The following is a 57,671-nucleotide window of genomic DNA, read 5'->3' as shown; positions in this document are numbered from 1 at the left end:
TAACATATGAGATAACTGAAACAGGTTAAAAAATGAGGAGCTCGCTTGTAAGCGGGCGTTTTTCCTCGTTTTAGCTTAATATAACGGGGAGAGGCGGTACGCAATATGCAATGGAATGTAGAAGAACTGCAAGGATTTGAGGCAGTTAGACCTTATTATGATTCAGCCATTTTACCGCATTACATATTTGACAAGAAGCTATCAATTGCAACAAATGCTACACGTATGGGTTACCTCTCTAGTCTGGCTATGGCTGTGGAACAACGATTGAAGGGAAGAATCGTGTTGTTTCCACTCATGTATCAGATAAAAGAGGATGCCGCAGGACCCAACGAGATTCAATTACCCGATGAATTTGATTATAATTTTCTTTTACGTTTTTCTGGAATAGATGTTCATATACCACAATATCAGGATTTAGACACTCATGTGGAGTTCTTAACGATCAGTGATGAAGATTTGGAGTCAGAGATTCGCTTTCAAATTACATGTGATGTTTTATATCAAGAGATTTTGCAAATTTGGCAAAAACATAAAAAATAGACTAATTTATAGAAATGTGAGAAAGGGAATTTACTTTTCGCCAGATAAGACTGATTCTGGATGAGTAATCCCTTTCTTTCCAATAACAGGGTGAAAAAGAGACGAAACGATAAGGATTTTTGGATAACTCTTCCTTTTTCAGCCTAATTTGCCTGAATTGTGTTGAATTTTTGACAAAATCTTAACATTATCAGTATTTTCGCAAAGCAATGGTTACTCTAAAGAGTCATATTATTGACATTACTTGAGGGGTTAGCTATTATTGGTCTTGACCTAGTGTTTCCTATATGCATGTAGTCGAAATCTGAAAGAAATCTAACAGGATAAGGAGGGAAATAGATGAGCAAAAAAGAAATTTCCAGACGTACGTTTCTAAACTATGCGCTCATGGGAACTGGTGGTTTCTTGGCTGCAGGTATGATCACACCAATGATTCGCTTTGCCATTGATCCTGTGCTGAAAGCTTCGGCTGCTGGAGATAAAGTTGCGGTTGGAAATGTAAGCGATTTTGGGCCGGAACCAAAGAACGTGAACTTTACTCTTCATACGAAAGACGGCTGGTATGAATCAGAAACAACAATGTCTGCCTGGATTCGTAAGCTAGAAGATGGCAAGCTGTTGGCATTGTCGCCTATCTGTAAGCACTTGGGCTGTACCGTGAGCTGGAATTCTAGTGAAGATTTTAAAAACGAGTACTTTTGCCCATGTCACTTTGGTAGGTATGCAATTAATGGAGAGCACATTCTGAATACTCCGCCAACTCAATCGCTTGATGAGTACGAAGTAGAAATTAAAGATGGTAAAGTTTACTTAGGTAAAATTGTACCAAATCCACGTCCAGGGGTGAGCGGATAAAATGATACAAAAAATGTATGATTGGGTGGACGAACGCCTAAATATCACTCCTATGTGGCGTGATCTGGCTGACCATGAAGTGCCTGAACACGTAAATCCCGCACATCACTTTTCAGCGTTCGTTTACTGTTTTGGGGGCCTTACTTTTTTTATTACTGTAATTCAGATTTTATCTGGAATGTTTTTGACCATGTATTATGTTCCAGACATCATTAATGCTTATGAGTCCGTAAAATACTTACAAACTGAAGTTGCTTTTGGTGTAATCGTTCGCGGTATGCATCATTGGGGCGCAAGTTTAGTAATCGTCATGATGTTCCTACATACCTTACGTGTCTTCTTCACAGGATCTTATAAAAAACCACGCGAATTAAACTGGATTGTAGGGATGTTAATTTTCTTCGTTATGCTTGGACTAGGCTTTACTGGTTATCTTTTACCTTGGGATAACACAGCGTACTTCGCTACAAAAGTAGGGCTTCAAATCGCAGACTCAATTCCGATAATTGGACCTTATGCGAAAACTTTGTTAACGGGTGGAGAAATTGTAGGAGCGCAAACGCTTACTCGTTTCTTCGCTATCCATGTATTCTTCTTGCCAGCTGGCTTGTTGGGATTATTGGGTGCTCACTTTATTATGATTCGTGTACAAGGTATTTCTGGACCTCTATAAAACTAGTCTTCAACAATAGGAGGAATTAGCATGGCAAAACAGGATAAAAATGCTACCTTCGTTGGAGACTCTCGGATCTCAGCGAAGCGCATGCCAAATGTGTCACCTTCGTATTCTGACTATCCAGGAACCACTGAACCGTTTTGGCCAAACTTTCTGTTAAAAGAGTGGATGGTTGCTGCGGTTTGTTTGCTTGGTTTCTTGGTGTTAACGGTTTCACATGAATCACCACTAACAGCAAAAGCTGACCCAAATGATACTTCTTTTATTCCAGTACCGGACTGGTATTTCTTGTTCCTGTACCAATTATTGAAGTATCCATGGGCAGCAGGTGATCACGTACTGCTTGGCGTAATCGGTATTCCGGGCATTGCATTTGGTGCTATGATTCTAGCGCCATTCCTAGATACAGGTAAAGATAGACGTCCAATTCGCCGTCCTATTGCAACTGGACTTATGCTACTGTCCTTGTTCTCCATCTTCTTCTTAACTTGGGCAGCTCATGACGAGCATGAAAAACAGTTAGCTAAGCTAGGTGGCGGTAGCAGCGGCGGTGGAGGAGGAGCTCCTGCTGCTGCGGCGAAGGCTGATCCAAACTTTAAAGCTGACCCATTGTGGGCAGCAAATCAGTCTTGTATTGGGTGTCATGGTGGAAATCTTGAAGGCGGTATGGGACCTAATCTACAAAAAATTGGTTCAACCCTAAGCGCTGAGGATATCCACAAAACCATTGCAGAAGGAAAAGGTACTATGCCAGGTGGTATGTTTAAAGGATCAGATGAGGATCTGAAAAAACTGGTAGATTACCTAGCGAGTTTGAAATAGCAAAGAACGAAAGCTGGCTGATGATCTCGGTCAGCTTTTTCTATTTTTGGAGACTATACCTAATAGACAGTTCGACACGCAACTGTAACACAATTCTTACAAACGTGTGTACATTGGTTGCAGATGTAAGTTGGTACATGTAAACTAGAGAGGTATCTTTTTACAGCTAATAGGGGTGACGTAAGGAAATGAAATGGATGTGGCTCTGGTTTCTAGGATCATTGAAAAAATCGTGGTTTCTCTGGACATTGTTCTTCATTAACTTTTTCGGGACAATCTACGGTTTTTACTGGTATAAGGACCAACTTGCAGATGTAGCTGCCTATAATGCGCCCTATTTGCTGTTATTTGTCCCAGATAGCCCTACTGGGAGCGGACTATTTACTCTAGTTATCTTCATGTATATATTGGGGCGAAATGTTCCAATATTGGAAGCGGTAGCATCAGTTACGAACTTTAAGTACGGAATGTGGGCAGTTGGAGTTATTATTGCAGGCTGGTCTCTTGGCAACGAAGTTCGTTGGCAGGATTTGATGCTTTTAGCGTCCCATTTGGGCATGGCAGTAGAGTCAATGCTATATGCTCGTTACTATCAAATAACGTGGTTGGGGCTTGGAATAGCAGCGCTTTGGGTGTTAAATAACGATTTTCTCGATTACGTAATGGAAATTCACCCGTATTTACCAACACCACTGGTTCCATATACCGGTATCGTGGGCTTGTGTACGGTTGTTTTAAGCTTGCTTTCCATTGCGACTATTTATTATTTACATACACGAGCGAATAAAAATCAGGTCTAATCTTGTCCTCCATTCCATAGTCTGTACTATGGGAAAGGAGGTTTTTTTGTGCCAAAAAACATCAAAATGCTACTGCTCTTATTGGTGGTGGGATTTCTATTATCCATGCCGATTAGTTACTTTGTGACAAAAATGAACCAACCGCCAGAAGAAAAACATTTGGCTGAATTAGATAAGGTGGCAGGGGAAATGCTACGAGCTACTGAAAAAGGAGATTATGACACAGCAAAACTTAAAATAGAGAGGTTAGCTTCTCAATTTCCCAACGAAACCCTTCCTATATCTTTACGGATTGAGAGTCTGAATGCTGTAACACAGTCCATTTTATCAGCCAAAAAAGCTTATACAAATCCAAAAACGACAGAGAATCGGTTGTTGTGGCATGCAACGCAGGTGAGAGTAGCTGTAGATGCTCTGAGCCATCAAAGGAGTCCTATGTGGCGCACTTATTATAACTCCTACTCAAAGCAGATGCAGAATCTACTGCAAGCTGCTGTGGAGCGAGATACCGAGACCCTTCGAGCGCAATATGAAGAAAATTACCAGTTGTATTTAGCACTACGGCCTGCAATGACGATCCAATTAAAAGAACAGGCAATGGATAAGGTAACACGAAAATATGAAGAAATAGCCAAACATCTATTAAATCAAAAGCTGGATTGGCAGATAATGCGTTCTTCTATCAGAGAACTGAGCAGTACGATGCAGGAAGCGTTTGTTGGGGAGGATCAGACTGCTGTGGGATCATTTATGGATAATCCAGAATCAACATATCGTCTGATGGTGTGGATATCGACATTGGTGACTGTTTCACTGGCATATGTAGCTTGGATAAAGTACTCTGCTATGAAGCAACGAAGGATCTAATGCGGAATGGAACGATTTATAACGAAAAAAGACCTACTCACATTCAGAGCAGGTCTTTTTTGAAGTAATCATGATGAGATAACTCATTGGATGCGTAGAGATTCGTAAGTATCCATGAGAACACCCAAAAGTCTTGTTAATTCAAGCTAAAGATATAACGCATAAAGCCACCTATGTTTGGCGCAAGGGCTTTTTATTTTCATCAAATGTAAAACCCTCACCTAAAACTTCATGAACCTCGCTAACGATCACAAAAGCATGAGGGTCAATTTCATTCATAAGGTTTTTAAGACGAGGGACTTCATTTCTGCTAACAACACAGTAGACAATCTCCTTCTCCATGCCTGAGAAGGCCCCTTTTCCATTTAGAATCGTGACACCTCGCCCTGTGGTCAGAATCTCCTGAGCTATTTTTTGAGGGTACTCCGATACGATCATTAAAGCTTTGCCAGCATATGCCCCGTCCTGGAAAAAGTCTATGACACGTGCAGCAATATAGACACAGACCAAGGTATACATAGCGTTTTGAACAGACAAGTAGACCAGAGATGCACCGACTACTAGAATGTCGCCCATTAGTAAGGTGCGACCCATACTGATCCCAAACATTTTGTTTAATAGGCGGGCGATAATATCGACACCGCCTGTCGTCCCACCATAACGGAAAATAATACCAAGTCCGCTACCGATTGCTACTCCCGCAAATAATGTGGCAAGTAAAGTGTCGCCCAATTTTTCATAATCTAAAATCATGCCAAATACTGAAAGCGAAACAGATAAAGAAACCGTTCCCACAACGGTGTAAAAAAAGCTGATTTTCCCTAACAAACGATATCCAATAAAGAATAAAGGAAGATTGAGTAATAGATACACAATCCCCTGATCAATAGCTGGAAAGGCTAGCTTGATCAGGATGCTGATCCCTGTGATACCGCCTTCTGCCAGTCCGTTTGGAATGTTAAAAGCGTTAATGCCAAAACCCATGATGATAGAACCGAGGATAATTGCCAATATGTTCTTCAAATGCAATTTCATGAAGGGAAATCTCTCCTTTTCCGGTAAATCAAAAGGTAGCAAACATGCTGACTGTACACAGGTAGGAAAAACTTGCTTGTAACCCTAATCAGAGTCATTATAAAGGAGGTTTTTTGCCTTGTCTATTTATGATACACTTTACCCATTGGGATTTTTGATTAATTTGCTTGCTTACATAGTTTGCTCGGTTTTGGGTCTAGTATGAGGGAGGAAAAAATGGATAATAAAAAAACATTACAAGAAATTCAAGAAGAAGTGGATCAGTATATATCTCAGTTTAAAGAAGGGTATTTTTCTCCATTAGCCATGTTGGCTCGTATGACTGAGGAAGTAGGAGAGCTAGCTCGTGAAATTAATCATTATTATGGAGAAAAGCCTAAGAAATCAACTGAAGCAGAAAAAACCGTCGAAGATGAACTTGGAGATGTTTTCTTCATTGTCTTATGTTTTGCCAATTCTCTTGGTATAGATTTGCAGGAAGCGTTCGATCGTATTATGCACAAGTTTAATACTCGTGACAAGGATAGATGGACCAGAATTGAAGAGTAGGAGAGGGTAGGATGGAAAAGAAAATTCGCGTTGCCGTAGCTGGCGCCAAAGGAAGAATGGGGCGCGAAGTGGTTACAATGCTTGAACAAGATCCCTCTCTGGAGTTTGTTGCAGGGATTGATTCAAAGCTGACAGGTGTAGATGTGGGTGAAGTGTTAGGCGGTAAGCCACTAGGCGTACCAATGGTTAATTCCTTAGAGGAGGCCCTACTAGCTTTTAAACCAGATGTCGTCGTAGATTTTACTACACCTTCACAGGTTTACCAAAACATGCTTTTGTGTCTGAAACATGGTGTGAGACCAGTTGTAGGTACGACTGGTCTTAGTCCTGAAGAGATAGAAGAATTAAAGCAAATATGTGTAGACAATGAGCTTGGAGCTATCATCGCGCCTAATTTTGCTATCGGAGCAATCCTATTGATGAAATTCGCTAGCATGGCAGCTAAATATATGCCGCATGTCGAGATTATCGAACTGCATCACGATAAAAAGCTTGATGCCCCAAGCGGAACTGCGATTAAAACGGCAGAAATGATTGCTACAGCTCGTAATGACATCCAGCAAGGTCATCCAGATGAGAAAGAGATCTTTGATGGAGCACGTGGAGCGGATTATAACGGCTTCCGTATCCATAGTGTCCGTCTGCCTGGTATGGTAGCACATCAGGAGGTATTATTTGGAGCAATTGGACAAACCTTATCCATTCGTCATGACTCCATAAATCGTGAATCATTTATGCCAGGTGTTCAAATGGCAATTAAGGCAGTTGTCTCGTTACAGACGTTAGTATATGGACTAGAGCACCTTATAGATTAATACCAAAAGAGTAGTGGTAAATAAGGACAGAAAGAGTGACTGAGAGGGGATTTTACATGAACATCGCATTGATTGCACATGACCAGAAAAAAGAAGAGATGGTTCAGTTGGCTGTTGCCTATGAGGGGATTTTACAAAAGCATCATTTGTTTACGACAGGGACTACAGGACTGCGCATTATGGAAAATACGAGATTGCAGGTAACCCGTTTTTTATCAGGACCATTAGGTGGCGATCAGCAAATTGGCGCTATGATTGCCAAGAACGAAATGGACGTCATCGTGTTTTTGCGCGACCCACTCACTTCTCAACCACATGAACCAGATATTCTGGCTTTATTACGATTGTGCGATGTTCATCGAATACCAGTTGCGACTAATCTAGCTACAGCAGAAATCTTGCTAAAAGCTGTGGAGCAGGGTAACATGGCTTGGCGGGAAATCTAACAGGGGGAATATTATGGAAGAGAATCACTTAGACATATTAGCCATTGGCGCTCATCCTGATGACGTGGAGATTGGGGCAGCGGGTGTCTTGCTACGAGCCAATCAACAAGGGAAAAAAACGGGTATCCTTGATTTGACGTATGCAGAGCTTTCTTCAAATGGGACAGTGGTACGTCGTCAAGAGGAGGCAGCCATTGCTTCTGAACATATGAAATTAACTGCACGTTATAATTTTGGATTACCTGATCGCGGACTCGAAGCTAACCGCGAATTGGCTATAAAAAAGGTTGTCGATCTTATTCGAAAAACGCGACCTAAAGTAGTTTTAGCTCCGTATTTTCATGATCGACATCCTGATCATGAAAGTGTAAGCCGGATCGTAAAAGAAGCGGTTTTTTCGGCGGGAATCAAAAAATTCGTAGGCGAACGCGAGTTACCCGCCTATCGTCCTGAGCAATTTTTTTATTACTTCATTAATAGTACTGCTACTCCTAGTTTCTTTGTAGATATCACAGATCTGTATCCGCAAAAAATACAGGTGCTGGAGTCGTATCGAAGTCAATTCGAACAAGAAGAAGGAAGTGTAAGCACTCCGTTAAATAATGGCTATATTGAATTAGTAGAGTATCGGGAGCGTTTATTTGGGCAACAAGCAGGAGTGAAATATGCAGAAGGGTTTGTGAGTGCCACACCTTTGGTGCTTTCATCCTTGTAACAGTGGGAGACGCCCGAGTGCCTGTCAGCCGATGACAGGCCATTTCCTGTGTAAAAAAAGGGAGGAATGAAAATGAATATAGGTATTACGTGTTATCCTTCCTTGGGCGGTTCCGGTGTGGTAGCCACAGAGTTAGGCAAATTGTTGGCTGAGCGTGGACATAATGTACATTTTATTACAGCAGGCATGCCGTTTCGTTTAGGGAAGTTTCACCCCAATATATTTTTTCATGAAGTAGAAGTAAATCAATATGATGTATTTAAATATCCGCCATATGATTTAACATTAGCAAATCGGATGGCGCAGGTTGCACAAAATGAGAATCTCGATATTTTGCATGTTCATTATGCCGTGCCTCACGCATTGTGTGCTTATTTAGCCAAGCAAATGGTAGGCGATCATTTGAAAATCATCACTACCTTACATGGCACAGATATCACAGTTCTTGGCTATGATCCAAGCTTACGCGATATGATTCGCTTTGGAATTGAAAAGAGCGATATGGTAACGGCTGTTTCTGCTGATTTAATCCGTGAAACACATGATTCTCTTCAGGTAGATAAGAAGATTGAGCTTGTTTACAATTTTGTTGATAAGAGAAGATATTCACGTAAGGATGTAGCTGAATGGCGGGCAAAATTCGCACCTAACGGGGAAAAAATCATCATGCACATTTCCAATTTCCGTCCGGTCAAGCGTGTTCAGGATGTAGTAGCAGCTTTCCGTTATGTTCGTGATGAAATGCCTGCTAAATTAATTCTGATTGGTGAAGGTCCTGAGCAGTGCAATATCAGGAAACTAATTCAGGAGGAAGACCTCTGTGACGATGTTTTCTTTTTAGGCAAACAAGATGACGTAGCAGAAGTTATTTCATTAGCTGACCTTATGCTACTACCATCCGAAAAAGAGAGCTTTGGATTAGTGGCATTAGAAGCAATGGCATGCGGCGTGCCTGTTGTTGCTTCCTGCGCTGGAGGCTTGCCAGAAGTGGTTTCACATGGTGAATCAGGATATCTATGTGAGATTGGCGATACCAAGCAGATGGCGATGTATGCTCTTAAATTGTTACAGGACGAAAAGCTGTACGAAAGCTTTCGTGTAGAAGGACTGCGTCGCTCTGAGGATAAATTTAGCTATGATAATATTGCTTCCCAATATGAATCGTTATATGAGCAGCTACTCTCTACATAATAGAGCAGCCTTTATTTGCATCAAAGGCAAATAATTGACGTAGACAAGGCCTAACGTGTGGTTAGGCTTTGCTACGAAATGAAGTGAAAAATTGAGAGATGAGCACAGCAACTCCTAGTAAAATACGCATATCTTAGCACCCCGATTTGAAAAGTAGGATATGAAAAATGGATATAGCAAGAAAGGACAGGAGGCGAGTAAATGAAAGAAGAGGCGAAAAAGGTACTTAAAAAATTGGAAGAACACGGATACGAGGCTTATTTTGTCGGTGGTTGCGTCCGTGATTGGCTTCTTCACCGTCCTGTTCATGATATAGATATATGTACAAATGCCCATCCAGGAGACATTATGAAGCTGTTCCCCGACCATATTCCTACAGGATTGCAGCATGGAACAGTTACTGTTAAGCAGGATGGCTATTTATTTGAAGTGACTACCTTTCGAACTGAGGGAGTATATGAAGATTTTCGTCGACCAAGCGAAGTCACATATGTAAACGAAGTAGTAGAGGATTTGGCTCGTCGTGATTTTACAATTAATGCAATGGCGATGAAATATAATAAAGAATTAATTGATCCTTTTTTTGGACTAGAGGATGTAAATGATCATGTAATCCGAGCAGTGGGTGATGCTAGCCGCAGATTTCAGGAGGATGCATTACGACTGGTTCGGGGAGTTCGTTTCGCTTCTCAGCTAGGCTTCCAGATTGAGGATGAAACAAGAAAAGCGATGAGGGATAACGCTCCATTGCTGATCCATATTGCCGTTGAGAGGGTCCGCGAAGAATGCAATAAACTCATTGATAGCAGGCATCCTGATAAAGGCTTCCAATTTGCGAAACAAACAAAGATATTTCAGTCCATCCCTTTGCTGCAACAATTATTTGATCAATCGACAATTCATTTATGGAGATTACAAACGGTAGAGAACGTTATCCATAAATGGGTAGTGTTACTTTTTGCGGCAGACTTCAGTTGGGAGCAGTCGCGCGAATTATGCCGATATTTAAAGATGTCTCGGAAAGAAGAAGAAACCATTACGTTTCTTATGCAACAGCTAATAATCCTTCAGCCACTATGGGATCAATGTCAATCTATAGACTGGACTCAATTGATTATGAAGCATGGTCTAGAGCGTTGCTATGACTTGGAAAAAGTGTTGGATGTCCTATGGTGGAACGATCTCTCAAATAAGAAAATCACACTCCAAGCTGCTTTAGATAAGATGGCAGTAAAAACCTTGAAGGAATTAGCGGTAGATGGATCACAAATCAGAAAGCTGAGTGATCAAAAACAAGGCCCTTGGATACAACAAACCCTAGAGTATCTCTGGGAGCGTACAGTAACTGGAGAACTTGCTAACGAATCAGAGGCCTTGCTGATAGCAGCTAAAGATTTTATACATGGTGAGAAGGAACATCATGCAAATGAAATGAAAAAATGACGTTTGGTTTTACTTAAGCGTTTCATGGATGTACGAAAAAGGAATAGAATCGTTATTTTTTGCGGCTATGACGGAGGAGACCTATGAATATTAAGCAGGAAATATTACGCGCTTTTCGTAATCATCCACATGAATTTATTTCGGGTGAATATTTAAGTCAAATTTGTAATTGTACGCGAGCAGCAGTATGGAAACATATTGAAGAGCTACGTCAAGAGGGATATGAGTTTGAAGCAGTACGCAAATCAGGGTATCGACTCGTTTCCTCACCAGATTCATTATCGGCAGAAGAGATTTTGTCTGCCATGCAAACAGAACGTATTGGAAAAAATATAATCGCCTACGAAACGGTTGCAACAACACAGGCATTAGCTCATGAATTAGCTTCTAAGGGAGCACCTGAAGGAACCCTAGTGGTAGCAGATCAGCAAACTGGCGGTAAAGGTCGGTTGGGTCGGGTGTGGCATTCGCCAAAAGGGACAGGAATATGGATGAGCTTAGTGTTGCGTCCGGTTATCCCGATTGGGCGTGCTCCCCAAATGACGTTGCTAACAGCGGTTGCTATGGCGAGAGCGATCCAAGAGTTCCAAATCTCGGTTAAGATTAAATGGCCTAATGATATTTTTGTAAATGCCAAAAAAGTATGTGGAATTTTAACAGAGCTTCATGCAGAGGCTGATCGTGTCAATTACTTAATTATTGGGATTGGCATTAATGTGAATAATCAAGAGTCAGATTTTGATCCGGCTCTGCAAGAGGTTGCAACCTCATTACGTATAGCATTAGGTGAACCAATAAAGAGATCTCAATTCATTCAAGTATTTTGCCGTATATTTGAACAACTCTATCTGGCATATCTAAGCGAGGGATTTGGTCAAATCAAGGTCGAATGGGAAGCTTTGTCAATGTCCTTACATCGTCGTGTTACAGTCCGTACTCTGCAAGCAGTATTGGAAGGGGAAGCTACAGGGTTAAATGAAGAGGGAGTGCTCTTATTACGCGATGATGAGGGAGTCATGCACAAGGTATATTCTGCTGATATTGAGTATAGCGATACCTAGGAAATTTTGTTATACTGCTTCTGAAGGCTATATCCTATTGGAATAGCACTTCCATTTAAGAAGTATGCTAGTAAAACAACTGAAACAAAAATCTGCTCTAAGCCTAAATGGACCGAGACAGAAGGAAGAAATTCTAATGGATTACGTGCTTTATTGCGTAAATACAACCTTCGCCTGCGGTGCGGAGGTTTTTTGGTATGTAGAAAGCACAACAAATGTATGCCATTGGAAGACATTCAAGACGGTATTGGGTGTAGGAGACAACGGGAGTGTCTGATGTGCAGGAAAAAAAACCGATAACGACGTCCAAGCTACGTCAAATGAAGCAAAACAAAGAGCCAATTACTATGCTTACGGCCTACGATTATCCCTCTGCAAGATTGGCAGAAGAAGCGGGAATAGACATCCTGCTAGTAGGGGATTCGCTAGGAATGGTGGTGCTAGGCTATGAATCTACGGTGTCTGTTACCATGGATGACATGATTCATCACACAAAAGCTGTTACACGTGCAGCAAAAACAGCCTTTGTTGTAGCGGACATGCCCTTTTTGACATGCCATGGCTCTGTAGAAGAAGCCATTCATCATGCAGGCCGGTTAATTCAGGAAGGAAATGCAAAAGCCGTGAAGATTGAAGGGGGAGAAGAAATTCTTCCTATTGTCAAAAGATGCACAAAGGCTGGAATTCCAGTTATGGGTCATTTAGGGCTAACACCACAGTCTGTCCATCAATTAGGTGGATATAAAGTACAAGGCAAGGATCTAGAATCTGCCAAGCAATTAATCACGGATGCGAAGGCATTAGAAGAGGCTGGAGCGTTTGGGATTGTTTTGGAATGCGTACCAGCAGAAGTAACAGCGAAAGTTGCGGAAGCTGTGGAAATCCCTGTTATTGGTATTGGAGCTGGGGTACAATGCGATGGACAGGTTCTAGTGTTCCATGATGTACTTTCTTATGCTTCCAATTTAACGCCTAAATTTGTCAAATCATACGCCCAGATCGGTGACATGATTCAGTCAGCGATTTCTCAATACGTACTAGAAGTAAGAAACAGACAATTTCCTGAACAACGCCATTCTTTTGCTGCTTCTGAAGAAACGATTCAGCAATTATATGGAGAAGAGGTACGAGTATGATCACGATTAGCACCATCAAAGAACTACGTGAAGCGCTTTCTGTGCATAAAAGAGCAGGGAAAACAATCGGGTTTGTACCAACGATGGGTTACTTGCATGATGGGCACCTCAGCTTGGTTGAGCGAGCAAAAAGCGAAACAGATGTGGTGGTCATGAGCATTTTTGTTAACCCATTACAATTTGGTCCAAATGAAGACTATTCCGTTTACCCGCGAGATTTGGCACGCGATCAGAAATTGGCAGAGAGTGCGGGGGTACACTATTTATTTACTCCTTCAGTAGAGGAAATGTACCCCCGCCCTATGCTGACGAATATATCTGTCCATAACATTACGGAAGCCTTGTGTGGTTTGTCGCGACCGGGACATTTTGATGGAGTGGCGACAGTGGTCAATAAGCTTTTTAATATTGTAGGCCCCCATAAAGCATTCTTTGGTCAAAAAGATGCACAGCAGGTAGCTGTTATTGAACAAATGGTTTATGATTTACAAATACCTGTTCAGATCGTCCCATGCCCTATTCATCGTGAAAAAGATGGGCTGGCAATGAGCTCACGAAATGTATTTCTTTCAGAGGAAGAGCGATCTCAGGCATTAATTCTCTCCAGAAGCTTGACTCGTGCCGAACAGATGATTGCGAATCATCAAAGAGACGTAGACGTTATTTGTAACGAAGTACGTAATCTCATCCAAAGTCAGCCTTTAGCAGAGATAGATTATGTAGAATTGAAACGTTATCCTGAAATGAGCGATATTGAAATTCTAAAAACAGGAGATAGAATTTTATTTGCACTTGCAGTAAAATTTGGTCGAGTCCGTTTAATCGATAACGTAATTCTTACGGTCGCGGATTAAAAGTGTGAACAAAAGATACTAGACATTAGAAGATTCACATAAAAGGGAGCGAATTTAGATGTTTCGTACAATGATGACTGCTAAAATTCACCGTGCTACTGTTACGGAAGCAAATTTAAATTATGTAGGTAGCATAACCATTGATAAAGAAATTTTAGACGCACTTGATTTACTACCAAATGAGAAAGTGCAGATCGTAAATAACAACAATGGTGCGCGTTTAGAGACCTATATTATCGAAGGTGAACCAGGCAGTGGCGTTATTTGTTTAAATGGAGCAGCAGCAAGGCTTGTCCAACCAGGGGATGTGGTTATTATTATTGCTTATGCGATGATGACAGATGAACAGGCACGTAAGCATAAGCCTAAGGTTGCCATTATGGACGAGCATAATAAAATCGCTCAATTATTAACGGAAGAAGTTCACGCTACTATTTTATAGAACAAGAGCTGGAAGGACTACCAGCTCCATCTTTGCATAGAGCCATCCCACTTGTGAGACAATGAGACTACTCACTCTGACAAAGGGGGTGGCTCTTGTGTTTATTGAGGATTGGTTTGAAGACCTACGTCAAAAAGTAGATCGTATTGAAAAAGAATGGGCAACGGCTTCTACAGAAAAGCAGGAACACCTGATACGACAACTAAAACAACTCCGAACATGCAGTGATCAGGTGATTGATCTATGGTTAAAATATGAAGAAAAGCTAAACGAAGCAATTCGGATGATAAAGCAAACGAGTGATATACCCGCATCCGCTGCAGAAAGCTTGGTAAAAGAATATGATAAGCTGTTGGAAGCAAAGCAACCACTTGAATTCTCTACACTTCTTGAGGATGAGCAGCCACAAATGGAACTACACAAGGAGCTATATGAGAAGGCAGAAGGATTTTATCATCTACGGCTATATGAGCAAGCTAAACAACACTTTGCTTCTTTCTTAGAACAGGCGCCTGACTGGGAAAGTGGACGCCTTTATTATGCCTATAGCCTATATTATTGCTGTGATTATGAACTCGCTCTAAAAGAATTTCGATTGTTGACACGAACGGCTGTTTCCCCTAAAGTTGTTTCCATCAGTTACAATGCCTTAGGGTGTATGTATGTACAGGAGCAAAAGTGGCTAGAAGCCATACAGGTGTTTGAAATGGCAATATCTGTCCGTCCTCAGTACACGGAGAGTAGATACAACCTGGCCATCTGTTATTTGGAGCAGGGAGAAACGGAAAAAACAATGAAAATATGCGAACAGCTATTAGCCGAGCATGATCAGGATTGGGAAGTGGAAGTGCTCTATTTACGTGCTGTTCGTCAGCTATTTGCTCGATATCCACAAAAAGATATAGAGCGAATGCTGAAAATGTACGATCCGAATCGAAATCTTGATTCGCCAACCTTATGGGAATTGGCTATGCTAGCAGAACAAGCTGGGTTTTATAGGCATGCGCTCAGTTGCTACCAATTCCTTTTGGAACGTCAACCATTAGATGCTGGACTTTGGCATGCGATTGCCTGGAATAAGTGGCTGTTAGACGGTCCTAAGCAAGCGATGCCTGCTTTAAAAAAAGCACTTACACTGGCACCTGAGCATCCAGATTACTTATTTTCATACGGTTGGATGCAGCTCGCAACAGGTGAGATTACTTCAGCTCGGATCGCCTTTTCAAAAATATTAAACGCCACAGAAAATCATCATCTTGGCTTACTGGGATTAATTTATGCCCATGAGGGAGAAGGAGCTTATGATGAAGCCAAGGATATAGCCACTACTCTCATTCAAAAACAGGATCAGTACTCACAGATGCTAGGGCATTATCAACTGGGAAAATTATCTCTTCAACAGGGAAACCAAATCGAGGCAAGTCAATATTTGGAGAAAGCACGCTCTTACAGCGATGTTGTCCCAGAGGTTAATCAATGGTGGGAGAGATGTAAGAACACAAAGGACCATGTGCAGGTTACTAGTCAAACAGCAGGAATTTCGACATCAACTGCCGAATGGTAAAAAGAAAACAGTAGCAGCATGAGTTGTGAGTGTCAATAGAGGTGACGATAATGAAGCAGTTCATCGTCGTAGATTTTGAAACTACGGGTAATCAGCCGCGGCAGGGAGATTCCATCATACAAATCGGAGCTGTCGTGGTCGAGAATGGACAAATAATAGAAAGTTACTCCACATTTGTAAAACCAGAGAAACCAATCCCGCCATTTATTACTCAATTGACGGGAATAACCGATGAGATGGTCAGTGACGCTCCTTCTATTGAAGATGTGCTTCCTGATTTATTGCGCCTTATAGATGGGCGTACGTTTGTGGCACATAATGCAGCGTTTGACTTGAATTTTTTACAAGAAGCCCTGCTAAGTCAGGGCTATTATCCATTTGATGGGCCTATTTTGGATACAGTAGAATTAGCACGGGTATTATTGCCCATGCAAAGTGGCTATCGGCTAGTAGAGCTAGCGTCTGATTTTGATATTCAGCATGAAAATCCACATCAGGCAGACAGTGACGCTATTGCTACTGCACACTTATTGTTACGATTGTTAGATATCCTGTATAAGCTTCCTCTTATCACGATTCAAGGATTACAGATGATGATCTCTTCTTTCCGTTTTGATGTAGCGACCTTACTACGAGAAATTGAGATGGAGAAGCTCATGCACAGTTTTCCTGTTGACGAAGCAGGCTCCTTTATAACTGCATCTTCTGCACCTGAGGAAACAAGCAATTATGATATCTATCGAAATCTTGGATTAAAACGACGAAAGAAATGGATGGAGAAGCAATCCGAACAGCCGCCGATCCATTTTTCTTTTGAACCATTTTTCGAACGTATGGTTGCATTAGATGGTGACGGGCTAGCACTTCATCATGAACACTATGAAAAGCGTGAGTCACAGGAAGCGATGATGCATGCTGTATACCAAGCTTTTACTGATCAGAAGCATTTGTTAGTAGAAGCGGGTACAGGAACAGGAAAATCGTTGGGCTATTTGTTACCAGGTATTCTATGGGCACGTATGCACAAACAGCAAGTAATCGTGAGTACGCATACCATTCATTTACAGGACCAGCTTTTTGGCAAAGATATTCCTCTATTACAAAAAGCATTGCCATTTTCCTTTCGAGCTGCCCAGTTGAAGGGCCGAGGAAATTACCTGTGCTTGCGAAAATTTGAACAAAGCATAGAAAGTCAGGAGGGGGCCACACAGGATATACAGCTAGCCAAAGCACAGATTTTAACATGGCTTACCGAAACGACTACAGGTGATGTAGAGGAGCTTAGTTTAAGTCCGAGTGGGCAGTCATTTTGGCAATCAGTCAAAAGTGACACCGCCTCCTGTCTAAATCGAGAGTGTCCGTGGTTTAGCCGCTGTTTTTACTTCCAAGCGAAGCAGCAAGCAAAAGAGGCTGATGTGATTATTGTTAACCATGCCTTATTAATTGGTGATATTGAAAAGGAGAATGGTGTATTGCCACCATTTGAGGTTGCCATTATTGATGAAGCGCATCAGCTTGATGAAGTAGCAAGTCAACATTTTGGGACACAGCTCTCCAGCGTAGAATTGTTTCAATTGGTAGAGCAGCTTGGAACAGAAGGAGAAAAACAAATGCTACTCCTGCTAGCCAATGAGTTAAAAGTGTGGCAGCCCGCTGAAAAGGCAAGAATAGAACAGCACCTACAACAAATTAGGATTGAGCAGCAAATGCTAAAAGAGGCTGTTACCAACTGGCTACAACTCTTTTATCATTGGGGTTCTGAACGGGGTATGGATACAGGGGAATCTCAAAGAGCTACACTTCGATATAAAACAGAAGACTTTAAGAAAAAATATAAGAAGCTTGGAAAATCCAGCAATCTCATTTTACAAAAGATAGGGAATGTAGCCAAGGAAATTGAACAACTGTTACGTATACTGCCATCCTCTAAAGGAGAAGCTCCGTACTCCTTACAGCGTTTGCAAACGGATGCAGCTGGTTTAGTAGAAGAAATCAGTCAAGTGGCTGTAAAGCTTCATTTTTTGTTAGTAGAAGAGCAGGATGAGTATGTAAGCTGGATGGAAATAGAAACAAGAACGTCCCGCAAACAACTCTTTTTCTTTAAAACGCCACTGGATATAGCTGATACCTTGCGTACTACTTTACTGGAGCCAAAACGCAGTATTATTATGACCTCAGCGACACTAACAGTGAAGAATCGGTTTACTTACTTTATGGAGCGAATGGGTTTTGCTAATCTGCCTGAAGAACGAGTCGAAACACTCTCACTCCCATCGCCCTTTGACTATGCGAAGCAAGGACTCATCCTGATTCCCTCTGATTTCCCTTCTGTAAACAAGGAAGGTGAACAGCGGTTTGTTGAAGCCGTTATTGCTGGCTGCGTTGATGCTGTTCGAGCAAGTGAGGGGCGGACAATGATTTTATTTACCTCATATAGCATGCTTAGAACCGTTTATGAAGGAATGAAGAACTTACTAGAAGGTGAAGAGTTTGAACTATTAGGCCATGGAGTAGATTCAAGTAATAGAAGCAAGTTGGTACGTCGCTTTCAAACCGGGACAAAAACAGTGCTTCTGGGAACGAATAGCTTCTGGGAGGGTGTAGATATACCTGGAAATGTACTAAGCTGTCTGATCATTGTTCGTCTCCCGTTTCAACCGCCCAACCACCCACTATTGGAAGGACGTTCGGAGCGGTTGAAGGCCGAGAAAAAGAATCCTTTTATGACGCTTTCCTTGCCCCATGCAGTTATTCGTTTTAAGCAGGGAGTGGGCCGATTAATACGTCAACAGACAGACAGCGGTGTTGTAATTGTATTTGATACACGCATAATTGAATCTAAATATGGTCGTATGTTTTTGCAATCTTTGCCGCCTTATCAGGTAGAGACTGGTCCATGGACTACATTACGTGAGCGAATAGCTCCTTTTTTACGATAAAATCATTTCCTAGGAAAAATAAATCTAAAATGATTGTATGAATTTTACCCAAGCCATAAGGTAGGAGGGAAGCAGATCCATGACTACAAAGCGACATAACCTATTTCTAGTTATTTGTATAGGCATGATGATCTTTGCATTATCCCAAACCGTTGAAGCAAGCCGGTCCATTGCGATAGCACATCAGCTACAGCATATTGAGGACCCCGATGCTGTTGAACAGGAGGAAGATTTTGTTGGGCTTACCACTACTTTTTTCTCTTTACCAGAAGGAGAAAGTACGCTCATTCGCTTCCCTTCTGGTAAAACGATGCTAATTGATACAGGGAGCGAAAAAGATACGGAAAAATTGGTTTCCTTGCTACTTGAGCGCCATGTTACAAAAGTAGATTACCTGTTATTGACAAACGATTTACCTACTCATATCGGTGGCTATGATAAGCTTGCGGAGAAAATTCAATTTGATAAGATTTACATGCCGAAATTGACAGCCTTCGCAATTCACAGTAATATCCATATATCTAGGGAAAAGCAAGTTGTGTATGTAAAGGAAAAGGATCAATTACTGGATGGGAAAGATGTGGTGATCACATTTTTACATCCTAGCGAGAACCTGTTTTTATCACCGCAGGATAATTCGCTTGTGTTTTGTCTGACCCAAGGAGAGCTCCAATTTTTGTTCACCAGTGCCATCAATGAAAAAGCAGAGGAGCGTTTGCTTGCGAAATACCCTTCTTTACTGCCGGCTGAAATCTTAAAGGTTGGGGCACAAGGTAGCAATCAGGCTTCTATTCAATCCTTCTTAACTAAGGTTGATCCCCAGATTGCTGTTGTGCAGACCGGTATTGTGCGTGAGCAATGGAAAGACTCCATGCGTGAGGTGGTGGAGCGTTTGGAGGAATCATGGGCAGATACGTATGTGACTAGCCGGGATGGGTCAATTACCATTCTCTCTAACGGACAAGATTACAAGGTTTTAAAGGCAGTCAAGACCTCTACACGTGATAGACAACGAAGTTAGGAGTGCAATTTATGGGGAAAGTACCAAAAATTTCTGAAGCGGTCGTTCGCCGTCTGCCGATCTATTTGCGATATTTAACAAATCTACAGGAACTACAGGTAAAAACGGTGTCTTCCCAACAGATGGGCAAAACAATGGATATTAATCCAGCCCAAATTCGAAAGGACCTGTCTGCATTTGGTGACTTTGGTAAAAAAGGCATTGGCTATGACGTAGATTACTTGATTGAAAAGATTCGTCATATCTTGAAATTGGACCAAGTGATCCATGTAGCGTTGGTGGGGGCCGGTAATCTAGGTCAAGCGATTTCCAATTACAATGTGTATTTAAAAGATAACATGAAAATTGTTTCCATTTTTGATGCCGACCCGCAAAAAATAGGTAAGGATTTAGGTGGATTGGTCATTGAATCGATTGATAAAATGGAAGATATCATCAAGGAAAAGCAAATTCGGATGGCGATAATTACAACGCCAGCCTCCGCCGCACAGGAAGTGGCAAATAAACTGATCGAAGCTGGAATAGAAGCGATCCTCAATTTTGCCCCAACAACCATTCGCACCGAAAAAGAAGTAAAAATTGATCATAACGATTTGACTTCCAGCTTGCAAAGCTTAGCGTATTATTTAAACTAAGTAATAACTAACAGATAAAGGGAGAGTGTCTACGTTGATGAAAATCATTACCAACGCAACCGTAATCACTGTTAACGAACAAAATGAGGTTATTCATAATGGAGCGGTTGGCTTTGATGGGGGAAAAATTACATATGTAGGTAAAACGCCTGAGGATTTATCAGCATATGACGAAATCATTGATGGAACTAATAAATATCTTATGCCAGGATTAATTAATACACATGGTCACGTAGGCATGTCTCTACTGCGCGGCTTTGCGGATGACCTACCTTTAAAACAATGGCTGGAAGAAAAAATGTGGCCAATGGAAGGTCAATTTACAGCGGAGCATGTGAAATGGGGTACAGCTATTTCCATTATCGAGATGATTCGTACCGGTACAACTACCTTTGTAGATATGTATGATCATATGGATACAGTAGCACAGGAAGTGGAAGCATCCGGGATGCGCGGTGTACTATGCCGTGGGGTAATTGGTTTCTGCTCCGAAGAAGAACGCCAGCAGAAATTGCAAGAAGCGGCATCTTTCGCATCACGTTGGAACGGTGCAGCCAACGGTCGTATCCATACAATGATGTCGCCGCATGCACCTTATACGTGCTCTCCTGAGTACATCCAGCAAATCCTTGAGAAGGCAATCGAGTTAAACATACCATTACATATCCATATGTCTGAATCAAAAGCAGAAGTGGAACAAAACGTTCAGGATTACGGTGTACGCCCTGTTGCTCACTTAGAAAATCTAGGTGTATTTAATCACCCTACACTAGTTGCCCATGCTGTGCATTTAACGGATGAAGAAATTGATACATTAGCTAAATATGATGTTAAAGTAGCTCATAATCCAATTAGTAACTTAAAATTGGCAAGTGGTGTAGCAAGAGTACCTGAGATGCTTGCGAAAGGTGTTTGTGTAAGTTTGGCAACTGACAGCTCAGCAAGTAACAACAACTTGAATCTATTTGAAGAGCTAAAATTAGCAGCTATCCTGCATAAGGGTGTTTCCTATGACCCAGAAGTGGTTCCGGCAGAAGAAGCGCTTCGCATGGCTACACGTTATGCGGCAGATGCTGTGTTCCAAAAAGACAGCTTAGGGTCCTTAGAAGTAGGGAAAAAAGCAGATATGATTATGCTAAATGCTGCCCAAGCACATTTCCAACCGGCAAATGATCCGATTTCCCATGTCGTTTATGCAGCAAATGGCTATGATGTAACAGATACAATTGTTGATGGGCATTTCTTAATGAAAGATAAAGAGTTAATCACAATGGATGAACAAAAAGCAATCGCTGAAGTGAACCGTGTGTTTGCATTATTAAAGCAATAAGCTCATAAAAGTCGCCTATCCATATGACAAAGGCTCCTGCCAAGTGGTTGATACGGCAGGAGACAGTGTAGTGTAGGTGTGTAGGCAGAGAAAAAATTTAATCCGTCCGTTGCATCTCTGTTTGCCATAAATCTGTAAGTGAGGAGTGACGAACAGAGAGCGTAGCGGTAGGTGGCAAGGTACGCAGCGGTGAGGACAGACCTACCCAGGATTCGTACAAATCGTGTTGTTCCCAACCCTGTTTAGGTAGGACAAGGCTCCTGTCGGTTTGATTCACACGCTCACCTCCTTGTGGTGTACTGATAGTATGGCTACTTCTCATGACTCTATAATTAGTAAGTTTTCCACGTGGTTCTAAAACCTTCTTGTATCTCATAATTGTTAGGAGATACGTAAGGGAGGGGTTACCCATGTACGTGAAGCAACGGTATCTTTGGCTGTTGGTGCCAATAGTAGCTTGCTTATTTGGTTTGGGTGTATTGCTGGGGCAAGCAACAGACAAGCTATCTGTAGCACAAGACAGGACGAATGAGCTGAATGATAAAAGTAGCTGGAATGCGGATCAAAATCAAAATAACACCAATCTAAAACAATTGATTGACCAGCTTTTTGCAGAGAAAGCAACTCCATTTGGAGTCAAGATACAGAATCAACCTTTTACAGGGAGCTATCGAGGCAATCACTTTCAACTAACTGGGGCATTACAGGGAAAAAAAGTGAAAATTGAACGTAACAATCGAGGTGCTTCGCTCGTCATAGATAATGAACAACGGGATTTGAACGTACTGCCCTATGCCTTGTTTACACCATCTGAGCATGCCTCACTCTTGAAAGATCAAATTTCACAGCTACAGCCTGTCGCACTCGTTTCAAGAGATGAAGCAGGTTTGCGAGGGTATAGCGTTAGCCTACAGCCAGAAAAAGTCAAAGACCTTTTACGAGAATGGTTGGGACCATCTTTTCCTGTAGAAAATGAACTTGTACAATTGCAGCAATCAACTACAATTGACTATCACTTGTGGTATGATGATGAAAGAAAACAATTGAAGCGTATGGTCGTCTTGCTTCAGTTGAAGAACCAGAAGGGCGATAGATCAGATCAACTAATTTTTAATTTTTAGGGAAGTAGGAGAATCATTGTGTGGAAACGCATCTTGATCATTTCAGCATGTGCGCTTGTTGTGCTAGGCGTATCCCTGTATCAGCTACTTTCCAGCTTATTGTCTGAGCGTTACACCTTAGAAGCAGAGGCCAGAGCATTAGTAGCAGAAAAAACAAACATTGCTGAGATCGATACGATAGAAGAATATCGAGGACGGGAAGCCTATATAGTAGTTACAGGAAAAAACAAGGTAGGAACCCCAGTGGTGGCTTGGTTTAGCAAAGAACACGTCACATTTGACTTACTGGAAAAAGCTTTTCCACGCACGAAAGTTAAACAAGTAGCGGAAGCCTCATATCCAGGAGCTCAGATCGAACGCATTGTACCTGGCATAGAGGGTGATAAGAAGCTATGGGAAGTCACTTTAGTGGACAAGCAAAATCGTTACAACTACGTATATTATGATTTTTTGACTGGTCAAAAAATACGGGCATATACGTTAAATATTCCAAAATCATAAGATGACCCGTTCCTTCTGGAAAGGGTTTTCTTACTTTATCACCTTATTTCTATTCAATGGAATTGGTCGTAGTTCCAGCAAATACATAGCAAAAAGGTAGCATAAAAATGCTATACTTGGTTTCGTAACTGATAAGATAGCCGCTCTGAACGGAACAAATAAAAATTTTTATGAGTAAAGAAAGGGGAGTTATTGGTGAAATTACGTAAAGTACCTATGTTACTGTCACTGCTTGCCGCACTTACGCTCCTCTTTGGTGGCTGGTTTTTATACCAAAAGATGCAGATAGAAAGTCCATTACGAGAAAAGGCACAACAACTAACATCGGCTACCTTGGTCGATTTTAAGATGAATAAAGAACGTGTTGATATGAAGCTACAGGTCACAAATTCAGATAAATTTGTAGAAGAATACCCGGAGCTGTTAAAAACACTTCAAGCCTATGCACGCGGGAAGGCATTTGATATAATGCTTACCAATCAAGCTGATTCACTCAAGCCGGTCTGGAATGAGGGACTATTTGGACTAACAGAAGCCATCGAAGGCAAGGCTTATAGTAAAATTCCTACCATTTTAGCTCAAATGAAAGATCGTTATAAGCTTGATGAAGCATATGGACGCATTGACGATGCAAATGTTTATATTTTTTTGAAACGAGGAACTGATGAATACTACCAAATTATTCCTCGTAAACAGTCAACAAGCGAGGTGGCAAACCTTGGGTAAAGAAATATTGTTTGGTGTAGTACCAGCGGTTATCGTTTTCTTGCTGTTTTTGGGTATTAATATTGGACCATTTTTGCTGTTTGGGGCAATTTTAGCAGGTACATACTTGTTGTTTTCCAAACAAGGTGGCATGCAGATTGGTTCTGGTAAAAGCAAAAGTGGTAGTCAGGTTGTGAAGAAATCCAATATTACATTTGCCGATATCGGAGGACAGCAACGTGCAAAAAAAGAAATCAAGGAAGCCCTAGATTTCCTATTGCATAAGGATGCGATCGCTCAATACGGAATTCGTCCCTTAAAGGGTGTACTGTTAACGGGACCTCCTGGAACAGGTAAAACGTTGATGGCAAAGGCTGCCGCCAATTATACGAACTCTGCATTCGTTGCAGCATCTGGCTCACAATTTGTAGAGATGTACGTAGGGGTGGGAGCTCAGCGTATTCGTGAATTGTTTAAGGAAGTTCGTGCTTTAGCAGAGAAAAACAATCAAGATAGCGGGATTATTTTTATTGACGAAATTGACGTTATTGGTGGAAAACGCGATGGTCAGCAGCAAAGAGAATATGACCAAACCTTAAACCAACTGTTAACCGAAATGGATGGTATGACTACAAGTGAAAAACCGCGCATACTCATTATGGCGGCAACGAACCGAAAAGATATGCTTGATGCTGCATTATTGCGTCCAGGTCGTTTTGATCGCCACATCCAGGTCGATTTGCCAGATAAACCAGCCCGCGAACAAATATTAACCATACACACAGAAAATAAACCACTTGCACTTGACGTAAAATTGGAAAAAGTGGCGCAAGAAACATTTGGGTTCTCCGGTGCCCAATTAGAAAGTGTGTGCAATGAGGCTGCTATTTATGCAATGCGTGATAAATCCGATAAAGTGATGCAAAGTCATTTTTCACTTGCTATCGATAAAGTAATGATGGGGGAAATGACCGATCGTGAAGCACCTCAGACTGAGAAGGAGCGGGTAGCGATTCATGAATTGGGACATGCTATTGTAAGCGAACGAGTACGCCCTGGCTCCGTGTCACAGGTAACATTAACCCCTCGCGGACAAGCATTAGGTTATGTACGTCAAAACCCAATGGACGATCATTATCTTTATACCCGTGAGTATATGGAAGGGCAGATTATGGTTTGCCTTGCGGGTGCAGTGTCAGAAGAAATTTATTATGGCGGACGTAGCACGGGGTCTAAAAATGATTTTGAACAAGCCCTGCAAATGGCGCAAGAAATTGTTCAAAGCGGTATGTCTAAATTAGGGATTATTAATATGCAATATGCGGATAAAAACGCAGTCCATCAAGAAGTACATTCTATCATTGAAGGATTGCTTGAAAAAACACGGTCTTTGCTCAACGAACATGATTCAGTTTATCGCTATAGTCTACAGGTGTTATTGGAGGCTGAAGTGTTAAGTGGTGATCAATTCCGCGAAAAGCTGGCCGAAATAGATATGGTAGTAGCGTAATGACCGATGGATTCATCTATCGGTTTTTCTTTTTGTCAATTAAAAAAGAATGGTCATGTTTTTCTTTCCTACATACAATATCGTATTCATGACAATAAGGAAAGGAAAAGAATATGGCTAAACAAAACTTACAAAAGCAGAATATTAAAAACAGGCAAAGGAAATTGAAAAAGAAAAACAAAGCTCTTCAAGAGCTAGATGCACTGGAAACAGCCTTGGTTAATAATTGGATTGATGATAGTTCCGATTTTTACATCCAAGAGGAGGAGACCTCTATACCTTACACGGCAAATGACGTGAAGACATTGCTGCAGGAATCTTCTCAAATGGAAATCCGTAAGCCTAACCGTCCACAATCCAAAAAGCGAAAGCAACGAAAAAGTCGTCGAAAGCCAAAACGTTATTCTTCTAAGCGAAGCCCAACATATTCGGAACTTAAATTAGTGTCATCAAAAATTCCACAAAGTCAGCAGCACTTCATTACAAAATGGAATGATGAAGAAAAAAGTAATGACGAGGAGTCACCTTATTCTGGCGTACCATCCTATTATGAGGACAGCGATTGCAAGGTTGTTGATGTAAAACCAAATATAGACGATCAAATTTTTTCCCAGCTTCCGCATCAAGTTGCGCAATTTATGTGTACAATGCCAGAGATTTTCGGGTTGACAGAGCATCATCTGCAACCATTGTCCGAATTGGCTCGACATTTGCATGAATTTTTTAACGCTGAGAAAAAAATAGAAGGTGAGCAAGCAGTATCAAATCAATCAGATGCTTCTGTTGTAGATCCTTCTATTGTGGAAAATCAAATCGTTAGCGATCCTCCAAGTGTTCCATCTGAGGTGGCATTGGATCATCCACCGAATCAGTTGGAAATCATAGATCTACAACAAGTCGGAAAAGAAAACTTTACGTTACAACAAGGTCGCGTGAGAACAAGCTTGACAATCAATTTAACAGAACCCTTCCAAGAGAAGGAATATGTATTTATGGCAACGACAGATATACCTTTTTGTTTTGTCGTTGCAGAGAAGAAGGAGTCCGATAAAGTGACTATTGAAATCTTACGTCAAATTGCTAATCGCGAGGTATCTGGACAGGTGGAATGGATAGCAATTGGTACAAAAAGGGTAGAGGATCAGGCAGTTGAAATAGTGGAGTAGCAATTTGACGAGCTTGAGATAATCACTAACTAGAAACACCATGGAGGCCATGGTGTTTCGGTCTTCTCTTTTTACTGAAGAAAAACCTCATAATATTCTGACCTATCTGGGTGTTACATATTTCAGAAAAGATTAACGCTTTGAAAATAAGACCACAACGTTTTTCTGGTTCTTTCCGGTAGGCACAAAATATGTTTGCTTTAATGTATTGTTACTCTGAATGGTAAAGGTATAGTTCATTTGAGAGACATGCTTTTTCAACGCAGGGGCTTGTTCCTTTTGCTCTAGATAAGCTTGTTCATTAAGGTCAGCATTATCATGTTTTGTTTCTATTTGTTTTTCCGATAGCATTTTTTCTATTTCTTCCTTGTGAATGTTACTTACCATACTTTCAAGCATTTGTTCAAAAAGGGCGGGATCATGAATGGTGAGGAGAGGATGAGTTGCTTCATTTGCGATAGTTTCGGGGTTTTGTAATTTCTTCTGAGAAATGCCCCTGTACATATGACAAGCTAAGCTGTTCATATCATGAGATTGTTTCCATTCGTTGTACAGCTCAGAGACTATTTTTTCCACGAAAGCAAGAACGAGAGTGGCTTGTTTGGTAGCAAGACCGATAAGTAATTTTCGGGGATAAAGATAGGTTCGATCTCGCCAAGCACTTTTATCCGCATCTTTTACCTTAAGCTGTCCAGATGGTAGCAGATAGAGATTTTTCTTATCCGGATCACCTTGTTCAGAACTAATTTTTTTTAAGATGGAAAGTATCTGTATTAGCTTCAGCAATAATTCTGTAGTTAAGATCTTCGTTAGTAGATATTCACGTAAATCCATTCCAGTAATTTGTTTCATTACAATGTCATTGTTGTCGCGCTCAGAGCTGTCTGGGAGTAAGTCTGAATGTTGTCTAAGTGGTGGCAAGGCGTAATATTTACCTTCACAATCCTTTAGCTCGCCAGACATCTTGGCGCAAATGCTATACATTAATTCGAAGACAGCCCCTTGTTTCCCTGTGTCGATTGGTTGTACCGGGGTCGGATTTACTACTTCCACATCTTGATTTTCTTTTGGGATTACCCAAATGAGAGCTAGGCAATTAAGAAAATTGGTATACTCCAAAAGGTCCCCTCCTTGATGCTACATTACAGTATATTTGATACCTTTATTAGATGCACCAACTCCCATAGTCGTTCATAAAATAGTCGCTTGTACGTTTGATAATAGCCCTTAAGATTCTATAACGAAGAACTATACATCTATATCTATGTGTGATAGGCTAACAATAAAGTATTTGGCATTTTTTATAACACGACGTTACCAGGAGGTTCAGGTTTTCCATGAAACTTGCAAATCGAGTCACAGTTCTTTCTCCATCTTCTACTTTGGCTATTACGGCGAAAGCAAACGAAATGAAGCGACAAGGGATTGACGTTGTTAGCTTTGGAGCGGGGGAGCCTGATTTTAATACCCCGGAACATATCATTGAAGCAGCAGAAAAAGCGATGCGCGAAGGAAAAACCAAGTATACTGCAACAGCCGGTATTCCTGAATTGTTACAAGCCATCAGCAATAAGTATCAGCAGGAATATAATTTGACTTACACCACCAAGCAAGTCATCGTGACGAATGGGGGAAAACATGCCTTATTCAACTTGTTCATGGCGTTGTTAAACCCTGGTGATGAAGTGATTGTCCCGATTCCTTATTGGGTGAGCTATCCAGAGATGGTCAAGGTAGCAGAGGGGGTTCCTGTTTTTGTTGAAGGAAAGGAATCCAACAATTTCAAGGTAACAGCCGAGCAAGTAAAACAGGCTATCACCCCCCGGACACGTGCACTCATTATAAATTCTCCAAGTAATCCTACTGGCAGCATTTATACGCGTAAGGAATTGGAAGAAATTGTTGATGTTTGCTTGTCACATAATGTATTAATGGTTTCTGATGAAATTTATGAAAAGCTGATCTATGATGGTCATGAAGCCGTCACGGTAGCCTCATTTGGCAAAGAAGCCTATGAAAACACAGTGATTATTAACGGAATGTCTAAACCATACTCCATGACAGGCTGGCGGATGGGCTACGCTTTAGGGAATGAGAAATTGATTCGTGCCATGGTTGATTTGTCGAGCCATAGCACTTCTAACCCAACTTCTTTTGCTCAATATGGAGCATTGGCGGCATTGACAGGACCTCAAACTTCCTTGGAAATGATGCGTGGCGAGTTTGTGAAGCGTCGTGATCGTGTAGTCGATTTATTAAATGAAATCGAGGGTGTGACATGCCTAAAACCAGAGGGAGCCTTCTATGTTTTCCCGAATGTTGCTAAAGCCATGGAAAAACAGGGCTTTACTGATATAGATGACTGGAGTAAAGCGTTATTAGAACAACAAAAGGTAGCTTTAATCCCGGGTAGTGGCTTTGGATCTCCTGAAAATATTCGCATTTCTTATGCAACATCTATGGAACAATTGGAAAAGGGCATTGCTCGTATTAAGCAATTTGTAGAAGGAAAGTCTCTCTAAGGAGGGGCTTTTTTCCATGCCGAAAAAGAAGCAAGAACAATCGTTGAAATTAGTAGAGCGAGGATAGTATAATTGTAAGGGTTATCTGGTACAGATAAATGGAGGTCTTATTATGTCATTAATTACAATTGGTCAGGTCGGGCAACATGTCGGGCAAGAAGTCAAGATAGGTTGCTGGCTATACAACAAGAGAAGCAGTGGAAAGATTCAATTTCTCCAACTGCGTGACGGCTCCGGATTTATCCAAGGGGTTGTAGTAAAAGCAGAAGTAAGCGAAGAAGCTTGGAACAATGCGAAAGAACTAACCCAGGAAAGTTCTTTGTACATAACAGGAATGGTACGCGCAGATGATCGTGCTCCAAGCGGTTATGAGCTAACTGTAACAGGAGTAGAAATTATTCAAATTGCCCAAGATTACCCGATTTCTCTTAAAGAGCATGGGGTAGATTTCTTGATGGATAACCGTCATCTATGGTTGCGTTCTCCACGTCAACGTGCCGCGATGGCTGTTCGCTCCGAAATTATTCGTTCCGTGTACGAGTTCTTCCAAATCAATGGATTTTATAAAGTAGATCCGCCGATTTTGACACCTACATCTGCTGAAGGAACAACTAACTTGTTCCATACGAAATATTTTGATGAAGATGCGTATCTCTCCCAAAGTGGTCAGTTGTACATGGAAGCTGCTGCAATGGCTTTAGGACGTGTATTTTCTTTTGGTCCTACATTCCGTGCTGAGAAATCCAAAACACGACGTCACTTAATTGAGTTCTGGATGATTGAACCGGAAATGGCATTCGTTGACCATGAGGAAAGCTTGCGCATTCAAGAAAATTTTGTATCGCATGTGGTTCAGTCCGTATTAAAGAACTGCCAACGTGAGTTAAAAACACTAGATCGCGATACTACGAAGCTGGAAAAGGTTAAAGCACCATTCCCGCGCATTACGTACGATGATGCGATTAAGCTTCTTCAAGAAAAAGGTAGCGAGATTAAATGGGGCGATGATTTTGGTGCGCCAGATGAGACCGCAATTGCTGAGCATTTTGATATGCCTGTTTTCATTACGCATTATCCTGCGGAAATTAAGGCATTTTATATGAAGCCACATCCAGAACGTCCAGAAGTGGTTCTTTGTGCAGACTTGATTGCTCCAGAGGGCTATGGAGAGATTATTGGTGGTAGCCAGCGTATTGATGATCCAGAATTACTAGAGGCACGTTTTAATGAGCATAACCTCTCTGAAGAAACCTACAAATGGTATATGGACCTACGTAAATATGGAACAGCACCTCATTCTGGATTCGGCTTGGGCTTAGAGAGAACAGTGGCTTGGATCTGTGGATTGGATCATGTACGTGAGACAATTCCATTCCCACGTCTGTTGTATAGACTATATCCATAATAGATTGTTTATCAATCAATAAACTTTTCATTTGTTAAATAGTATGAAAACCTCTTGTTCAAAATAAGAACAAGAGGTTTTTCCTGTTTTCTATTGTTTAAAACTACTTTGTTTTGTGAAGAAAAGGCTAGAAATGTAGAAATTACGAAAAAACAGTTGAATGTGAGAATGAAAATCATTTATAATACTCTTTGGATGATGGTTAATGAAAATCAATCTCATTTGTAATAATTTGTAATATAAACAATTACATAATTGATCCATAACACGAAAATAGAACGATTAAATACTAAAAATCGCATCAGTTGCTAATGTCATACGGGGGGAACTATGAAAAAGAGATATTTATTTTTAGCATTAATCATCCTATCCATGTGCTCCTTATTTATTGGAGTCAAAAACATTACTCCACTTGACATTCTAAATTTTAATGATGAGCAAGTTGAAATTTTCTTAATCAGCCGTGTTCCACGATTAGTTAGCATTATTGTGGCTGGGATTAGCCTTAGTATCTGTGGTTTAATCATGCAGCAGATCACCCGTAATAAATTCGTATCTCCTACTACTGCTGGAACGATGGACTGCGCTCGATTAGGAGTGCTGGTATCACTCATGCTATTTACTACAGAGAGTCCGATTGTAAAGATGATTGTCGCATTTATTTTTGCTTTAGGCGGCACCTTTATTTTTATGAAAATCCTTAAAAAAATAAAGTTCAAAGACAATATCTTTATTCCATTGGTAGGTATCATGTTTGGTAATATTATCAGTTCTATAAGCACTTTCTTTGCTTATAAATATGACCTGATACAAAATATATCCTCATGGTTACAAGGAGACTTCTCCATGATCATGAAGGGAAGATATGAGCTTTTGTATATTAGTATCCCGCTTGTCATTATTGCCTTTCTTTATGCGAATAAATTCACGGTCGCAGGAATGGGAGAAGAATTCGCGGTTAATCTAGGACTCAACTATCAGCGTGTGATCAATATCGGATTAATCATCGTTGCTATGATTTCCTCTCTGGTATTGCTCACAGTCGGAATGATTCCATTCCTTGGTTTAATTATTCCTAACATCGTTTCCATTTATCGTGGGGATAATCTACGGAACAGTCTACCGCATACAGCCTTACTCGGAGCCGTATTTGTCCTAGCATGTGATATATTAGGGCGTATCGTCATTTTTCCTTATGAGCTCTCGATTGGACTTATGGTCGGAGTTATTGGCAGTGGAATCTTCCTGTACTTACTCATGAGGAGAAATGCATATGCAACAATGTAGAAGAATGTTGGGCATCCTTGCGATGATCGCAATCGTCTTGATCGGATTATTTATTTTCTACAAGATGAATGCGAATAATTGGGATTATGTTCTTCCCAAACGCAGTAAAAATGTACTTGCTATCTTATTGACTGGGGGAGCGATTGCGTTCTCATCTGTTGTATTTCAAACGATAACGAATAACCGAATCTTAACTCCTAGCGTCATCGGATTAGATTCGTTATATATGTTTATTCAAACATTGGTCATTTTCTTATTTGGTTCTATGCACATCACAATCATGAATAATAACGTTAACTTTATTCTTTCAGTAGGGCTCATGATTGTATTCTCAAGCATTTTATTTAAAACGCTGTTTAGAGGCGAGGGCAGGAATATATTTTTCTTGCTTTTAGTGGGGATTATCTTTGGAACCTTTTTCTCCAGTCTATCCTCGTTTATGCAAATGTTAATTGATCCAAACGAATTTCAGGTCATTCAGGATAAAATGTTTGCCAGCTTTAACAGTGTAAACACAGATATCCTGATGCTATCTGTGATTGGAATAGCCTTAGCTTGTGGTTATGTTTTTAAACAGTTAAAATTCCTCGATGTCTTGTCTTTGGGGAGAGATCAAGCGATTAATTTAGGAATTAACTACGAGCGAGTTGTGAAAAGATTACTGATCGTAATTGCGGTGCTAGTTTCTATTTCAACCGCATTAGTTGGTCCGATTACCTTTTTGGGATTATTGGTAGCCAATCTGGCACGGGAATTCTTAAAGGTGTATCAGCACAAGTATTTGCTTATTGGTTCTATGCTGATTAGTACCATTGCTTTAGTTGGCGGACAGTTCATCGTGGAGCGGGTTTTTCAATTCTCGACACCGCTCAGTGTCATCATCAATTTTATTGGTGGTATGTACTTCTTATATCTGCTGTTAAAGGAGAATAAAGCATGGTAGAAGTTAAAAACGTCACAAAATTCTATGGGAATAAGCCTGTTGTTGAAAATATATCGGTGAAGATAAAAAAGGGAAGCATCACCTCCTTTATCGGTCCCAACGGTGCTGGAAAAAGTACATTGCTGTCCATGATCAGCCGCTTGCTCAAGAAAGATGAAGGCGAGGTTTATATTGAAGGACAGGAAATAAGTAAATGGAACAGCAACGATTTGGCCAAGAAAATTTCGATTCTAAAACAGTCCAACCATATTAATATTCGTTTAACCGTGAAAGAATTGATAAGTTTCGGTCGTTTTCCATATTCACAGGGTAATTTATCGCCGGAAGATTGGAAATATGTCGAAGAAGCGATTGCTTATATGGAACTGGAAGAGATGCAGGATAAATATTTAGATCAATTAAGTGGTGGACAAAGACAACGAGCTTACATTGCAATGGTTATCGCGCAAAATACGGATTATATCCTGTTGGATGAGCCACTTAATAACTTGGATATGAAGCACTCGGTGCAAATCATGAAAACCCTGCGTCGTTTGGTAGCTGAATTAGGCAAGACGATCATCATTGTTATTCATGATATTAACTTTGCATCCTGTTATTCCGATTATATTGTTGCATTAAAAGACGGCAAAATCGTCAAAGAGGGCTCGACCCAAGAAATCATTAACCCTAAGGTCTTACAGGACTTGTATGAGATGGATTTCAATATCCAAAACATCGAGGGGAATGACATTTGTGTCTATTTCGCTTAACAAAAAATATCGCTGAAAACCATTTACAAATCGTAATGAGAACGCAAACGGATGTAGTTGGATTCATGAAACAAAGAACCGAAAAGAATGGCAAAACTGGCCTGCCGATGTGGGAAACCTTCTTTCCTCCCTTTCTTAACGTACAAAAGAGCCTGCTGGTTGATTCCAAATTGGGTAATACCTAAATGACAAGCATCCTGTCGTCACTCAAGCAAGGGGGATCACGGACCGCGCAGTAATGTAGGTACGTGAATTGACATAGGACACTTGGAGGAAGAGAAAGAAGGTACAAAGCAGGCACAGATAAGTTTTACCTTTGTTTCATTAGCTGAAGGAAGAGCAGATCTTCCTAGCAAATGATCTGTTCTACATCTTGTTTCAAAAAATTTATAGAGGTGAGAATGTTGAAGAAATTAGCAATGGTATTTGCTACATTTATGCTGGCATTGGTTACTGCGGCTTGCGGGTCAAATAATGCTACAGATAAAACATCTGGTGCTCAACCAGAAGCAGCAAAACAAGCAGCTCCTGCAGAAATTACTGTAAAACACGAATTGGGTGAGACAGTAGTTAAGAAAAATCCACAAAAAGTCGTTGTGTTTGACTTTGGTTCCCTTGACACTATGGATGCATTAGGCGTAGAACCAATTGGTTTGCCACAAAAAAGCCTACCTAGCTATCTAGATAAATACAAAGATGAAAAATATATCAATGTTGGCGGTTTGAAAGAGCCTGACTTTGAAAAAATTCATGAAGCAAAACCTGATTTAATCATCATTGCTGGTCGTCAAGCCGATAAGTATGAAGAATTTAAAAAGATCGCTCCAACAATCTACATGGATGTTGATGATAAGAAATACATGGAATCCTTCACTACTAAAGTAAAAACATTGGCTCAAATTTTTGATAAAGAAGCAAAAGCTGATGAAATGCTAGCTACAATTGAAAAAGAAATCAAAGATCTAAATGAAAAAACAAAAGCTGACGAGAAAAAAGCTTTAGTTATTCTTGCTAACGATGGTAAAGTAAGTGCTTATGGTTCTACTTCTCGCTTTGGTATTGTTCATGACGTGTTTGGCTTCAAACAAGCAGATGATAAAATCGACGCATCTACACATGGACAAAGTGTTTCTTTCGAGTACATCTTGGAGAAGAACCCTGATTACATTTTCGTAGTTGACCGTACTGCGGCTATTAAAAAAGGTGAATCCTCTGCGAAACAAGTAGTAGAAAATGAAATTGTGAAGAAAACGAATGCAGTTAAAAACAATAAAGTCATTTACCTAGATCCAGGATACTGGTACCTATCCGGTGGCGGTTTAGAATCTGTATCTGAAATGGTAAAAGAAACAGCTGCTGTTTATAAATAAAAAATAAAATAGCACTGAAGGAACGATACAGCTAGTAGAAATCCCCCTTTCTACTAGCTGTTTTCTTTTTCAGCTTTTTGTATGGCAAAGAAAGATCCTCCAATGGTTTATGTGTTTTTTTACTAGGTGAATTTGCCTGTCCTTGTTATAATAGGGAAGAGGTGAAAGCACGACATGGATCGACAAATAAGACAATTGATACAAGAGGGTTCTACGTCCGTTTCTAATTTATTATTAAAAAATTATAAACGTATGTCGTTAGCGGACGAAGAAATGATGTTAATTATCCACCTCTTGTCGTTTCAACAAGAAGGGAATCAATTTCCCACCTTATCGCAGCTTGAGGATCGGCTCTCCATGTCTGGATTGCGTTTAATACAATTGTTGCAGAAAATGATGAAGGATCAATGGATCAGCATTGATGAGAATGTTGATGAACAAACAGGCTTTCGTTCGGAAAGCTACAATCTTTCTGTTGTCTATGACCGTTTGTTTGAGTGCTTGAAACAAAGTTATCAAGTACAACGTGAAGCATTTAGTGATTCCAGACAGGAAGTGGCAGTTACTTCTCATATGGATATACCGGGCGGACCTACTGATACGATGCTATTTACATTAGATGAGGAACAGCAGCCAGATAGTTTGTACACACAATTTGAACAAACTTTTGGTCGACCGCTTTCTCCCATTGAGGTAGAGACATTACAAATTTGGGTGGAAGAGGATAGATATGCAGAAGAACTAATCATAGCAGCCTTGCGAGAGGCACAGTCTGTTGGCAAGCTATTTATCCGCTATATTGACCGTATCTTATTGGAGTGGCAACGCAATCAGGTCTGCTCTGTTGAGGAAGCGAGAGAGTACAGTCAGCGATTTCGTCGCCAAGTAGCTGTAAAAGAGGGACGGTAGGTAACCAACCAGAGATCATATAGGCTGCAGGAAAAAAATAGATAAAGAAAAAACCCCTTTACGCAATCGATAAAAGGCTTTATGTTTTCATGCTCTTTACCGATGCGCAAAGGGGTTTTTGTATTCCTTGCTTTATAATAGCCAGCCATTAAGATTGCCGATTGACATTGCATGATTTGAATGAGAACAACCTAGTAGGTATGCACCCATCAGCCGGTTATGTACATAGAATATAACAAGTAAAGGAGGGAGAACTAATGGATAATCGAAAGCAGCTAGAACTGAATACTGAGGGAGGGCCTTCTGTTTTCTCGGCCATGTTTGATTTGCAAGCCTCAGGGGGCCAAAATGACTGCCGGGTGATCCCTGATGCCGTGTTATTGGAGGGACTATATCCAAAAAGAGCGAAAGAAAAACAAGAATTACTTAATCAGTGGAAGGAAATGCAGCAGCGTTTAGATCAGTTGGAGAAGGAGCGAACTGCATGGCAAGAACAAATCAAAGAATATCAGCAGGTAATGGCTACGATGGAATCCAAAATGGCAGCGATGATAAATCGATGGGAGATGTTACAGCACAATAGCGAAAAATGGAAACAACAAGTGGAGAAAGTAGTTCTTCAATGGAACAAGGAACGAGAACAAATTTATCAGATCGTGCTTGCCATTAAAAAGGAATGGGAATCGAACAGAGCATGAGGATTGCAATCATAAGTCCTGGCCCTTTTTCTGTTCCACCTGTTCGAGGTAGTTCAGTTGAGTTGGATATTGATGAGGTAAGTAAAAGATTAGCAGTGTCTCATGATATCGAAATTTACACAAGAACCTGTGAAGATTACCCACGATCAGAACGAGATGGCAGAATCAAGTACATTCGGTTATCGTATCATGGACAAAAGTCTTATATAAAGCAAGTAGCAAGTCGAATAAAAAAAAACAAGCCTGATTTAATTTTAATAGAGAATCGTCCAAGTTTTGTTTCTATAGTGCGCAAGGCTTGTAAAGATATACCTATTGTTCTAAATATGCATTCTCATGTATTTGCTTCACGTAGGGTGATTTCGCCTCTCCGTATGAAAAAAGTGAAAAAGCAGGTAGATTGTTTTATTACCAACAGTAACTATCTACGACGATATCTTATCAAGAAACATGGTATCTCAAAACAGAAGATACACGCCGTTCACCTTGGAGTAGATGTTGCCACTTATTCACTGTCTAAGGAGGGGCAGAAGATCATTTCCGAAAAACGAGAGGCCCTGGGTTATAAACAGCATCACCGCGTGATGATGTATGCAGGGCGATTAATGCACGAAAAAGGGATACATCTCTTAATTCATGCCTTCAAACAGATCGCTAAGCGAGACCAGCATGCACGTCTTCTCATCGTTGGCGGAAAAGGATATGGAAACAATGAGGAAAACAAATACGTGCGCTATTTGAAAAAATTGGCTAAACCCCTGAAAGAAAAGGTACGCTTTGTTAATTTTATCCCTTCGAAACAGATGCCAGAGTGGTATCATATCTGTGATATTGTAGCTACTCCATCCGTTTGGAATGAGCCGTTTTGCCGGGTTAATATAGAGGGAATGGCGGCAGGAAAGCCTATTTTAACTTCAACAAAAGGAGGAATAGGAGAGGTGGTTGAACACAATGAGACCGGCTATCTCATTCCTCCTAATGAATGGGTGAAAACTATACCAGACCTTTGGGGAAAAATGTGGAATTCTGCCTCTTTCTTTACAACCTTTGCCTCACGTTCGATATTACGAGCAAGTGAATTTACATGGGAAAAAACAGCTAATGAATATCTGGAAGTTTTCTCTAAGGCAATTCAGACACGTGAACAGAAAAAACAGCGCCCACGCCAGAAAACGTAGGCGCTTTTTACATAGGCATCCGCCACTATTTGGGTAATTATGGCCAATCACCCAAACCGTTGTTATCCCTGTGCATACAGTATAGATATCTCTATGGAACAGGGGTGAATGTCAATTGAAAGGGTTAATTTTATGCGCTGGCCGCGGCACACGACTATATCCACTTTCCTATTCACAGCCCAAGACACTCCTACCTGTAGCTAATCTACCGGTAATCCAGCATTGTTTGCAAAAGTTACTCGATGTCGGTATTAGGGAAATAGGTATCGTGATTAGTCCAAACCAATTGCAAATACCCGCGTATGTTGGGAATGGACAAAAATATGGCGCAGTGATTAGGTATATTGAACAGCAGGAGCCATTGGGTATTGCCCATGCTGTTTCATTAGCTGAATCCTTTATAGCTGAAGATAAGTTTGCTTTGTTTTTAGGGGATAACTTAATGATGGAGTCCTTGCATAGTTTACACGACAGCTTCATTAAGACAGATGCTTACGCTGCCGTTTTACTAAGTGAGGTAGAGAAACCACAGGATTTTGGCATAGCTGAAGTGCAAGGAGAACAAATCCAATCCATTGTTGAAAAGCCACAGTTTCCCAAAAGCAATTTAGCTGTAATCGGAGCCTATTTTTTTACCCCTGCTATCTTTCAAGTAATTGCTGGATTACAACCATCTAAGCGGGGCGAATATGAAATTACTGATGCCATTGCCGCACTTTTACAGCAAGGTAAAAAGGTAGTGCATTCTACAACCAAACTACCTTATTCCGATGTAGGGACGATGGAGAGATGGTTGGAGGCTAATCGCTGGATGCTAGACAAATTAGTTGGAACTGAGGTGCAAGTAGGAGAGGGAAGTCTGATTGATAATTGTGAGATTATAGGCCCAGTGATGATAGGTGAAAACTGCCTATTGTCTAACTGCACAATTGGTCCTTATGTATGTATCCAAAATGGAGCGGAGGTAAGAAATTGTCAAAGAATTGAAAACAGTATTTTATTAGAAGACACCAAATTAGTAAATTTAGATTGTTATATTCATGACAGTATTTTTGGGCGCTCATCTTATTTAGTTGGGGGAGTGCCAAATGTTTCACGACAGGACATGGGGATATTTATTATGAGTGATCATTCGACGATAACACTACCTGCGACAAGGAGAATTGGGGTTTCATGACTGACATAGAAGATAATGCAGTTATCCCCATGTTTACTGTCGTAATACCTACCTATAATCGATCGGATATGCTAAAAAAGGCGGTAAAAAGTGTCTTGAAGCAGACCTGTGATGATTGGGAAATACTCATCATTGATGATGCTTCTACGGATAGTACGGAGGAAATTGTCGCTAACCTTTTTACTCATTCGAAGATTAGATACTATCGTATGGAAAAGAATTCAGGAATATCGAAGGTCATGAATAAGGCATTGGGACTGACTCGCACTCCTTATCTTATTCAATTGGATTCCGATGATTGGTTAGCCAAACGTACTTTGGAACGGTTTAAACAAGTAATTTTGAAAAATCAACACAATACAAAAAAGAAAAAATGTGCTCTGTACTATGGAAATATGAATGTGTGGCGTGTTCATAAAGGTAAATATCGTAAGCGAAAAGGCATTAGACATTACCAAATTAGAGGGAAGTATGATTTTTTACAATATGATGGATGGATGGTAGCACCGCGTTGTTATCGTGTGAATGCCTTGCAAGAGGTAGGGGGATGGGATACCTCAGACAAATATGGTGGCAGAATTATGGAAGATCGTCGAATGATTTTGCGCTTAATTGAAAAGTTTCCCGTTCAGCATATAGATAAAACGCTATATAACAGAACAAAGCATCAAAACCAATTGACAGAGCCAAGGTCGATTCAAAAACGTAATTATTTACGGAGGCAGACGTATGAATATTATTTAAAGAGATGGGGGAATAAATATCGTGCTATTTTTGGCAAGAGAGGATGTTTTCTAGTCATTAAAGAGCTAGTGAAGCGCAAAAAGAAAAGAGGTCATCGCAAATGAGGAAAAAAGCTGTGGTGACCGGCTGTGCAGGATTTATCGGCTCTCATTTGACCGAGCGATTGCTGGCAGACGATTATGAAGTAATTGGTGTAGACAATATGCTTCTGAACTACCCATTGTCTTATAAGGAACGCAACATCAAGGATAGTCTACAGGATTCTCGATTTCATTTCATCAATCAACCCATTCAGGATGTTGACTGGTCTTATCTGTTAAAGGGTGTTCAGTATATTTTCCATCTGGCTGCCTTACCTGGAGTGCGAGCAAGCTGGGGGGATGCTTTTCAGGAGTATGTAAAACACAATGTGACTGCAACCCAAATCCTATTAGAAGCTAGCCTTACTCATCAATCATTGCGAAGAATAGTGCTTGCCTCCTCCTCTTCTGTTTATGGAACAATGCAAGAAGGATTAACACAAGAAACAGCTCCGCTTGAACCACTTTCCCCTTATGGTGTAACCAAAGTCTCAATGGAGTATTTGATGAAAGCTTATGTGAAAGCCTATCAATTACCAGTGGTTGCACTCCGCTATTTTACCGTATATGGCCCCAGACAGCGTCCTGACATGGCCTTTCATCGATTTTTTCGAGCTATGATGCACAAAGAGCCCATACAAATTTACGGGGATGGTAGTCAAAGCCGTAACTTTAGCTACGTACACGATGTGGTGGAAGCCAATCTGTTGGCGAGTGAGTTCGGTCAGGTGGGGAAGGTTTATAACATCGGTGGAGAACGAGAAATTAGCTTGTTAGAGGCCGTTTCGCTTATGGCAAAGATCATGCAAGTGGAGCCGGATATTACCTTCACAATAGCAGAAAAAGGTGATTCGAGGCGTACCTGTGCTGATATATCCCTAGCAGCTCAACAGATTGGCTATCGTCCACATACCTCATTGGAACAAGGGCTCTACCAGCAATTTCAGGATATTAAGAAGCTGTACCAGGGAGGATGAAAGCATGCATCGTGTTCTTTTATATCGGCGAATTTATCTTCCAAGAAGTGAAACCTTTATTTACGAACAACTAATTGGTCATACACAGGTGGAACCATTAGTTGTAACTAGGAGTAAACCGATTAATGTGGATCAATTTCCTCATAAGTCAATCTACGTAAAAAAAAAGTTAACAAATCTCCATCATTGGGTGAAGAGAAAACAGATCAAGATACTCCACGCTAGATTTGGAACAGGGGGGCTTGAATTACTACCGGTTGCCAAACGTTCCAAATTACCGTTACTGGTGTCGTTTCACGGAACGGATGTATCCCGCCGGCCCAATGTTGATTCTAAATATAAACGACAATTAAAGCAATTGTTTCGGAGAGGAAGCGCATTCACAGTCGTAAGTAAGCACATGAAAAAAAAGATAATAAAACTAGGATGCCCGAAACACAAAATAACGTTGCTGCGATCAGGAATTGACCTTGAAAAATTTGCCTATCAGCCTATGCAATCTGTATGGAATCATTCCTATAAATTTTTAAGTATTGGGCGACTGGTAGAAAAAAAAGGAATGGATACGCTCATTAGCGCCTTTCGACATGTACACAAGGTTTTTCCAAATGCTACATTAACAATAGTAGGGGAAGGGGATCAGCAAAAGAAAATAAAAAAATTGATTAAGCGCTATAAGTTACAAAATAGTGTGGCCCTTAAAGGCGGTGTCAGCCACCTGCAAGTAGCTGAGGAATTGGCTCGTTGTCATATGTTTGTACTTGCTTGCAAAACAGCGAAAGATGGCAATCAAGAGGGAATTCCTAATGTGCTAATGGAAGCCATGGCTACAGGAAGGCCAGTTATTTCTACCAGCCATGCTGGGATTCCAGAACTGATAGAGCACGGTGTAAGCGGGTTACTTGCTCCCGAGAGATCACCTCGCAAATTTGCCAAAATGATGATTCGTATGATCCAGGAAGAGCAGCGGTGGACAGAATACACCTTGAATGCACGTGTGAAAGTGGAGAAACAACATGACATTAGCAAGCAACGTAAGGTTTTGGAAAACGTATATATACGATTAATAAAAGAAAACAGTAGGCACTTAGCAACCAGGTAACATGAATATCACCAAATCATGGCGGAGGTGTCAGCATGAAAGTAGCCGTCATTGGAACTGGATATGTAGGAGTTACAACAGGGGTCGCACTAGCAATGGCAGGACATGAAGTGACGGGAGTGGATGTAGACGAAGAAAAGATACGCTTGTTGCAAAGCGGCAAATCACCCATATATGAACCAGGTTTAGATGAAGCTCTGGTTGATGTAATAAGTAGAGGAAAGCTGGAATTTACTACTGATCATACAGTAGCACTACTTTCAGCTCAGATCATATTTATCTGTGTAGGCACCCCTTCCGATCAGGAGGGAAGGGCTGATTTACGCGTTTTTAAGAATGTAATAGATCAGGTTCACTACATGCTTCGTCACGATGATTATGAACGCGTATTAGTCATCAAAAGTACAGTACCTGTAGGGAGTAATGATCAAGTAGCAGAGCTTTTTTCCGATTGTCCACAGATACACGTTGTCTCTAACCCAGAATTTCTGCGGGAGGGAAGTGCACTACAGGATTCATTAAAGCCAGCTCGCATCGTACTAGGAGCTTCGTCTACTCAAGCTTTTGAACAATTAGAAGAATTATACAAAAATATTGAAGCACCACGGATTAAAACGAGTCGATTAAATGCAGAAATGATAAAATATGCCTCTAATGCTTTTTTATCTATGCGAATTTCTTTTATGAATGAACTAGCACGACTAAGTGATAAGCTAGGAACCGATATTTCGATTATCGCTACTGGAATGGGGCTTGATTCCAGAATTGGTCCAGAATTTTTACGAGCAGGCTTGGGGTATGGGGGGTCTTGTTTCCCTAAGGATACTTCTGCTCTACTCTCAATAGCGGAAGAGAGAAATGAGCCATTGACTATTTTGTATCAAGTAGCTAAGGTGAATGAGCAACAGCCTACTTGGTTTTTGCAAAAGGTGGAACAACGCTTAGGAGACCTGGCTAACAAGCGAATTGCATTATTAGGTTTATCTTTTAAGCCAAATACCGATGATATCCGAGAAGCTCCTGCACAGAAATTGCTAACGATTTTACAAGAAAAAGAAGCGCTCATCACTGCCTATGATCCTGTTGCTATGCCTAACATGCAACGCGTGTTTTCAGGTGAGCAGGTAACTTATACTCAAACAGCTTATGAGGCTGTGAACGGAGCAGATGCTGTCATTCTTTGCACGGAGTGGGGAGAGTTTCTTGAATTAGATTATGAACATGTGTACCACATTATGAGGCAACCTCTGATCTTTGATGGTCGCAATGCATTACCCCACTCTGAATTGAGAAAAATTGGATTTGAATATGTAGGGATTGGAAATCAAGTGGGGAGCCTGGTGTAGAAGCCAGGTTTTTTCTATTGGATTTTCTTCAAGGATTCGTTTTGTTCATATCCTGTAGTGATAGAAACTCGCAAAGAATTGAATCAGAGCTTCGCTTGGTGTACGATGGAGAATAGTACCAGTTTTTCTGATGGCTCTGCCTATTTTCCATAAAAAGGAGTGTATTACCGTGAACAAAAGCAAAACATTACCCAAACGAAACGAAGTACCGGACCAATTCAAATGGAAGCTAGAAGACATTTACGCTTCCAATAACGATTGGGAAAAAGACGCAGAGCTAGCAAAAAGCTTGATTCAGAAAGCGCAAAGCTTTAAGGGGAAATTAGCTGATTCGGGGAAGCAATTGTTAGAAGCGCTGACATTAATGGATGAGCTGTCTCAATTGATAGAAAAACTGTACGTGTACGCTCGCATGAGAAGAGATGAGGATAACGGAAACTCTACATACCAGGCTTTAACAGATCGGGCAACCTCTCTATCTACGCAGGTCTCCAGTGCATTGGCATATATCCAACCAGAAATTTTAGCAATAGAAGATGAGCGTCTCGAAGCTTTACTAAAAGAAGAAAGTGGTTTAGATCATTACAGAAAATTTTTAGAAGTGGAGATCATTCGTTATAAGCCGCATACGTTGTCAGCAGAGGAAGAGGTCTTGCTTGCTGAAATGCGTGAGATTGCAGGGGCTCCTTCCAACATTTTTACAATGTTAAACAATGCAGATATTAAATTTCCAATGGTTACAGATGAAAATGGAGAAGAGGTTGAACTAACAAAAGGTCGATACTCTCAATACATGGAAAGCAAAGACCGACGAGTGCGTCACGATGCTTTCAAAGCCTTATATGAAACCTACCGAAACCATAAAAATACAATTGCAGCAACACTGATTGCAAGCGTAAAACGTGATGTGTTCTATGCACGTACCCGGAAGCATTCATCCGCATTACAGGCGTCTCTCTTTAACGATAATGTAGATCAATCTGTATACGACAATCTCATCGCCACCATCCATAAGAATTTGCCTGAACTACAGCGTTATTTAGATTTACGCAAAAAAGTGTTGAGTGTAGATGAGCTTCACATGTATGATTTATATGTTCCGATTGTAGCAGAAGCCAACATGGAAATTCCTTATGAAGAGGCTGTTAAAACAGTGGAGGACTCATTGGCTCCACTTGGTGAGGACTATGGAAAGGTGCTGCATGAAGGATTCACTTCAGGATGGGTAGACGTCTATGAAAATCAAGGCAAAACGAGCGGTGCTTATTCGTGGGGGACATATTCTGTTCATCCTTACGTGCTAATGAATTATCAGGATAACCTCAATAACATGTTCACGTTAGCACACGAAATGGGCCACGCCATGCATAGCTATTATTCGCATAAAAACCAGCCATACACCTATTCTCAATATCAGATCTTTGTAGCAGAGGTAGCGTCTACATTAAATGAAGCCCTGTTAATGCAGCATTTACTTGCTCAAACGACTGAAAAAGAAAAACGCATGTACCTGCTCAACTACTACTTAGAGCAGTTTAGAGCGACTGTTTTCCGTCAGACCATGTTTGCTGAATTCGAAAAAATGATTCATGCTACCATTGAAGAAGGGCATGCGCTGACAGTAGACTCTCTTTCCAGCATGTATCGTGAGTTAAATGTGAAATATTTCGGAGACTCTGTGGTAATTGATGAGGAGATTGATCTTGAATGGGCAAGAATTCCTCATTTCTATAACAATTTCTACGTGTACAAATATGCTACAGGCTTCTCAGCTGCTACTTCTCTGTCGAAACAAATTTTGGAGGAGGGTGAACCAGCGGTCGAGCGATACTTGAACTTCCTATCTAGTGGTGGTTCCGATTATCCTATTGAATTATTGAAAAAAGCTGGAGTCGATATGGCAAAACCAGAGCCGATCGAGGAAGCAATGGAAGTCTTTAAAGGCTTGTTAGATGAATTGGAGCAATTAGCTTTATCGAAATAGAAGCGTTGCAGGAACTCATAAAAGGGAGGGTGTGTAACCCTCTTTTTTGTTTGTAAACTACTACAGCTTGTCATATAGAAACACTAGCTGGAAGCAAGCAAGAATGCTGATATGTCAATACTTCAGTTGTGTGTCTGTTTCTTGAAGAGTAAGAAGATTATTGGGTAACAGCCTTGTTTTCTGTTACAATAATAAGTGAGAAATCGCTTACGTAGACTTTTTTACAAACGCTTTCTCCATAATAATTCTAGGAAATGCGTATAAATCGGACGCCTAACCAAAAATAGACAGAGGCTTCCTGTAGTTTGAAAAATAGGAGGAGTAAACCATGACTGTTACTCAAACACAAAAAATTATAAATGTGAATATTGTTACAGAAAAAGGTATTCTTGAACAGGCCATTCTCCTTATGGAAAACGGAAAAATTATCTATGTAGGCCCTGAAAATGGACAAGAAGCAGAATATGTATACGATGGAAAAGGTGCAGCTCTAGCACCGGGATTCATTGATTTACATGTACACGGTGGTGCGGGATTTGATTTTATGGACAGCACACAGGAAGCAGTTGACGGCATTTGCAGCTTCCATGCTAAGCACGGTACTACTGGTCTATTGGCTACTACGATGACAGCTCCCATCGAACGTAATCTTGAAATATTAGAATTTTATTCAAATATAAAGGAGAACAAAGGTGCTAAAGTAGTTGGCGTTCATATGGAGGGACCGTTTATTAATCCAGTCTTAAAGGGAGCGCAAAATGGAGAGTGGATTGAGCCCCCAACACTTGCTAATATGCAAAAGGTTTTCTCGGTCGCTCGCCCAGGCCTAGTCAAGCTTATGACATTAGCTCCTGAGCTGGTTACCGAAGAAGAGGTTTTTGATCTATTGCGTGAACAAAAGGTCATTGCATCTGTTGGACATTCCTTACAAGATTATGATGGCGCATGCCAATGCTTACGCAAAGGGGTAAATCACGCGACCCATTTAGGGAACGCGATGAAGGGCTTGCACCATCGTGATGTGGGCATTATCGGTTTAGCCATGCAGAATCCAGAAATGACATTCGATTTTATCTGTGATGGTATTCATCTATCTCCTAACTTCATCCGTATTTTGGCAAAAGCATGCGAATTAAATCAAATGATGCTTATTACCGATGCGATGCGTGCAGCCGGCTTAGATGATGGTGAATATGATTTGGGTGGACAAAATGTGATCGTTCGTGGGGATGAAGCGCGTCTTTCTGATGGTACATTAGCGGGAAGTGTTCTTACCCTAGATAAAGCATTGTCTAACTTTATGAAGTTTACAAACATCCCTTTGGAAAAAGCAATTTACTTGCTTACAATGAACCAAGCAAAAAAATTAGGCATTAGTGATACAAAAGGCAGCATCCAAGTAGGCAAAGATGCTGATCTTGTACTGTTATCGAAGGAATACCAGGTTATGGCTACTTGGGTGGAAGGAAAAATCGTATTTGAAAAGACGGAGGAATAGATGATGCAGGTACAGGTTTTTGAGGATTATGACACACTCAGCCGTTATGCAGCAGATATTTTTTTAGAACTGATTAAGAAAAAATCTGATTCTGTTCTGGGATTAGCTACGGGCGGAACACCAGAAGGATTTTATCGACACCTGATTACTAGTTATAAAGATCAACAGCTGGACTTTTCAAGATTGCGTACTTTTAACCTGGACGAATATTATCCGATTAAGCGTGAGCATCCACAAAGCTATTGGACATTCATGCATGATCATTTATTTGGTTATGTCAATATACCGACAAGCAATATCCACCTTCCCAACGGCGAAACGACCAATGTGGATGCAGAGTGCAACCGATATGAAGAAGAGATAGGAGCAAACGGAGGAGTAGATATTCAAATTCTAGGAATAGGTGAAAATGGTCATATTGGCTTTAATGAACCAGGAGCTTCTTTCGATTCTCGCACTCGTATGGTTGAGCTGACTAAGAACACGATCCAAGCCAACTCTCGCTATTTCGACAGTGTGGAGGATGTACCGCGTCATGCGATTACAATGGGGATTGCTAGCATTATGCAAAGTAAAAAAATCGTAATCCTCGCAGCGGGTGTGAAAAAGGCAGAGGCAGTGGCGAAAGCGATTCAAGGTGAAATAACCGAAGCGCTTCCCGCTTCTATTTTGCAAAAGCATCCTGATGTAATCTTCCTTCTAGATAAGGAAGCGGCCTCCCTGCTCAATCATAACTAGCACATAGCTCTAAAAAGACTGTCTATCAAGTAGACGGTCTTTTTATTATTTAATAGAGAAGAATTGTTGGATAGCTCCTATTGAAGAGGATAGACTAGAGTTACTGTTTTTATATAAAAAGGTTTTAAATTTTAATTTTGTATAAAATTACATTTTACTATATTTTCCACAGTATATCAATCTCCGTCTTAAGTTGGATATAAGCTCCACCTGCTGGCCGTTCTGTTATTTCTGAAAATTAGAGAGAATAGAATAAAAAAGGAAAGAGCTGGGAGGAACAGATGTGAGACGTGTTGTCGTATCGGTTTTGGGTGCCTCTATGTTGATAGTTAGTGGCTGTGGGAGTAATGTGGAGCCAGTAGCTAGTGTACAAGAGGAGAAAAATAACAAATGGGTGGAGACCTATAAGATTGAACAAGCACCAGCTTCAACTTTACTAGGATATTCAGGAGTAGTTGAAGCAAATAAGCAGGTAATGCTAGGCTTCGGTAGTTCAGGAAAAATTGCACAAGTAAACACCGAAAAAGGGGCACAGGTACAGCAAGGTCAAGTCTTGGCCTCTTTAGACGCGAAAGTATATCAGGTTGCTGCTCAGGCTGCCGCAGGGCAAGTACAATCTGCAACTGTTGCCGCTCAGGAAACAAGGAAAGGAGCCTCTCAAGAAGCACTTGCTCAGCAAAAAATCAAGCTGGAGCGAGAACAGCAAAATGCTGCAGAGGCAAAAAAGGCCGCGAAGCAGGGCGATGTTTTGTTTCAAGGCGGTGCGCTTTCAAAAAATGATTATGAGGCTCTTCTTCTCAAAGCGAAGCAAGCAGAGATGAGTGTAAAAAATGAACAGATTGCACTTCAGGAGCTTCAAAGAGGGGCAAATCCAGATCAGCTAGCTAGAGCAAGCGCTGCCATTACGCAGGCAAACAGCGAGGCTGCACGAGCGCAAGAGAGTTTACAACAAACCAAAATCATTGCGCCATTCTCAGGAACGATCGTAGCAGTTCATGAACAGACAGGGAAGGTCGTAGCTGGGGGACAAAGCGTAATGGAGCTAGTTGATTTGAAAACGGTTAAGGTAGTTTTGGCCGTTGAAAGCGACGAGGTGGGATTTTTTACTGAAGGGAAGCAGGTAGAGATACAGGATGCTTCTGGTATAAGCAGTAAGGGGACAATTCAGTTTGTCTCACCTGTGATTGACCAAGCAAACGGGAAATATCGAGTGGAGATTCATATGAGTAACTCAGATAAAAAATGGCGAGGAGGTATGGTTGCGAATGTTAAGGTGCCTCGGCCGTTGCAGGGATTTTTATTGCCTCTAGAATGTGTAGGGCTTACAAATGAGACCCATTTCGTCATGAAAGTGGAGAATGGCATTGTTAGGAAACAACCTGTACAAGTCGGACAGATTATTAATGGAAATATTGAAATTGTAAAAGGTGTTTCAGTAGGGGAACAAGTAGTAAAAAGTGGAATCACCTATATCGTTGACGGTGAGAATGTAGCAGTGAAGGGAGTAAAACAATGAGTAAACTCCTATCATTCTTTCTCCAACGAAAGCTTATTGTGTATCTATTAACTCTCATAATTTTATTCGCAGGCTTTGCTTCTCTTGCTTCCTTTAAAGTATTCCTGGTTCCAAAAACGAATTTGCCTTGGATTATTGCTACTATTTCTGGCGGATCACTCCCTCCTGAAGAAATGGAGAAAAAAGTAGCGGAGCGAGTAGAAAATGAAGTGAAGGGCATGGAGGAGATAAAGGATTATTTTTCATCCTCTTCTAGTGGCAAGGTTCAAATCACTTTGGTGGCTAAGGAAGGAAAAGGCGAGGTAGCAAAGCAAAAACTGGAGAGCATTATTAATCGTGAGCGATCCAATTTTCCGAAAGCAGTAGAACATAGTAATATCTATCAGGCCAATTATGGTGATGAAACTCTGATGGTGTTGGCTTTAACAGGCAATGATCCTCAATCATTGTATAATTATGCTCAGGATACGCTAAAAGAGCGAATTGAGGCAGTATCTGGAGTGAAAGGCGTAGAGATTAGTAAAGGAAGCTTTGAAAATAAAATCGCCATCACCTTATTGCCAGAGAGACTCTCGGCTTATCAGGTAACCCCTGCACAAATCTATCAGGAGCTACAAAAACAAAATTGGAAGCAGGCGCTAGGAACACTTGATAACGCCGGCTATCAGACGGTTATCGAATTGGACAAGACACTGCATCATGTAGAGGAATTAAAATCTGTAATGATCCCAACACCAAGGGGAATGACATTGCTTGACCAATTGGCAACCGTGAAAGATTTACGAGGAAGTGAGAGTGATCAAACGCTTGCCATCTATAAAGGAAAACCCTACATTGGTATCTCGATAAAACGTACAGAGGGTAGCGAAATTATACCAACCCAAGCAAAGGTAGAACAGCTTATCGCCCAGATCAATCAAGAAGCAAACGGAATTTATCATCTTACATCCATTTTTGAAGCAGCTTCTTTTATCGAGCATTCCATTAGTAATTTAAGCAGAGATGTTATGATCGGCGGGGCTCTCGCTATTTTGATCTTATTTATCTTTTTACGTAACTGGCGGGTTACGATGGTCATTGCTACCACGCTACCGCTTTCGATTTTAATGACATTTATTGCACTGAAGGTATTTGGCTATAATTTCGATATGGTAACGCTTATTTCTCTTAGTCTGTCCGTTGGTTTAATTGTTGACGCTGCGATCGTGGTACTAGAGAGTATCTACCACTACCGAGAGCAGGGAAAAGCATTGCGTGAGTCAATTTTATTGGGTACGAAAGAGGTGCTTACGCCTGTATTATCATCACAGATCACCATGGTAGTTGTATTCTTACCTTTGGTATTAGCAGGCTTTGATGAAGCGTTGACGCCCATTTTCACTACGATTGCTTTTACAGTGACAGCGGCTATTGTATCATCTACGATTGTATCAATTTTCTTTGTACCGATTTTCTCAGATAGCTTTCTAAAAAATGATAAGCAAAAGGTGAATGGAAAAAATCAAAAGGATAATATCCTAGTGCGGGGGTTCGACCGTATCCTGCATCTGTGCTTGCGTCGACGATTTGTTGCACTTGGTCTAGCTTTTCTCATGTTTTGCAGTATCTTTGTGCTGGCCCCCCGCGTTAAAACCAATCTAGGGATTGATGTGAACGAGAACTTTATCTTTGCAGATATTACGTTGCCGCATGGAACGTCCTTGGAGGCTGCCAAACAAGTCATTTCTCAAACGGAAGAAAAATTGTCTGCGATAAAAGAAATAAAAGATGCATACATTGGTGGAAATTTAGAACGATTGCAGTTACAAATCGCATTATTTCCGAGAGCAGAGCGCTCATTGAGCAAAGAAGAAATTGGCAAGCTGATCATGGAAAAAACAAAAGAAGTAACAGGTGTAGAACGCTTTTCCTTTAGCACCGATAGCCCAGACGGTGGTGCAGTAACTGTTGAAGTAGAGATTACTGGCAAAGATTTAGAAAAGGCGAAAGAATTAAGTGAGCAAGTATCAGCAATGCTTGTTGGTATAGAGGGTATTTCAGGTGTTCGCAACGATTTTAGTGAGGGCAAAGAAAAGATAACCCTCATTCCCATAAAAGAAGCAATGAATCGATTACAGGTGGACGAACGGGTACTAGCTCAGCATTTATCCAGCATGATGGGTGAGCAAAAAGTGGCTGAACTTACAACCGACGGAACAAATGTGGATGTAATGGCTCGACTGCCTGAGCAAGAAATGAAACATCCTGAGCAACTAAAGAAGCTATTAATTCCCACACAAAATCAGACAATGATTCCACTAATAGATGTCGTCGAATGGAAATATGGTAAGACGCCACAACAAATTAATCACCGAAACGGGGAACGTGTAATTAAAGTGTCTGCCGATCTTGTAGGAATCGATCCAGGGAATGCTACCCGTTTGTTACAAACGAAGCTGGATCAATTGGTAGTGCCGGCCGGCTTGCAAGTGGAGTTAGCAGGCAGTCTTAAAAATCAAGAAAGCAATATGTCCAGTGCATTGTTTGTGTTTTTAGGCGCTATTGCTTGCATCTACCTGATTATGGTTGCGCAATTCGGACGTTTGTCGCATCCATTTATCATAATGCTGACATTACCTATGGCAGGAGTAGGCGTTGTTACTGGTCTCGTGTTGACACAACGCATGATGACAGCTATGTCCATCATTGGCATCATTATGTTAATCGGTATTGTCGTCTCCAATGCGATTTTGTTAATCGATCGAATAAATTTACTTAGAAAACGCGGTGTATCGTTACAAGCCGCAATTATTCAAGGGACACATGAGCGAGTACGCCCTGTTTTAATGACTAAAATTACAGCCATTTTGGGTATGGTACCTATGGCTTTGGCATTTGGAGATGGTGCTAGCTTAGAAGCTCCGCTCGCAACTGTAGTAATAGCGGGACTTGTGTTTCACACCTTAGTTACACTAGTGCTGGTGCCGGTGCTGTATTCCGTTTTTGAAGGAATTCGGGATTGGTGGAACCATAAAAGAGATAAGCGCATGCAAAAGAGATTACAGAGATCATTAGTGGCATCCGCAGAGAGTGCAGTAGGGGAAGAAAAATAGAAAAGTAGCTTAGGGATAACAGAACGTAACCAATAGAAGGGCTCTCTTTACTCGATTCGGAGTGATGAGAAGCCCTTCTATTTATTTCGAGCAGATCTAAAGATTTCAGATGACATGGTAGATTTGTTTGTAGATATCCTCTAAAATATGGAAAAGGGAGAGGGGAATTACATGACTAACGTATTTGCTCTACATATACCAGCAGAACTAGAGAAGGATACATTTACACGTTTATTAGATCATGTATCCCAAGAAAAACGTGAAAAAATCCTTCGATTTCGCAGACGTGAGGATGCCTATAGAGGATTGCTGGCTGATTTGCTCGTTCGCTATATTTTGCTTACACATCACTTTATTTCTAAAGAGGAGATTCAATTTGAGTACAATGAGTATGGTAAACCTTACCTGCCATATACAAATTGCAATATTAACTTGTCTCACTCTGGTGAATGGGTGGTGTGCGGTACAGGCGTTGAACCTGTAGGAATTGATGTAGAACAGCAAAAGCCCATCGAGATGGAAATTGCTAAGCATTACTTTTCAAAGCAAGAGTACACGGATTTAGTAGTAAAATCAGAAGGAGAAGAACAGCTGTCGTATTTTTATGACCTTTGGACGTTGAAGGAGAGCTACATCAAGGCAGTTGGGAAGGGGCTATCCATTCCTCTTTCCTCTTTTTCCATTAGAAAAAATGAGAATGGTACCATTGATTTTAGCGAAGAGATACCGTCACAGACGAATTGGTTCTTTAAACAATATCAGCTAGCTAAAGGATATCCGTTGTCTGTATGCAGTGCTAGTAATCAGTTTGCAGAAGAGGTAAAAATGATTCGAGTAGACGAATTGATTCAATATTTTGTCTGCTAAATCGAATGAAAATGTCATTTGTAGCGAAAAGGAGGAAGGAAATATGTATCAAGCATTGCTGCATCACGGTCAAGCAGGCTTAAAAGGGGTTACGATAGCAGAACGAGCTAAACGGATATTGGCTGCTGATGAGGTGCTAGTTCGGCTGAAGGCATCCGGTTTAAACCATCGGGATTTACTAACTATCATGTGGCGAAGTGAACAAGACGCTCCGCTGGTTCTGGGTGCTGATGGCGCTGGAGAAATTGAAGAAATAGGTAGTAAAGTAGAGGGATGGCATGTAGGTGACGCAGTAATCTTGCATGCAGGCGTAAACTGGTTAACCAAAAGCGATGCTCCTCCTGCCTCGTTCGAGATTTTAGGGACTTCCTTCGATGGGACCCATGCTCAGTATATTGTGGTTCCTGCTTCCCTGCTCGTGAAAAAGCCTACCTATCTTACATGGGAAGAAGCTGGAGTACTCTCTGTAGCAGCTCTTACCGCTTATCGCGCAATATGTACAAAAGGACAGGTCAAAAAGGGAGATACGGTGTTGATTCCTGGAATTGGGAGTGGGGTAGCTACCTTTTTACTTCAAATGAGTAAGGCCTTGGAATGTCGTGTCATTGTTACTTCCCGGAGCAAAGCGAAACAAGAAAGGGCTCTGAAACTAGGTGCTGACGTTGCGATTGATACAGCAACCGACTGGAACGAGGCCTTACAGGGCGAGAAGGTTGACGTCGTGTTTGATAGTGTGGGTCCTGCTACATTTCAGCAATCATTGCATCAACTGCGCCCTGGGGGGACATGCGTTACATTTGGTGCCACTACCGGTGATATCATAGAATTTAATCTAAGAAGCTTTTTTTACAGCCAGTGTAATATTCTAGGAACCACACTGGGTAGCAAGGAAGAATTTATTGAGATGCTAGGCTTTATGGAACAACATCAAATCCGCCCGATTATAGATCATGTCTATGAGCTAGAGCAAGGTGTAACTGCCCTTCAACGACTACAGGATTCGGAACAATTTGGCAAAATCGTATTACGAAGAAGAGAAGCAGGGATGGATCTTAAGGGATAATACGCTTAATAATAGAAGGAAAAAGGAAGGAATTCCTTAGGTAAGATTTGATGAAACATATAAGCCTCATATGCTTGTAGCAGTTTTCTACAAGATTTACTTCTAACTCTCTTCATCCTCGCGTATGCATGTACAAATAGGGCGGAAAGGGAGAGTTACGAATGAAAGTATTTGTAATTAGTTTGCGCAAGTTGCTATATGGCTCTGCTGTAGGGGTTGGCTTAGTACTTGCCATCGTACTGGTAATATGGAAAGATCCATTACATGTCGCAACCCTGTTCCAATTTGATCGGGAAAGCATGGAGACAACAGCAAAAGTAGCAGACAACCCGTTTGCCTCCGAAAGGCCTCAGGTAGCTATGGATGTACAGGTAGAGAATAATGAGATAGCTGTTAATCTCATCACCACAGGCTTTACCTTTACGGAAGAGCAGTCCAACGCAGAACAAAAATTGGAGTCCATGCATGGGAAGGGACATGCACATCTATATGTGGATGGAAAAATGATTCAGAAGATTTATCAACCCCAATTTACTATTAAAAATATGCCAAAAGGGGAGCACGAATTGAAAATAGAATTAGCTTACCCGAATCATCTATCTTACAAGGTAGAAACAGTAAAAATACTGCAAATCAAATAGATGAGAAAGAAGTGCCTCGATGGTTGATACCTTATCGGGGACTTTTTGCTATATAAAATGACCATTAAAAGATATGATGGTATATAGCAGGAAAATATACGGTTTGATGGAATATTCTGATTAATGCGGCTAGGAGGTCGAAAAAATGGCTGATCTTCGTTCTATTACGATGGGAGATTTATTAGATGAGACAGCAGACATGTTTCCTGACAAGGAATCCATTATTTATCATGAGCGTGAACTTACATATACATATCGGGAGTTTCAGTTGGTATGCAATCAATTAGCTCGGGGATTTATGGCCTTAGGTATCCAGCCAGGCGAACATATAGCAATTTGGGCTAATAATGTTCCGGAGTGGGTATTAACTCAGTTTGCCACAGCTAAAATAGGTGGTGTGCTCGTGACCGTTAATACAAACTACCGTACACATGAGCTCGAATATTTGCTGCATCAATCGGATGCTACTACCTTACTATTAATTGATCAGTTTAAGGGTGTTTCCTATGTCGACATGTTGCATGAAATTTGCCCAGAACTACAATCTGCGACACCTGGCGAGCTTCAAGCAGAACGCCTCCCTCAATTACGCCGAGTAATCTATCTGGGAGAAGAGCGTCAGCCAGGCATGTATTTATTTAAGGACCTCTATGAGCTAGCTGAACAAGTGACGGAAGCGGAGCAGATTGATCGTCAAAAGACGATTCATCCCGATTCGGTAGTTAATATGCAATATACCTCAGGTACGACAGGATTTCCAAAAGGTGTCATGCTTAGTCATAACAATATTATTAACAATGCAATTCAAGTAGCTAGTTGTCAAAATTTACACCAAGAAGATCGCGTTTGCATTCCAGTACCATTTTTCCATTGCTTCGGCTGTGTCATGGGAACTTTAGCCTGCGTAGCAACGGGAGCGACGATGGTTCCGATCATTACGTTTCAGCCCAAAGTTGTTTTGGAGGTGGTTTCTAAGACAAGGTGCACTGCGCTATATGGAGTGCCAACTATGTTTATTGCGGAGCTTAATGAACCCACCTTTGCGCAGTATGATCTAAGCTCATTACGCACTGGTATCATGGCGGGTTCGCCTTGCCCAGAAGAAGTAATGAAAAATGTCGTAGATAAAATGGGGATTCGTGATATTACGATTGCATATGGGCAGACGGAATCATCGCCAGTCGTGACTCAGACTAGGGTAGATGATAGCATCGAGCTTCGTGTGTCAACAGTAGGTCGTAAGCATGATCCGGTTGAAATTAAGCTAATGAATCCGGAAACAGGGGAAGAGGTCGCTAGAGGCGAGCAGGGTGAACTTTGTACGCGAGGCTATCAGGTTATGAAAGGATACTATAAAATGCCGGAACAGACAGCTCAGGCGATTGATTCTGAGGGATGGCTACATACGGGAGACTTAGCAACCGTTGATGAATCGGGGCACTATCGCATAACAGGACGCCTGAAAGACATGATCATTCGTGGGGGAGAAAATATTTATCCGCGTGAGATTGAAGAGTTTTTGTATACTCATCCCAAGGTGTTGGATGTACAGGTTATTGGTGTTCCTGATCCTCACTATGGGGAACAGGTATTAGCATGCGTTAAAGTACGGGAGGGCGAAACCCTGACATCAAATGAGCTTAAGGATTTCTGTCAGGGGAAGATTGCTCGCTTCAAGATTCCATATTATGTACAAATTGTAAGTGATTACCCGATGACAGCCTCTGGTAAAATTCAAAAATATAAGCTGAGAGAACAAGCCATTGAGATCCTTGGCTTGAAACAATCTGCCGCTACTAGGGAGTAATTCGAAGGAATAAATACCTGTATGTCAAAATTATAGTCCATCCATAAGTCGAGCTTAGTGAAGGGGATTTTTTTAGTACACAGCTAAGGGACAACGATAGTACAGATGATCAATTTTGTCAGTGGCTAACTATTTTAAGGCTACAGTATTTTCCCTTCTATTTTACAGGAAGAAAGTTTAAAGAAAAAACAAGTTTCTTTCTTTTTCCCTCTTCAAGTTGAACTTAAAAATCAGCCCTGTATGGGTACCTCCAACACAAGGGGGAAAACATACACGAAGCATATTTTGGTCTAAATAATGTTTGGTTGACAAAAAAAGTTTTTTGTGCTATATTTTACTTTATAGAGTTAAGGTATATAATAGGATTCTCCTGGCCGGGAGAATCCTATTTTTTTATAAATTGAAGGAGAGTGTTTGTATGAAAAAAGGTGAGTCAAGTTTAACTGCGTTAATATCAGCATTTGGCAGAGCCTATCATAGTCAATTTGATACCCCTAAAATCTTTAATGACTATATAGCTAAAGACTTAATCTCACAAAAAGAATTTAATGACATCAAAGAGAATATGGTTCAAGGCATACATTTCTTCAACAAAGATATTGCGCAAAAATGTAAAGAAAATACAGAAGAAATATTAAAATGGATTACCCAGGTCCAGCTTTCTCCAACACCCTTGGCACGTTCTGCGTATTGTGAAAAAGTATTACTTCATGAAGTTTCGTTAGGGTTAAAACAATATGTCATACTTGGTGCCGGTTTAGACACCTTTAGTTTTCGACATCCAGAATTGGAAGACAGCTTAGAAATATTTGAAATTGATCACCCTGTTACACAGGAATTTAAAAAGAAAAGATTGGATCAATCCAATCTCAAAATTCCAAATAATCTTCATTTTGTTTCAATGGACTTCACCAAAAAGTTTTCCTACCAAGAACTAATAAATGAAGGGTTTGATAACAAAAAAACTTTCTTTAGTCTTTTAGGTGTTACTTATTATTTAACTAAAGAAGAAATTTCTGGTTTGATAGCTCATTTATTCACCAAGGTCCCATCAGGAAGTTCCATCGTTTTTGATTATGCCGACGAAAACTTATTTAAAGAAAAAGGCATCTCTAATCGAGTTGAAAATATGGTAAAAATGGCTTCAGCAAGCGGTGAACCAATGAAATCTTGTTTTTCTTATTTTGAAATTGAAAAAATATTGGAAGAATCAGGTTTGCTGATTTATGAACA

General features: G+C 40.8%; 54 protein-coding genes (1 of these 54 running past the window's edge). 51 read left to right on the top strand and 3 right to left on the bottom strand.

What is annotated here, in order from left to right:
- The 7 genes from AYJ08_RS15310 to AYJ08_RS15280 form a co-directional block, all read left to right on the top strand.
- On the top strand, positions 1–29 hold the 3' end of the coding sequence (locus AYJ08_RS15310) for an IDEAL domain-containing protein (protein WP_018670086.1). 178 nt of this gene lie to the left of the window's left edge; only the last 29 of its 207 coding nucleotides appear in the window; its start codon lies off the left edge, out of view; its stop codon occupies positions 27–29.
- Between the two features lie 76 nt (positions 30–105).
- Positions 106–543 (top strand): DUF2487 family protein, encoded by a 438-nt coding sequence (locus AYJ08_RS15305; protein ID WP_064018451.1) that lies wholly within the window; start codon positions 106–108, stop codon positions 541–543.
- 339 nt (positions 544–882) lie between these two features.
- A complete protein-coding gene (locus AYJ08_RS15300; RefSeq protein ID WP_031414554.1) occupies positions 883–1,398 on the top strand; it encodes a QcrA and Rieske domain-containing protein in 516 nt (171 codons plus the stop codon).
- A gap of 1 nt (position 1,399) precedes the next feature.
- Positions 1,400–2,071: a menaquinol-cytochrome c reductase cytochrome b subunit gene (gene qcrB, locus AYJ08_RS15295; RefSeq protein WP_003338582.1), complete on the top strand. Its 672-nt coding sequence runs from the start codon at positions 1,400–1,402 to the stop codon at positions 2,069–2,071.
- A 30-nt stretch (positions 2,072–2,101) separates the two neighbouring features.
- Positions 2,102–2,896: a menaquinol-cytochrome c reductase cytochrome b/c subunit gene (locus tag AYJ08_RS15290; RefSeq protein ID WP_064018450.1), complete on the top strand. Its 795-nt coding sequence runs from the start codon at positions 2,102–2,104 to the stop codon at positions 2,894–2,896.
- A 188-nt stretch (positions 2,897–3,084) separates the two neighbouring features.
- Complete coding sequence (locus AYJ08_RS15285) at positions 3,085–3,696, top strand: DUF1405 domain-containing protein (RefSeq protein ID WP_064018449.1); 612 nt, start codon at positions 3,085–3,087, stop codon at positions 3,694–3,696.
- Between the two features lie 48 nt (positions 3,697–3,744).
- Positions 3,745–4,563: a sporulation protein YpjB gene (locus AYJ08_RS15280; protein ID WP_003341667.1), complete on the top strand. Its 819-nt coding sequence runs from the start codon at positions 3,745–3,747 to the stop codon at positions 4,561–4,563.
- Positions 4,564–4,734: 171 nt separating this feature from the next.
- Here the strand turns inward: AYJ08_RS15280 and AYJ08_RS15275 are convergent, their stop codons facing one another.
- A complete protein-coding gene (locus AYJ08_RS15275) occupies positions 4,735–5,598 on the bottom strand; it encodes a YitT family protein (protein WP_064018448.1) in 864 nt (287 codons plus the stop codon).
- Positions 5,599–5,814: 216 nt separating this feature from the next.
- On the opposite strand from AYJ08_RS15275, the gene AYJ08_RS15270 reads away from it, so the two are divergent.
- From AYJ08_RS15270 to AYJ08_RS15200, 15 genes are all read left to right on the top strand, one after another.
- Positions 5,815–6,147, top strand: a complete 333-nt coding sequence (locus AYJ08_RS15270) for a nucleotide pyrophosphohydrolase (RefSeq protein WP_003341666.1) — start codon at positions 5,815–5,817, stop codon at positions 6,145–6,147.
- Between the two features lie 11 nt (positions 6,148–6,158).
- Positions 6,159–6,962: a 4-hydroxy-tetrahydrodipicolinate reductase gene (dapB, locus tag AYJ08_RS15265; RefSeq protein WP_064018447.1), complete on the top strand. Its 804-nt coding sequence runs from the start codon at positions 6,159–6,161 to the stop codon at positions 6,960–6,962.
- A 56-nt stretch (positions 6,963–7,018) separates the two neighbouring features.
- Positions 7,019–7,408, top strand: coding sequence for a methylglyoxal synthase (locus AYJ08_RS15260; protein ID WP_003341664.1), 390 nt, complete (start codon positions 7,019–7,021; stop codon positions 7,406–7,408).
- 13 nt (positions 7,409–7,421) lie between these two features.
- Positions 7,422–8,123, top strand: a complete 702-nt coding sequence (gene bshB1 / locus AYJ08_RS15255; protein ID WP_064018446.1) for a bacillithiol biosynthesis deacetylase BshB1 — start codon at positions 7,422–7,424, stop codon at positions 8,121–8,123.
- A gap of 72 nt (positions 8,124–8,195) precedes the next feature.
- Entirely contained in the window at positions 8,196–9,314 is a 1,119-nt protein-coding gene (gene bshA / locus AYJ08_RS15250) for an N-acetyl-alpha-D-glucosaminyl L-malate synthase BshA (protein WP_064018445.1), read from the top strand.
- Positions 9,315–9,515: 201 nt separating this feature from the next.
- Entirely contained in the window at positions 9,516–10,757 is a 1,242-nt protein-coding gene (locus tag AYJ08_RS15245) for a CCA tRNA nucleotidyltransferase (protein ID WP_064018444.1), read from the top strand.
- Positions 10,758–10,840: 83 nt separating this feature from the next.
- Positions 10,841–11,818: a biotin--[acetyl-CoA-carboxylase] ligase gene (locus tag AYJ08_RS15240; RefSeq protein WP_064018443.1), complete on the top strand. Its 978-nt coding sequence runs from the start codon at positions 10,841–10,843 to the stop codon at positions 11,816–11,818.
- Positions 11,819–12,087: 269 nt separating this feature from the next.
- Complete coding sequence (gene panB, locus AYJ08_RS15235) at positions 12,088–12,954, top strand: 3-methyl-2-oxobutanoate hydroxymethyltransferase (protein WP_082890982.1); 867 nt, start codon at positions 12,088–12,090, stop codon at positions 12,952–12,954.
- Positions 12,951–13,808 carry a pantoate--beta-alanine ligase gene (gene panC, locus AYJ08_RS15230; RefSeq protein WP_064018442.1) on the top strand — a complete coding sequence of 286 codons (858 nt, stop codon included), beginning with the start codon at positions 12,951–12,953 and terminating at the stop codon, positions 13,806–13,808. The genes panB and panC overlap by 4 nt, the downstream gene beginning before the upstream one ends.
- A gap of 58 nt (positions 13,809–13,866) precedes the next feature.
- On the top strand, positions 13,867–14,250 hold the full coding sequence (gene panD / locus AYJ08_RS15225; protein WP_064018441.1) for an aspartate 1-decarboxylase: 384 nt from the start codon (positions 13,867–13,869) through the stop codon (positions 14,248–14,250).
- A 97-nt stretch (positions 14,251–14,347) separates the two neighbouring features.
- Positions 14,348–15,814 (top strand): tetratricopeptide repeat protein, encoded by a 1,467-nt coding sequence (locus AYJ08_RS15220; RefSeq protein WP_064018440.1) that lies wholly within the window; start codon positions 14,348–14,350, stop codon positions 15,812–15,814.
- A gap of 50 nt (positions 15,815–15,864) precedes the next feature.
- Complete coding sequence (gene dinG / locus AYJ08_RS15215) at positions 15,865–18,753, top strand: ATP-dependent DNA helicase DinG (RefSeq protein ID WP_064018439.1); 2,889 nt, start codon at positions 15,865–15,867, stop codon at positions 18,751–18,753.
- A 79-nt stretch (positions 18,754–18,832) separates the two neighbouring features.
- Positions 18,833–19,774, top strand: a complete 942-nt coding sequence (locus tag AYJ08_RS15210) for a ComEC/Rec2 family competence protein (protein ID WP_064018438.1) — start codon at positions 18,833–18,835, stop codon at positions 19,772–19,774.
- An 11-nt stretch (positions 19,775–19,785) separates the two neighbouring features.
- Positions 19,786–20,409, top strand: a complete 624-nt coding sequence (locus tag AYJ08_RS15205) for a redox-sensing transcriptional repressor Rex (protein ID WP_064018437.1) — start codon at positions 19,786–19,788, stop codon at positions 20,407–20,409.
- A gap of 37 nt (positions 20,410–20,446) precedes the next feature.
- Complete coding sequence (locus AYJ08_RS15200) at positions 20,447–21,739, top strand: amidohydrolase (protein WP_064018436.1); 1,293 nt, start codon at positions 20,447–20,449, stop codon at positions 21,737–21,739.
- A 97-nt stretch (positions 21,740–21,836) separates the two neighbouring features.
- Here the strand turns inward: AYJ08_RS15200 and AYJ08_RS15195 are convergent, their stop codons facing one another.
- Complete coding sequence (locus tag AYJ08_RS15195) at positions 21,837–22,016, bottom strand: hypothetical protein (RefSeq protein ID WP_003341647.1); 180 nt, start codon at positions 22,014–22,016, stop codon at positions 21,837–21,839.
- Between the two features lie 133 nt (positions 22,017–22,149).
- On the opposite strand from AYJ08_RS15195, the gene AYJ08_RS15190 reads away from it, so the two are divergent.
- The 5 genes from AYJ08_RS15190 (at position 22,150) to AYJ08_RS15170 (ending at position 26,742) form a co-directional block, all read left to right on the top strand.
- The gene (locus tag AYJ08_RS15190) at positions 22,150–22,860 is read left to right on the top strand and encodes a hypothetical protein (protein ID WP_064018435.1); all 711 of its coding nucleotides are present in this window, start codon (positions 22,150–22,152) and stop codon (positions 22,858–22,860) included.
- 18 nt (positions 22,861–22,878) lie between these two features.
- Positions 22,879–23,361 carry a cell wall elongation regulator TseB-like domain-containing protein gene (locus AYJ08_RS15185; RefSeq protein ID WP_064018434.1) on the top strand — a complete coding sequence of 161 codons (483 nt, stop codon included), beginning with the start codon at positions 22,879–22,881 and terminating at the stop codon, positions 23,359–23,361.
- Positions 23,362–23,556: 195 nt separating this feature from the next.
- The gene (locus AYJ08_RS15180; RefSeq protein WP_064018433.1) at positions 23,557–24,087 is read left to right on the top strand and encodes a hypothetical protein; all 531 of its coding nucleotides are present in this window, start codon (positions 23,557–23,559) and stop codon (positions 24,085–24,087) included.
- Entirely contained in the window at positions 24,080–25,576 is a 1,497-nt protein-coding gene (locus tag AYJ08_RS15175; RefSeq protein WP_064018432.1) for an AAA family ATPase, read from the top strand. Before AYJ08_RS15180 ends, AYJ08_RS15175 begins: the two co-directional genes overlap by 8 nt.
- Before the next feature lie 113 nt (positions 25,577–25,689).
- Positions 25,690–26,742 carry a WIAG-tail domain gene (locus AYJ08_RS15170; RefSeq protein WP_064018431.1) on the top strand — a complete coding sequence of 351 codons (1,053 nt, stop codon included), beginning with the start codon at positions 25,690–25,692 and terminating at the stop codon, positions 26,740–26,742.
- Between the two features lie 132 nt (positions 26,743–26,874).
- Here the strand turns inward: AYJ08_RS15170 and AYJ08_RS15165 are convergent, their stop codons facing one another.
- Entirely contained in the window at positions 26,875–27,861 is a 987-nt protein-coding gene (locus tag AYJ08_RS15165; protein ID WP_064018430.1) for a hypothetical protein, read from the bottom strand.
- Between the two features lie 218 nt (positions 27,862–28,079).
- On the opposite strand from AYJ08_RS15165, the gene AYJ08_RS15160 reads away from it, so the two are divergent.
- The 24 genes from AYJ08_RS15160 to AYJ08_RS15040 form a co-directional block, all read left to right on the top strand.
- Positions 28,080–29,264 (top strand): pyridoxal phosphate-dependent aminotransferase, encoded by a 1,185-nt coding sequence (locus tag AYJ08_RS15160; RefSeq protein ID WP_031414593.1) that lies wholly within the window; start codon positions 28,080–28,082, stop codon positions 29,262–29,264.
- A 112-nt stretch (positions 29,265–29,376) separates the two neighbouring features.
- A complete protein-coding gene (gene asnS, locus AYJ08_RS15155) occupies positions 29,377–30,669 on the top strand; it encodes an asparagine--tRNA ligase (protein WP_031414595.1) in 1,293 nt (430 codons plus the stop codon).
- Between the two features lie 330 nt (positions 30,670–30,999).
- Positions 31,000–31,956: an ABC transporter permease gene (locus AYJ08_RS15150; protein WP_018670053.1), complete on the top strand. Its 957-nt coding sequence runs from the start codon at positions 31,000–31,002 to the stop codon at positions 31,954–31,956.
- On the top strand, positions 31,943–32,899 hold the full coding sequence (locus AYJ08_RS15145) for an iron chelate uptake ABC transporter family permease subunit (protein WP_031414596.1): 957 nt from the start codon (positions 31,943–31,945) through the stop codon (positions 32,897–32,899). Before AYJ08_RS15150 ends, AYJ08_RS15145 begins: the two co-directional genes overlap by 14 nt.
- Positions 32,893–33,651 (top strand): iron ABC transporter ATP-binding protein, encoded by a 759-nt coding sequence (locus AYJ08_RS15140; RefSeq protein ID WP_018670051.1) that lies wholly within the window; start codon positions 32,893–32,895, stop codon positions 33,649–33,651. The genes AYJ08_RS15145 and AYJ08_RS15140 overlap by 7 nt, the downstream gene beginning before the upstream one ends.
- A gap of 404 nt (positions 33,652–34,055) precedes the next feature.
- On the top strand, positions 34,056–35,021 hold the full coding sequence (locus AYJ08_RS15130) for a siderophore ABC transporter substrate-binding protein (protein WP_064018510.1): 966 nt from the start codon (positions 34,056–34,058) through the stop codon (positions 35,019–35,021).
- A 174-nt stretch (positions 35,022–35,195) separates the two neighbouring features.
- Positions 35,196–35,930: a DnaD domain-containing protein gene (locus AYJ08_RS15125; RefSeq protein ID WP_064018428.1), complete on the top strand. Its 735-nt coding sequence runs from the start codon at positions 35,196–35,198 to the stop codon at positions 35,928–35,930.
- Between the two features lie 257 nt (positions 35,931–36,187).
- Complete coding sequence (locus tag AYJ08_RS15120) at positions 36,188–36,628, top strand: hypothetical protein (protein ID WP_031414606.1); 441 nt, start codon at positions 36,188–36,190, stop codon at positions 36,626–36,628.
- A complete protein-coding gene (locus tag AYJ08_RS15115; protein WP_064018427.1) occupies positions 36,625–37,806 on the top strand; it encodes a glycosyltransferase family 4 protein in 1,182 nt (393 codons plus the stop codon). Before AYJ08_RS15120 ends, AYJ08_RS15115 begins: the two co-directional genes overlap by 4 nt.
- 115 nt (positions 37,807–37,921) lie before the next feature.
- Positions 37,922–38,983 carry a glucose-1-phosphate thymidylyltransferase gene (locus tag AYJ08_RS15110; protein ID WP_064018426.1) on the top strand — a complete coding sequence of 354 codons (1,062 nt, stop codon included), beginning with the start codon at positions 37,922–37,924 and terminating at the stop codon, positions 38,981–38,983.
- Positions 38,980–39,831: a glycosyltransferase family 2 protein gene (locus tag AYJ08_RS15105; RefSeq protein ID WP_064018425.1), complete on the top strand. Its 852-nt coding sequence runs from the start codon at positions 38,980–38,982 to the stop codon at positions 39,829–39,831. The genes AYJ08_RS15110 and AYJ08_RS15105 overlap by 4 nt, the downstream gene beginning before the upstream one ends.
- Positions 39,828–40,784 (top strand): NAD-dependent epimerase/dehydratase family protein, encoded by a 957-nt coding sequence (locus tag AYJ08_RS15100; RefSeq protein WP_064018424.1) that lies wholly within the window; start codon positions 39,828–39,830, stop codon positions 40,782–40,784. The genes AYJ08_RS15105 and AYJ08_RS15100 overlap by 4 nt, the downstream gene beginning before the upstream one ends.
- 4 nt (positions 40,785–40,788) lie before the next feature.
- A complete protein-coding gene (locus tag AYJ08_RS15095) occupies positions 40,789–41,886 on the top strand; it encodes a glycosyltransferase (RefSeq protein ID WP_064018423.1) in 1,098 nt (365 codons plus the stop codon).
- A 35-nt stretch (positions 41,887–41,921) separates the two neighbouring features.
- Positions 41,922–43,232, top strand: coding sequence for a UDP-glucose dehydrogenase family protein (locus AYJ08_RS15090; protein ID WP_064018422.1), 1,311 nt, complete (start codon positions 41,922–41,924; stop codon positions 43,230–43,232).
- Between the two features lie 169 nt (positions 43,233–43,401).
- Positions 43,402–45,216: an oligoendopeptidase F gene (gene pepF, locus AYJ08_RS15085; protein ID WP_064018421.1), complete on the top strand. Its 1,815-nt coding sequence runs from the start codon at positions 43,402–43,404 to the stop codon at positions 45,214–45,216.
- Between the two features lie 328 nt (positions 45,217–45,544).
- Positions 45,545–46,714: an N-acetylglucosamine-6-phosphate deacetylase gene (gene nagA / locus AYJ08_RS15080; RefSeq protein WP_064018420.1), complete on the top strand. Its 1,170-nt coding sequence runs from the start codon at positions 45,545–45,547 to the stop codon at positions 46,712–46,714.
- Between the two features lie 3 nt (positions 46,715–46,717).
- A complete protein-coding gene (gene nagB, locus AYJ08_RS15075) occupies positions 46,718–47,452 on the top strand; it encodes a glucosamine-6-phosphate deaminase (protein WP_064018509.1) in 735 nt (244 codons plus the stop codon).
- Positions 47,453–47,735: 283 nt separating this feature from the next.
- Positions 47,736–48,968, top strand: coding sequence for an efflux RND transporter periplasmic adaptor subunit (locus AYJ08_RS15070; RefSeq protein ID WP_064018419.1), 1,233 nt, complete (start codon positions 47,736–47,738; stop codon positions 48,966–48,968).
- Positions 48,965–52,060, top strand: a complete 3,096-nt coding sequence (locus AYJ08_RS15065; RefSeq protein ID WP_064018418.1) for an efflux RND transporter permease subunit — start codon at positions 48,965–48,967, stop codon at positions 52,058–52,060. Before AYJ08_RS15070 ends, AYJ08_RS15065 begins: the two co-directional genes overlap by 4 nt.
- A gap of 171 nt (positions 52,061–52,231) precedes the next feature.
- Positions 52,232–52,927, top strand: a complete 696-nt coding sequence (locus tag AYJ08_RS15060; protein WP_064018417.1) for a 4'-phosphopantetheinyl transferase family protein — start codon at positions 52,232–52,234, stop codon at positions 52,925–52,927.
- A 43-nt stretch (positions 52,928–52,970) separates the two neighbouring features.
- Positions 52,971–53,990, top strand: coding sequence for a zinc-binding dehydrogenase (locus AYJ08_RS15055; RefSeq protein WP_064018416.1), 1,020 nt, complete (start codon positions 52,971–52,973; stop codon positions 53,988–53,990).
- Positions 53,991–54,151: 161 nt separating this feature from the next.
- Positions 54,152–54,631 (top strand): hypothetical protein, encoded by a 480-nt coding sequence (locus AYJ08_RS15050; protein WP_022583825.1) that lies wholly within the window; start codon positions 54,152–54,154, stop codon positions 54,629–54,631.
- A gap of 145 nt (positions 54,632–54,776) precedes the next feature.
- The gene (locus AYJ08_RS15045) at positions 54,777–56,438 is read left to right on the top strand and encodes an AMP-binding protein (protein WP_064018415.1); all 1,662 of its coding nucleotides are present in this window, start codon (positions 54,777–54,779) and stop codon (positions 56,436–56,438) included.
- Positions 56,439–56,856: 418 nt separating this feature from the next.
- The coding region (locus AYJ08_RS15040; RefSeq protein ID WP_064018414.1) for a class I SAM-dependent methyltransferase at positions 56,857–57,671 on the top strand (815 nt) is incomplete at its 3' end.

The sequence above is a fragment of the Brevibacillus sp. SKDU10 genome (assembly GCF_001645205.1).
GTDB lineage: Bacteria > Bacillota > Bacilli > Brevibacillales > Brevibacillaceae > Brevibacillus_B > Brevibacillus_B halotolerans.
The sequence above is the reverse complement of the archived record's forward strand: the minus strand, read 5'-3'. Positions and strand labels throughout refer to the sequence as shown.

Excerpts from the sequence above, each read along its gene's own strand:
- AYJ08_RS15305 (WP_064018451.1), top strand. The coding sequence starts at position 106 with ATGCAATGGAATGTAGAAGAACTGCAAGGATTTGAGGCAGTTAGACCT.
- AYJ08_RS15300 (WP_031414554.1), top strand. The coding sequence starts at position 883 with ATGAGCAAAAAAGAAATTTCCAGACGTACGTTTCTAAACTATGCGCTC.
- qcrB (WP_003338582.1), top strand. The coding sequence starts at position 1,400 with ATGATACAAAAAATGTATGATTGGGTGGACGAACGCCTAAATATCACT.
- AYJ08_RS15290 (WP_064018450.1), top strand. The coding sequence starts at position 2,102 with ATGGCAAAACAGGATAAAAATGCTACCTTCGTTGGAGACTCTCGGATC.
- AYJ08_RS15285 (WP_064018449.1), top strand. The coding sequence starts at position 3,085 with ATGAAATGGATGTGGCTCTGGTTTCTAGGATCATTGAAAAAATCGTGG.
- AYJ08_RS15275 (WP_064018448.1), bottom strand. The coding sequence starts at position 5,598 with ATGAAATTGCATTTGAAGAACATATTGGCAATTATCCTCGGTTCTATC.
- AYJ08_RS15270 (WP_003341666.1), top strand. The coding sequence starts at position 5,815 with ATGGATAATAAAAAAACATTACAAGAAATTCAAGAAGAAGTGGATCAG.
- dapB (WP_064018447.1), top strand. The coding sequence starts at position 6,159 with ATGGAAAAGAAAATTCGCGTTGCCGTAGCTGGCGCCAAAGGAAGAATG.
- AYJ08_RS15260 (WP_003341664.1), top strand. The coding sequence starts at position 7,019 with ATGAACATCGCATTGATTGCACATGACCAGAAAAAAGAAGAGATGGTT.
- bshB1 (WP_064018446.1), top strand. The coding sequence starts at position 7,422 with ATGGAAGAGAATCACTTAGACATATTAGCCATTGGCGCTCATCCTGAT.
- bshA (WP_064018445.1), top strand. The coding sequence starts at position 8,196 with ATGAATATAGGTATTACGTGTTATCCTTCCTTGGGCGGTTCCGGTGTG.
- AYJ08_RS15245 (WP_064018444.1), top strand. The coding sequence starts at position 9,516 with ATGAAAGAAGAGGCGAAAAAGGTACTTAAAAAATTGGAAGAACACGGA.
- AYJ08_RS15240 (WP_064018443.1), top strand. The coding sequence starts at position 10,841 with ATGAATATTAAGCAGGAAATATTACGCGCTTTTCGTAATCATCCACAT.
- panC (WP_064018442.1), top strand. The coding sequence starts at position 12,951 with ATGATCACGATTAGCACCATCAAAGAACTACGTGAAGCGCTTTCTGTG.
- panD (WP_064018441.1), top strand. The coding sequence starts at position 13,867 with ATGTTTCGTACAATGATGACTGCTAAAATTCACCGTGCTACTGTTACG.
- dinG (WP_064018439.1), top strand. The coding sequence starts at position 15,865 with ATGAAGCAGTTCATCGTCGTAGATTTTGAAACTACGGGTAATCAGCCG.
- AYJ08_RS15210 (WP_064018438.1), top strand. The coding sequence starts at position 18,833 with ATGACTACAAAGCGACATAACCTATTTCTAGTTATTTGTATAGGCATG.
- AYJ08_RS15205 (WP_064018437.1), top strand. The coding sequence starts at position 19,786 with ATGGGGAAAGTACCAAAAATTTCTGAAGCGGTCGTTCGCCGTCTGCCG.
- AYJ08_RS15200 (WP_064018436.1), top strand. The coding sequence starts at position 20,447 with ATGAAAATCATTACCAACGCAACCGTAATCACTGTTAACGAACAAAAT.
- AYJ08_RS15190 (WP_064018435.1), top strand. The coding sequence starts at position 22,150 with ATGTACGTGAAGCAACGGTATCTTTGGCTGTTGGTGCCAATAGTAGCT.
- AYJ08_RS15170 (WP_064018431.1), top strand. The coding sequence starts at position 25,690 with ATGGCTAAACAAAACTTACAAAAGCAGAATATTAAAAACAGGCAAAGG.
- AYJ08_RS15160 (WP_031414593.1), top strand. The coding sequence starts at position 28,080 with ATGAAACTTGCAAATCGAGTCACAGTTCTTTCTCCATCTTCTACTTTG.
- asnS (WP_031414595.1), top strand. The coding sequence starts at position 29,377 with ATGTCATTAATTACAATTGGTCAGGTCGGGCAACATGTCGGGCAAGAA.
- AYJ08_RS15150 (WP_018670053.1), top strand. The coding sequence starts at position 31,000 with ATGAAAAAGAGATATTTATTTTTAGCATTAATCATCCTATCCATGTGC.
- AYJ08_RS15145 (WP_031414596.1), top strand. The coding sequence starts at position 31,943 with ATGCAACAATGTAGAAGAATGTTGGGCATCCTTGCGATGATCGCAATC.
- AYJ08_RS15140 (WP_018670051.1), top strand. The coding sequence starts at position 32,893 with ATGGTAGAAGTTAAAAACGTCACAAAATTCTATGGGAATAAGCCTGTT.
- AYJ08_RS15125 (WP_064018428.1), top strand. The coding sequence starts at position 35,196 with ATGGATCGACAAATAAGACAATTGATACAAGAGGGTTCTACGTCCGTT.
- AYJ08_RS15120 (WP_031414606.1), top strand. The coding sequence starts at position 36,188 with ATGGATAATCGAAAGCAGCTAGAACTGAATACTGAGGGAGGGCCTTCT.
- AYJ08_RS15115 (WP_064018427.1), top strand. The coding sequence starts at position 36,625 with ATGAGGATTGCAATCATAAGTCCTGGCCCTTTTTCTGTTCCACCTGTT.
- AYJ08_RS15105 (WP_064018425.1), top strand. The coding sequence starts at position 38,980 with ATGACTGACATAGAAGATAATGCAGTTATCCCCATGTTTACTGTCGTA.
- AYJ08_RS15100 (WP_064018424.1), top strand. The coding sequence starts at position 39,828 with ATGAGGAAAAAAGCTGTGGTGACCGGCTGTGCAGGATTTATCGGCTCT.
- AYJ08_RS15095 (WP_064018423.1), top strand. The coding sequence starts at position 40,789 with ATGCATCGTGTTCTTTTATATCGGCGAATTTATCTTCCAAGAAGTGAA.
- AYJ08_RS15090 (WP_064018422.1), top strand. The coding sequence starts at position 41,922 with ATGAAAGTAGCCGTCATTGGAACTGGATATGTAGGAGTTACAACAGGG.
- nagA (WP_064018420.1), top strand. The coding sequence starts at position 45,545 with ATGACTGTTACTCAAACACAAAAAATTATAAATGTGAATATTGTTACA.
- nagB (WP_064018509.1), top strand. The coding sequence starts at position 46,718 with ATGCAGGTACAGGTTTTTGAGGATTATGACACACTCAGCCGTTATGCA.
- AYJ08_RS15065 (WP_064018418.1), top strand. The coding sequence starts at position 48,965 with ATGAGTAAACTCCTATCATTCTTTCTCCAACGAAAGCTTATTGTGTAT.
- AYJ08_RS15060 (WP_064018417.1), top strand. The coding sequence starts at position 52,232 with ATGACTAACGTATTTGCTCTACATATACCAGCAGAACTAGAGAAGGAT.
- AYJ08_RS15055 (WP_064018416.1), top strand. The coding sequence starts at position 52,971 with ATGTATCAAGCATTGCTGCATCACGGTCAAGCAGGCTTAAAAGGGGTT.
- AYJ08_RS15050 (WP_022583825.1), top strand. The coding sequence starts at position 54,152 with ATGAAAGTATTTGTAATTAGTTTGCGCAAGTTGCTATATGGCTCTGCT.
- AYJ08_RS15045 (WP_064018415.1), top strand. The coding sequence starts at position 54,777 with ATGGCTGATCTTCGTTCTATTACGATGGGAGATTTATTAGATGAGACA.